Source organism: Brasilonema octagenarum UFV-OR1 (genome assembly GCF_963888615.1).
In the GTDB taxonomy this organism is placed as follows: domain Bacteria; phylum Cyanobacteriota; class Cyanobacteriia; order Cyanobacteriales; family Nostocaceae; genus Brasilonema; species Brasilonema sennae.
Map to the genome: position 1 here is coordinate 1 of NZ_CAWPKW010000161.1, position 57,671 is coordinate 57,671.

Annotated in this window: 38 protein-coding genes and 2 pseudogenes (1 of these 40 running past the window's edge); 21 read left to right on the plus strand and 19 right to left on the minus strand. The window is 42.9% G+C overall.

What is annotated here, in order from left to right:
• Positions 1-301: 301 nt before the first annotated feature.
• The 4 genes from AC5590_RS10885 to AC5590_RS10900 all read right to left on the minus strand — a co-directional run bounded on the left by AC5590_RS10885 (position 302) and on the right by AC5590_RS10900 (position 7,908).
• Entirely contained in the window at positions 302-4,324 is a 4,023-nt protein-coding gene (locus AC5590_RS10885) for a non-ribosomal peptide synthetase (RefSeq protein WP_169263867.1), read from the minus strand.
• Positions 4,325-4,358: 34 nt separating this feature from the next.
• Positions 4,359-5,480 (minus strand): TauD/TfdA family dioxygenase, encoded by a 1,122-nt coding sequence (locus AC5590_RS10890; RefSeq protein ID WP_248277173.1) that lies wholly within the window; start codon positions 5,478-5,480, stop codon positions 4,359-4,361.
• A 109-nt stretch (positions 5,481-5,589) separates the two neighbouring features.
• Positions 5,590-6,561, minus strand: coding sequence for a DMT family transporter (locus AC5590_RS10895; protein WP_169263868.1), 972 nt, complete (start codon positions 6,559-6,561; stop codon positions 5,590-5,592).
• A gap of 306 nt (positions 6,562-6,867) precedes the next feature.
• Positions 6,868-7,908 (minus strand): methyltransferase, encoded by a 1,041-nt coding sequence (locus AC5590_RS10900; protein WP_248277174.1) that lies wholly within the window; start codon positions 7,906-7,908, stop codon positions 6,868-6,870.
• A 112-nt stretch (positions 7,909-8,020) separates the two neighbouring features.
• Here AC5590_RS10900 and AC5590_RS10905 point away from each other — a divergent pair, with 112 nt between their 5' ends.
• Complete coding sequence (locus tag AC5590_RS10905) at positions 8,021-8,182, plus strand: hypothetical protein (RefSeq protein WP_211178328.1); 162 nt, start codon at positions 8,021-8,023, stop codon at positions 8,180-8,182.
• Here the strand turns inward: AC5590_RS10905 and AC5590_RS10910 are convergent.
• The 4 genes and pseudogenes from AC5590_RS10910 to AC5590_RS10925 all read right to left on the minus strand — a co-directional run.
• Positions 8,183-8,242, minus strand: a pseudogene (locus AC5590_RS10910) (hypothetical protein); the annotation flags it as partial.
• Positions 8,243-8,510: 268 nt separating this feature from the next.
• Entirely contained in the window at positions 8,511-9,851 is a 1,341-nt protein-coding gene (locus AC5590_RS10915) for an ATP-grasp domain-containing protein (RefSeq protein WP_169263869.1), read from the minus strand.
• Between the two features lie 435 nt (positions 9,852-10,286).
• Positions 10,287-11,117 carry an O-methyltransferase gene (locus AC5590_RS10920; protein WP_169263870.1) on the minus strand — a complete coding sequence of 277 codons (831 nt, stop codon included), beginning with the start codon at positions 11,115-11,117 and terminating at the stop codon, positions 10,287-10,289.
• Positions 11,117-12,352 carry a sedoheptulose 7-phosphate cyclase gene (locus tag AC5590_RS10925; protein WP_169263871.1) on the minus strand — a complete coding sequence of 412 codons (1,236 nt, stop codon included), beginning with the start codon at positions 12,350-12,352 and terminating at the stop codon, positions 11,117-11,119. Before AC5590_RS10925 ends, AC5590_RS10920 begins: the two co-directional genes overlap by 1 nt.
• An 863-nt stretch (positions 12,353-13,215) precedes the next feature.
• On the opposite strand from AC5590_RS10925, the gene AC5590_RS10930 reads away from it, so the two are divergent.
• The 4 genes from AC5590_RS10930 to AC5590_RS10945 all read left to right on the plus strand — a co-directional run bounded on the left by AC5590_RS10930 (position 13,216) and on the right by AC5590_RS10945 (position 14,727).
• Positions 13,216-13,413 (plus strand): hypothetical protein, encoded by a 198-nt coding sequence (locus tag AC5590_RS10930; RefSeq protein WP_169263872.1) that lies wholly within the window; start codon positions 13,216-13,218, stop codon positions 13,411-13,413.
• Between the two features lie 204 nt (positions 13,414-13,617).
• Positions 13,618-13,941, plus strand: coding sequence for a hypothetical protein (locus AC5590_RS10935; protein ID WP_211178332.1), 324 nt, complete (start codon positions 13,618-13,620; stop codon positions 13,939-13,941).
• Complete coding sequence (locus tag AC5590_RS10940; RefSeq protein ID WP_169263874.1) at positions 13,923-14,291, plus strand: pentapeptide repeat-containing protein; 369 nt, start codon at positions 13,923-13,925, stop codon at positions 14,289-14,291. The genes AC5590_RS10935 and AC5590_RS10940 overlap by 19 nt, the downstream gene beginning before the upstream one ends.
• A gap of 64 nt (positions 14,292-14,355) precedes the next feature.
• Positions 14,356-14,727, plus strand: coding sequence for a hypothetical protein (locus AC5590_RS10945; protein ID WP_169263875.1), 372 nt, complete (start codon positions 14,356-14,358; stop codon positions 14,725-14,727).
• Positions 14,728-14,789: 62 nt separating this feature from the next.
• Here the strand turns inward: AC5590_RS10945 and AC5590_RS10950 are convergent, their stop codons facing one another.
• Positions 14,790-15,584 (minus strand): PhzF family phenazine biosynthesis protein, encoded by a 795-nt coding sequence (locus AC5590_RS10950; protein ID WP_169263876.1) that lies wholly within the window; start codon positions 15,582-15,584, stop codon positions 14,790-14,792.
• A 960-nt stretch (positions 15,585-16,544) separates the two neighbouring features.
• Here AC5590_RS10950 and fghA point away from each other — a divergent pair.
• Positions 16,545-17,390 (plus strand): S-formylglutathione hydrolase, encoded by an 846-nt coding sequence (gene fghA, locus AC5590_RS10955; protein WP_169263877.1) that lies wholly within the window; start codon positions 16,545-16,547, stop codon positions 17,388-17,390.
• Positions 17,391-17,417: 27 nt separating this feature from the next.
• On the opposite strand, the gene AC5590_RS10960 is transcribed toward fghA, so the two are convergent.
• The 4 genes and pseudogenes from AC5590_RS10960 to AC5590_RS10975 all read right to left on the minus strand — a co-directional run bounded on the left by AC5590_RS10960 (position 17,418) and on the right by AC5590_RS10975 (position 33,086).
• Positions 17,418-18,887 (minus strand): multicopper oxidase family protein, encoded by a 1,470-nt coding sequence (locus tag AC5590_RS10960; RefSeq protein WP_246162648.1) that lies wholly within the window; start codon positions 18,885-18,887, stop codon positions 17,418-17,420.
• 78 nt (positions 18,888-18,965) lie between these two features.
• Positions 18,966-22,016: a DUF4347 domain-containing protein gene (locus tag AC5590_RS10965; protein ID WP_169263879.1), complete on the minus strand. Its 3,051-nt coding sequence runs from the start codon at positions 22,014-22,016 to the stop codon at positions 18,966-18,968.
• 217 nt (positions 22,017-22,233) lie between these two features.
• Positions 22,234-32,223, minus strand: a pseudogene (locus tag AC5590_RS10970) (non-ribosomal peptide synthetase).
• A gap of 152 nt (positions 32,224-32,375) precedes the next feature.
• The gene (locus AC5590_RS10975; protein WP_169263880.1) at positions 32,376-33,086 is read right to left on the minus strand and encodes a DUF6875 domain-containing protein; all 711 of its coding nucleotides are present in this window, start codon (positions 33,084-33,086) and stop codon (positions 32,376-32,378) included.
• A gap of 1,744 nt (positions 33,087-34,830) precedes the next feature.
• On the opposite strand from AC5590_RS10975, the gene AC5590_RS10980 reads away from it, so the two are divergent.
• From AC5590_RS10980 to AC5590_RS11015, 8 genes are all read left to right on the plus strand, one after another.
• Positions 34,831-35,115, plus strand: coding sequence for a non-specific DNA-binding protein Hbs (locus AC5590_RS10980; protein WP_048868205.1), 285 nt, complete (start codon positions 34,831-34,833; stop codon positions 35,113-35,115).
• A 26-nt stretch (positions 35,116-35,141) separates the two neighbouring features.
• Positions 35,142-36,206: a threonine-phosphate decarboxylase CobD gene (gene cobD / locus AC5590_RS10985; RefSeq protein ID WP_169263881.1), complete on the plus strand. Its 1,065-nt coding sequence runs from the start codon at positions 35,142-35,144 to the stop codon at positions 36,204-36,206.
• 104 nt (positions 36,207-36,310) lie between these two features.
• Positions 36,311-37,792: an FAD-dependent oxidoreductase gene (locus AC5590_RS10990; RefSeq protein WP_169263882.1), complete on the plus strand. Its 1,482-nt coding sequence runs from the start codon at positions 36,311-36,313 to the stop codon at positions 37,790-37,792.
• A gap of 15 nt (positions 37,793-37,807) precedes the next feature.
• Positions 37,808-38,059: a LysE family translocator gene (locus AC5590_RS10995; RefSeq protein WP_246162646.1), complete on the plus strand. Its 252-nt coding sequence runs from the start codon at positions 37,808-37,810 to the stop codon at positions 38,057-38,059.
• Between the two features lie 390 nt (positions 38,060-38,449).
• The gene (locus AC5590_RS11000; protein WP_169263883.1) at positions 38,450-39,223 is read left to right on the plus strand and encodes a DUF502 domain-containing protein; all 774 of its coding nucleotides are present in this window, start codon (positions 38,450-38,452) and stop codon (positions 39,221-39,223) included.
• 187 nt (positions 39,224-39,410) lie between these two features.
• Positions 39,411-40,061, plus strand: a complete 651-nt coding sequence (gene nusB / locus AC5590_RS11005) for a transcription antitermination factor NusB (RefSeq protein WP_169263884.1) — start codon at positions 39,411-39,413, stop codon at positions 40,059-40,061.
• Between the two features lie 369 nt (positions 40,062-40,430).
• Positions 40,431-42,089 carry a signal recognition particle-docking protein FtsY gene (gene ftsY, locus AC5590_RS11010; RefSeq protein ID WP_169263885.1) on the plus strand — a complete coding sequence of 553 codons (1,659 nt, stop codon included), beginning with the start codon at positions 40,431-40,433 and terminating at the stop codon, positions 42,087-42,089.
• A 792-nt stretch (positions 42,090-42,881) separates the two neighbouring features.
• Complete coding sequence (locus AC5590_RS11015; RefSeq protein WP_169263886.1) at positions 42,882-44,288, plus strand: GAF domain-containing SpoIIE family protein phosphatase; 1,407 nt, start codon at positions 42,882-42,884, stop codon at positions 44,286-44,288.
• Between the two features lie 59 nt (positions 44,289-44,347).
• Here AC5590_RS11015 and AC5590_RS11020 read toward each other — a convergent pair whose 3' ends face one another.
• The 3 genes from AC5590_RS11020 to AC5590_RS11030 all read right to left on the minus strand — a co-directional run bounded on the left by AC5590_RS11020 (position 44,348) and on the right by AC5590_RS11030 (position 46,379).
• A complete protein-coding gene (locus tag AC5590_RS11020) occupies positions 44,348-44,809 on the minus strand; it encodes an NUDIX hydrolase (protein WP_169263887.1) in 462 nt (153 codons plus the stop codon).
• An 8-nt stretch (positions 44,810-44,817) separates the two neighbouring features.
• On the minus strand, positions 44,818-45,270 hold the full coding sequence (locus AC5590_RS11025; protein ID WP_169263888.1) for a DUF3531 family protein: 453 nt from the start codon (positions 45,268-45,270) through the stop codon (positions 44,818-44,820).
• Positions 45,271-45,440: 170 nt separating this feature from the next.
• The gene (locus AC5590_RS11030) at positions 45,441-46,379 is read right to left on the minus strand and encodes a Sll0314/Alr1548 family TPR repeat-containing protein (RefSeq protein ID WP_169263889.1); all 939 of its coding nucleotides are present in this window, start codon (positions 46,377-46,379) and stop codon (positions 45,441-45,443) included.
• A gap of 369 nt (positions 46,380-46,748) precedes the next feature.
• Here AC5590_RS11030 and AC5590_RS11035 point away from each other — a divergent pair, with 369 nt between their 5' ends.
• Complete coding sequence (locus AC5590_RS11035; protein ID WP_169263890.1) at positions 46,749-47,420, plus strand: ABC transporter ATP-binding protein; 672 nt, start codon at positions 46,749-46,751, stop codon at positions 47,418-47,420.
• Positions 47,421-47,485: 65 nt separating this feature from the next.
• Here AC5590_RS11035 and AC5590_RS11040 read toward each other — a convergent pair whose 3' ends face one another.
• Positions 47,486-47,740 (minus strand): hypothetical protein, encoded by a 255-nt coding sequence (locus tag AC5590_RS11040; protein ID WP_169263891.1) that lies wholly within the window; start codon positions 47,738-47,740, stop codon positions 47,486-47,488.
• 213 nt (positions 47,741-47,953) lie between these two features.
• Here AC5590_RS11040 and AC5590_RS11045 point away from each other — a divergent pair, with 213 nt between their 5' ends.
• The 6 genes from AC5590_RS11045 (at position 47,954) to AC5590_RS11070 (ending at position 54,752) form a co-directional block, all read left to right on the plus strand.
• Complete coding sequence (locus tag AC5590_RS11045; RefSeq protein ID WP_169263892.1) at positions 47,954-48,706, plus strand: phycocyanobilin:ferredoxin oxidoreductase; 753 nt, start codon at positions 47,954-47,956, stop codon at positions 48,704-48,706.
• A 5-nt stretch (positions 48,707-48,711) separates the two neighbouring features.
• Positions 48,712-49,485, plus strand: coding sequence for an SDR family oxidoreductase (locus AC5590_RS11050; protein WP_169263893.1), 774 nt, complete (start codon positions 48,712-48,714; stop codon positions 49,483-49,485).
• Positions 49,486-50,193: 708 nt separating this feature from the next.
• Positions 50,194-51,612 (plus strand): HlyD family efflux transporter periplasmic adaptor subunit, encoded by a 1,419-nt coding sequence (locus tag AC5590_RS11055; protein WP_169263894.1) that lies wholly within the window; start codon positions 50,194-50,196, stop codon positions 51,610-51,612.
• Positions 51,613-51,661: 49 nt separating this feature from the next.
• On the plus strand, positions 51,662-52,813 hold the full coding sequence (devC, locus tag AC5590_RS11060) for an ABC transporter permease DevC (protein WP_211178329.1): 1,152 nt from the start codon (positions 51,662-51,664) through the stop codon (positions 52,811-52,813).
• A 50-nt stretch (positions 52,814-52,863) separates the two neighbouring features.
• Positions 52,864-53,571 carry a DevA family ABC transporter ATP-binding protein gene (locus AC5590_RS11065; protein ID WP_169263895.1) on the plus strand — a complete coding sequence of 236 codons (708 nt, stop codon included), beginning with the start codon at positions 52,864-52,866 and terminating at the stop codon, positions 53,569-53,571.
• A gap of 407 nt (positions 53,572-53,978) precedes the next feature.
• Positions 53,979-54,752: an HAD family hydrolase gene (locus AC5590_RS11070; RefSeq protein ID WP_169263896.1), complete on the plus strand. Its 774-nt coding sequence runs from the start codon at positions 53,979-53,981 to the stop codon at positions 54,750-54,752.
• 187 nt (positions 54,753-54,939) lie between these two features.
• Here AC5590_RS11070 and ppsA read toward each other — a convergent pair whose 3' ends face one another.
• Complete coding sequence (gene ppsA / locus AC5590_RS11075) at positions 54,940-57,558, minus strand: phosphoenolpyruvate synthase (RefSeq protein WP_169263897.1); 2,619 nt, start codon at positions 57,556-57,558, stop codon at positions 54,940-54,942.
• Between the two features lie 103 nt (positions 57,559-57,661).
• Positions 57,662-57,671: the end of a dihydrofolate reductase family protein gene (locus tag AC5590_RS11080; RefSeq protein ID WP_169263898.1), read on the minus strand. 563 nt of this gene lie beyond the right edge of the window; the window shows 10 of its 573 coding nt (coding positions 564-573); the start codon falls outside the window, past its right edge; its stop codon occupies positions 57,662-57,664.

Here is a 57,671-nt window from a genome sequence, read left to right on the forward strand (position 1 = left end):
GGGAACAGGGAACAGGGAACAGGGAACAGGGAACAGGGAACAGGGAACAGGGAACACCCGAACGCTTAACATAAACTGTACTGAATTCCGTTCAAAAATCAAATAGGAATTCTATATTTTCTTTTGTAGTGCAAATCGGACAGCCCGCTTCAGTAATAAAGTAGGAAGTAAGATGCTCTCACTACCATCTTTCATAAAGATCAAAGCCTTCAGGAAAGAGTGCAAGGGCGCAGTCCATTCTGGGGACTGAATTCTTAGTTTTTTTGATTGTGCCCAGCCCCAATCAAAAACTACCTTCTGACTAAAATTCTGCCAGAGATGATTTCAAGCGTTCTGCTAAGACTTGTAAATGAGGTTCCAAAATACATGTGTAGTGATTACCAGAAACATCAATGATTTTTATATCTTTTGCATCCATGATAGAGAATAATTCCACCCATACGAGAGTTGGGTCGGAAGCCATGATATGCTTTTCTTTGGCTCTCAAGACAGTGACTTTTCCTGGATATGGCTGTGGCAGATAAGAATAAGTTGCTTTTAGCGTTCCTACTAATACATCAAGAATGCGTCGGTTTTGTTGGCTTTGATTTGATGGCGGTAATATCTTAACTTCTATTGCCTTGTCAAGGATATAGTTGATTTGTTCGTTAATACTCAAGTGCTTAATTTCATCAGGTGTTACCAGATTATCTTGCCCTGCTATTCCGCCAAAATATCTGGAAAGAACACCAACCAAATAGGGGGCGTCAATTTTCTTGTTTTTATCCAAGAGAATTGGAACATAAGAATCAAGTATTACTAAAGAGACTTCCTGTCCCTGTTTGTGTAATTGTTGTGCCATTTCATACGCTACAACTCCCCCAAATGACCAACCACCAATAGAATAAGGACCATTGGGCTGAAACTTCCTAATTGCTTGGATATACAAGCTTGCCATATCCTCGACTCGTGTGAGTGGTTCTTCTTCCCCATGAAACCCTTGCGCTTGCAAGCCATAAAACGGTTGCTCGTCACTGAGAGAATGCGCCAATTTGAAGTAACACATAACATGACCACCTGCAGGATGTACGCAGAAAAAGGCTGGCTTGTTACCTTTTGGCTGGATGGGAACTAGGAGGGAGTTTTCAAAAGTATTGGAACTGGTATCAAGAAGATTTGCAAACTTTTCAATGGTGGGATTGGTGAGGACTGCTGATAAGGGTAATTCCTTACCAAAGTGCTGCCCAATTGAAGCTATTAAGTAGATTGCTGAAAGAGAATTTCCACCGATTTCAAAGAAGTTATCTTTAACACCTATTGGCTGAATGTTTAAAATTTCTGACCAGATTTTTGCCAGTTTCCCTTCGGTATCATTGCGCGGTGCGACAAATTCATTGTGTTGGCTGAAGCTAGAAAGTGTTGGCTTTGGCAAAGCGCGACGGTTGACTTTTCCACTAGGAGTTAAGGGTAATGCTTCTAAGATTACAAAAGCTATTGGCACCATGTAATCTTGTAACTTCTGTTTGAGGAAATCGCGCAGGGTGTCTGGAGTTGGTTCTTCCTGTTTAGTAGTAATATAAGCTACTATTTGTTTTTCTCCTGGTTGATCACTACGGGTAATGACAACTGTTTCTCGCACTTGTGGATGAGCAGATAAAGCGTTTTCTATATCCCCAAGTTCGATCCGAAAACCTCGAATTTTTACTTGATTGTCTATTCGACTAACGTATTCAATATTGCCATCATCCAGGTAACGAGCTAAATCTCCTGTCCTGTAAAAACAGGAACCTTGCGAGAAAGGATTAGCAATAAAGCGTTCAGCAGTGAGTTCAGGACGATTGAAGTAACCGCGTGCAACCCCAGCACCACCTATATACAATTCGCCCAAAACTCCGATGGGAACTGGTTGAAGATGGGAATCCAATATGTAAGTTTGTGTGTTGGCGATCGGACGACCGATGGAGACTAAAGCATGAGATAGTTTCGTAGCTTCTACTTGACAGACAGTTGACCAAATAGTCGTTTCAGTCGGTCCATACAAATTCCATACAGTATCACCTTTTTCTAATAAATGCTTTGCCAAGTCACTAGTTAAGCCTTCGCCACCGCAGAGAATTTTCAATTGAGGAGAACTAGTCCATCCAGCCGCAAGCAACATCCGCCAACTCGCTGGCGTGGCTTGCATAATCGTAGCACCAGAAGTATGAATTAGTTCTGTGAGTCGCCTGCCATCGCTAGCGACTTCTCGACTTGCTAATACCAACTTAGCACCCGTAATTAAAGGCAGATACAGCTCCAGGGCGGCAATATCAAATGATATTGTAGTCACTGCCAAAAGGACATCTGACTCTGCAATTCCAGGTTCATGCTGCATAGATTTTAAGAAATTGACCACAGCACCGTGAGGAATTTCTACTCCCTTAGGCTTACCAGTTGAGCCTGAAGTATAGATAACATAAGCCAGATTTTTAGCAGTTGCACATGGTGTAGGATTATCTTTGCTATGACTCGCAATCTTTTCCTTCTCTGTACGTAAACAGATGACTTTCCTATGTTCATCATCAGCAAATAATTTTTGATTATCAGTCAGCAACACTGGCACCTGAGAATCAGATAAGATTAATTCTAAGCGTTCTTGTGGAAAACCTGGGTCTAAAGGTAAGTAAGCTGCACCAGCTTTCAAGATACCCAAAAGTCCCACCAGCATCTCTAAAGAACGCTCAACGCAGATACCTACTAAAACCTCTGGTTTAACTCCCAGTGTTTGTAAGTAGTGCGCGAGTTGATTTGCTTTTCTGTTGAGTTCACCATAGGTAAGCTGTTCTTCTAGAAAAGAGACTGCAATCGCATCACTATTTCGCTCTACCTGTGCTTCTATTAATTGGTGGAGACATACACTCAAGTCATAATCAGTCCCAGTCGCATTCCACTCAACCAGTATTTTCTGTTGTTCCTTCTGACTCAGCAATGGTAACTGAGCTACTGGCTGTTCTGGATTTGATACAATACTTTCTAATAAATTCTGGAAATGTTCGCTTAGATGAGCGATCGTCGCTTCATCTAACAGATTGCTGTTGTACTTAAAGTAGCCTAAGCTAGATTCCGAAAGCTGAATCACTTCCAAGCTTAAATCAAATTCTACTTTTTGCTGGGGTAGTTCCCAGTATTCTAGTTCTAGATCGCCACAATTTGTCGGCTGTTTCTTAGCTACGCCCTCGAATAACTTTGATATATTTTCTAGAGTTTCTACATTCCGGTAAGTAAATGAAGCTTGACAAATAGGTGAATGACTTGAATTAGACTTTGACTGTAGTTGTCTTACCAATAAAGCAAACGGATAATCTTGATATTCCTTTATTTCTGAAACAGTATGACTGAGTTGATGGAGAAACTTCTTAAATGAAAGACTTTCCCAAATCAAATCCCGTGAAATAACTACGTTAGTAAAGTTGCCAACAACTCTTTCAAATTCTGGTCTATCTTGCTGATTTACTACCAAACCAACAAGAACATCTTTTTCACTTGTATAACGGTAAAGCAGAATTTTAAATGCTGTCAAAAGAAGGTTTTCTTGGCTGACATTTTCATCATTTGCCAGTTTTTTTAGTAATCCAGTTAGTCTGTTGTTTATGACAAAACTATAGAATGCTCCATTGTTATTTTTTAGAGGCTCTTGAGGTAATCTAGTCGGTAACTCTAGTAAAGGTAATTCTCCAGAAAACTGTTTTTCCCAATAATCTTTAAGTCTTTTTCCTTCGGAACTTTCTAGTAGATTAACTTGTTTTTTTACATATTCTTTATAGAAATATTGTGAAGACTCTAAAGTCTTAATATTCTTGTTTGAATCTAAAAAATTATTTTTTGATAAATAGAGTTGCAGAAAATCATCTACCAGTAGTAATAAAGAAGCCCAATCACTTGCCAAACTATGAACGATTAGCAAAAGAATATGCTCCGTAGCAGAACGACTAAACAAGCTTAGCCGAATCATCGGAGCTTTCTCTAAATTAAATGGATGTTTAGCGGACTGTAGTAAAGAGTTAGTTAACTCATGAAAATCCCAACTTGAAGCGTCTATCTCCTCTAAATTAGCTTCAACGTTATCATGTATTTCTTGAAAATTTTTCTTTTCCGACTCATGATAAGTCGTGCGCAAGATATCGTGACGGTCAATTATTGCTTGAAATGTTTTTTTGAGATCAGAAATACTGACAGGTGAATTAATTTTGAAAGCAAAACAAACTTTATCGTTTAGCTCTTCTGGCATGAAATGATGGCTAAACCAAATTTTATGCTGAACTTCCGAAAGAGGAAATGAGGCTTTCATATTCAATGATTGATTCATGGGTAGCTGCAAATCCAACGATTCTTTATTATGTTTATATATTTGAAAAAGTCGTTAATAAAGCTGGTTTCATATCGCGAATGTTGCACATATTCCCAAAAGCAGTCAGTATTTTTCGCTTCAGTTTAGTATTGAGTCTACTATGAGCAACTTGTAGGTTATCGATTACGAGAATATCGCCTTGCTTCCACTGAAATATGACTGCATTTTTCCATTCAGCTTGCCCCAACTCTTTCGCTTCTGCTTCCGTCATATTGGTGCTTTGACCATCTTTGTTCAAAAAATATGCGTTCAAGGTACTGGTTCGTTTTTGGGAACCATCAACAACAGTTGCTGTTGTTGTTGCTCTTTGTTGAATATTTTTGTACAATTTGGCTGGCAGCAAGTTGTAATAGAGCCTTTGTTTAAATGAATACCGTTGCCCAATATTTCGATACCATTCTCTACTAACTAAACAATCAACAATACTAAGGCCAAAGCAGAGTCTACTCGTTCTTGGGTGACTGAATAAGGGAATATAAGAACATTCAAAAGAAATAGAGCCATCCTCTTCCCAGTTAAAATCAAATCCTTGTTCCTGGAGAAGTTTGGTAATCTCCTCTGGCGAGAGATCCTCGAAGACCATTTCTAATAGATGGTTGGGAACATATCGCACAAACTGCTGAGGAAAGTTTCCAATTTTGTGCTGTAAGCTGGGAGATAAGTCATAAAATAGCTTTTCTGTATTGATGATGGGAGTCTCCCCATACAAGTCGGGCTGAACTTGACAAAAGAAAGCAAGTACGCCTGGTCGCACCGGCACCATATTGAGTTCATTGTGAGGAGCTATAATCACATCTGGTGGAGCTTCAGAAGAGGTGAAGACTTTCTCAGTTATTCGTACACGATGAGCGCTGCCAAAATGATAAACTGACTCCAGTTCGATATTCAATAGCTCTAGGGCTTTTTGAAATTGCTCTGCACCCTCAACCTCAAATCCCCGAAACAAAATCGCTCCGTATGTATCTAGTTGTTTATTGAACCACTGCGCACTTTCCTTGAGCAATGCTTTGAGAACTGCAAAGGATTTTTCTTTGACTGGCTCAATAACTAGAGGTAGTTCTTTTTCAGTACTGGCAACAGTTTTCTCATCATCCTGCAAAAACCGTAATCTCATATCTGAAGAAATTGAAATTGGGAGATTATAGATAGTATTCATAGAGTGAAAAAATGATATACTTAACTATCGACCAATAACCTTTCTCTTCCCCCATTCTGCAATCTCTCTACATAGCTGATTCTACCTCTTCTTTGATAGCAAATTCGCTAGATGAAGTTAGATATACCCCTGAAACAATCACAACAAAACTTATCAATGTAGACCAGTTGAGGCCTTCCGAAAAGATAACCCAAGCTTCTAGGGAGCTAAAGACGGGAACAAACAGATCGCATAAGGAGACAAATCCTGAAGATAACTTGTTGAGGCTATAGGCATAAAGTCCCAAGCCTAGTATTTGGCATATGAGGGCTAGCAAAATCGCGTAAAGCCACCCACCCAACGAATAGGGGAAAAGCCTATCTTCAGTGAGTAGAGCGATAGGCAAAAGTAACACCGAGCCGATCGCAGAACACCACGTCATGATTATTGTCGTACTCAATTGACTTCGTAGTTGTTCGACGATGAGTGGATAAAAACCAAGAAACACAGCTGATAGTAATGCCATTAGATCTCCTTGGAGTTTGTCACTCGTCAACGAGATATCATTGTATACTATAATACCAGCACCGACAATAGCTACAAACATACCGATAAGAAATTTACCATCAAAGCGCTTCCCAAAAATCAGCCGTCCTCCTAAGACGGTGAACAGTGGAGCCAAATAGTGCATGAGCGTAGCGTTAGCGACGTTGGTCTGAGTTAGTGACAAAGCCCACAGAGCAAGAGTAGCAAAAATTACAATCCCACCAGCAAGTAAGAGCAAAACTAGCCGGATTGGGTAAAGTTGTAGTTTTTCTGGTTGGCCATTAGATAGTCGCCGCCGCGCGGCTGCGAATCCATTCCACAGCACAAAGGCGACAGTAGAGATCCAAAAGCGATTAAAGATTGTAGCATTTGGACCGAGTTCGCTTTCACTCAAGCGGATCAGAATTGGTGAGAAAGATAAGGCTACTAAGCTGACTACCAATGAAGCAACTGCTGCGGTAGTTGGTGTTGCTAATAACTGTTCGTATGGGAATTTCAGTTTAGCTTTGAGCATCAATATTTTCCAATAACATGACTAGGTGTACTTATCTTTCTGACTACTTTGTTGCCTTCCTTAGTCAACTCAAGTAATACATGTATACTAATTATCCTCACATGTAGCTGTTATGTCAAAAAACTACGTTCACAAAAAATATATAAATATAAATACTTAACTAGGTATAAAGTGATTTGAGAGAATTGTTATCATAAAGCATCGCACAAAATTCAAATCATGCCAGGATATGTCTTGTAGCAAGCCAAAAGACATATCCATAATTTTTGCGGTGGATGTAAAACTTTGTTTGTATTTGCCCGAGGCTCAAGACAGCGTACTAAATTCCATCACCGTCAGGCTAGTTCCCGTGTAAATGACTTTTTCAAGTTGAAAGCCACTTGTTTCAAACAACTCCTTATATTCTTGTTCCGTGCGCCAGTAACCTCCAGGATTTGTCACCATCATCTGAACTGCGGCAAGGGCTGGGATAGTGCCGTCTGGATATTCTACTGGCGCACCACGAGGTGGAACAAGTGTCTGTAGAAGTATAACTTTACCTTCTTTTGGGAGAGCTTTTTTACACCCAGTTAGTACTTTGATTGTGTCTTGCGAACTGAATACGGAAAGAAAATACTTCATCACGATCGCATCTGCACCCTTTGGTATCTCCTCCAAGGCATTACCACCAATGACTTTCACTTGATTTTCGTCGAGTCCCTGCTTTGATAGGTAATCTGGTGCTGTCTCAACCTCATGCGGTAAATCAAACAATATACCTTTACAGCCAAATTTTTTGACAATATAGGCAATCAGTGCGCCTTGATTGCCTCCAACGTCCATAACTGTATCAAATTGACCGAAATCATACACCTCAAACAACGAATCAATTGCTTGATTCGTTAAAAAGCTCATGGCATTATTGAACAGATTTCTGCTATCGGGGTTTTCCGTCATGAAGAATTCGTAGAATTTCTTGCCATGTGCCCTCTCAAAAGCGACTTCCCCTGTTTTCAATGAGTCTCCTAATTCCCTCCAAGCATCCCACATACAGGGTTCTGTAATATGCATCAGGAAATGTCCAACAGAAGGTCCTGCATTTGTAATCAGTAGTTGGGAGAGTTCTGTTGCTGCAAATACACGTCCGGGCTTTTCTACGAACACCCCTAAATGAGCTAAAGCACGGAGAAGAACATAAAGAGTTTCTACTTTCGTAGAGGTTGCTTTTGCTATTGCTTCTACAGTCATTGATTCCGACTGTAAGAGGTTAGGTATACCTAAGTTTGTTGCTATATAAAGGCACTGGCTTTGCCAGTAACCATAGACCATTTGAGCAAGCTTCTTGGATGCTGAAGTAGTTCCTAACAAGTTCTATTTCTCCGTGTAAAATAGTAGACGCCAATTATTTTTTATTTAGTCCAGTCCAAAATTACCAAGCTAAAATTCTCTGACTCACCTGCTTTTATAAACATGTATAAACGTGTTGATTTCTTGGATAACTCCAAACACACTGCAAACTGAAACTAGTTTGTGTGGTACGAGCCGCGCCATGAACCGCAGTAAGATATTACGACTAGATATCATTAACATCCCAGTCGATAACAATGCCAACCCTACAGAAACAAGTACATTTGTCAAGTGACGTATCTTGCCTCTGACTACAATAGTGACAAGTTTTTGATGTATTGCGCTGATCAATTATATGAACAAAGTTTTTTGTTAAAACACGCTTGTATTTAAGTTACCTTCAGAAAAACCTCTAAAGAATATACATACCATAATTAGTGACAAGTGAAACAATCTAAGGCTATTTCATTTTCAGGAGTAGCACTTGATGACCGAATTTCGGATTAGACCGTTTGTAAGGATTCTTCTTAAAGCTCTTAACAGAGAAAAAAACCTCTTAAAATCTCACTTATGGAATCTTGTATAATTAACAGCTGTTACATTAACAACTTTCTTGCCTTAATTCAATCGCCACCTAATTCCACAAGTTTACCAATATTAAAATCAATCTTTGTCCAACCTTTGAGTTGCCGCAGATTTTTGAACAAAAGCAAGGGAATTTGCCAGTGGTGTAGCATCAGAAACGGCAGTGGATCATCCAGTTTGTAAACGGCATCAGTACCTCTTAAAAAATTGCGTATCCAAGTTCGCAATTGGGCAAAGGAACGAATACCAGTCAGTCGCCATAGTTCGTGATATGTCCAGTATGTCGGCTTACTGTTTGGCAGTGGTTGGAGAGGTTGAGTGAAGGGTTCTTCACTCAAATAAGCATCTGCCACTTGTGGGTGGTTGTAAAACATTGTAATTGCCGAATGCGCTCGGGGATTATATTCAATAGCGTAAACTGTCCCGTCTTGAGCTTGGATAAAATCAAAGGAAACTTGTCCAGTAATTCCCAGTTTTCCAACAAAATGCCTTACCCATTCTAGAATTTTCGGGTTTTCTACATTTTCGTAATTGACTTGAAAAGCTGAAGATTCTGCACAGCAGTGCAACCGTAATTCTCCATTTTTGACTGTGCTGTGAGTGCAAAATTCCTTGCCAGGAATAAACTCTTGCATAATCCAGGGTTTTTCTGGACTGATTGGCAAACTCCTGACAAATGCTGCTGTTTCCTCAGGGGTATCGCAAGGTAGCTTAGTTAAATCTAAGCGCCATACTGAGTCGTAAGGAATGCTTTTGAGAATATATTTGCGAGTTTCCCCAGAAAAATCAAAATTCAGAACTTGTTCAGGGTTGGTGATTTTGAAGGACTTGGGAACCGATAAGCCAAACGCTCTTGCTTTTTCACTGAAAGCAAACTTATCATCCTGCATTTGGGTGACATCAGCGTCAAAGTGAAAAACTTCGCAGTAGTGTGAGAGCGCAGGCTTTGCTAAAGACTCATAGTAACTCGCAACTGGACTCGTGACAGGAACATAGACATCAATGTTTTCTTTCTTAACAATGTCTAGTAAAGCTTGGATATAAGCTTCTGGGTCATACTGTGGGATAGGAGTTGTATAAAAGCGAGAAACTGCATCAGAAAACCGATGTCCCGATAACCAGTATTTGTGGGTTTCTATTAAAATAACTCTATGTCCCGCAGCGTGAAAACAACGGGCAAGCTGTAACGCCTTCGTCATTTTGGCACCGCTAATCAAGATATTTTTGCGGTTTGCAGCGACAACTGTCTGAGGACGAACAAGACGCCTTAAGCGATTCCAAAATAGAGATGCCAGAACTATAGCAGCGTTAATGGGCAACACTAAAAAAAGTATTGTCAAGGTCGCAAGGTTCTGGAATAAAGCTTTTACTTGTGCCACAAAAGAACTTGATGATGTTGCTTCTGTATTAGATTATAAGGGAAGAGATCGTGCCTCATAAATCGTGATTTATAATTCATAGTTTCGCAATTGAGAAAAATTGCAAGAGTACAAATTCAACTGTATGAAATTGTCTGCTAAGTAGCCATAACTCTACATTTATAAATCATTCACGCATTCGCGAATATCACAAATATGCCCTACGGGCACGAGGCTGCGCGAACAAAATAATAATATATAAATTTTAAATTTCCTCCTTCACCTATCATGGCTATAAGAGAAGGAGGTAAGAAACCAGAGTCATTGAAGAACTCAGAACTCAGAACTCACTACAGCTAAGAACTAACAAAAAGGGAACAGTATAAGTGCGGTTTTCGTGATTTGCAATTCTGAGTTCTGTGTACACAACAAGAGTGCAGGCTCAATGGATGACAATTACGGTAAGCGTCGAATAATCGTCAAGCCATCTCGCAGTGGCAACAATACCTGTTCCACACGCGAATCGGCGGCGACAACCTGGTTAAACTGAGCAATAGCCTCACCGTTGGGAGTGCGATTTTCTTCTGGAAGATAGACTTGCCCTTGAAGTAGAGTGTTGTCTACACAGATAAACCCTCCAGGAACGAGCAAATCTGTCTCCAACAAGGTTTGGAAGTACTTGACATACTCGCGTTTATCTGCGTCAATAAACACAAAATCAAATGACTGCCCTGCATCTGCCAGTTTCTGCAAAGTTGAGAGTGCTGGACCCACTTCGACGCGAATTTTTCCACCGTGGGGAGACTCCCGGAAAGCAGCTTGCGCGAACTCTGCGGTGTAAGGGTCAACTTCACAAGCGACCAGTTCTCCATCAGACGGTAAAGCTTCTGCGATCGCCAATGCAGAATAGCCAGTGAACATACCAACTTCCAACACTTTCTTAGCTTTGATCATGTGGGTAAACATCTTGAGCGTTTGCCCTTCCACATGTCCAGAAAGCATTTCCTGTTCTAGTTCTCGTACTGTCGCTCCCTCGTGGAACCTTTGATTCCAAGCTTCCTGAGCCGTTTTTTGAGCTAGCGCTGCTAAGGCTGGTGATTCACGGGTGGTACATTCTTCTAAATAGGGATCTAAACCTGCTGCCAAAAGCCATGCTTGATTGAGGTTAGCTTGTAGCTCATCAGCAGACATCTTATCAAGTGTCTGCAAAATGGTTTCTAGCTGCTTAGCTAAAATCCCCAATGGTGTAACAGGTCTAGCGGTTGGCTTTTCGACAACTTGCGACATTAGGCTTCACTCCCAACAAGTTCTGGGTTGTAAGCATCTGGGTAGAGTTCTACGCCATCGCCACCACGAGGGTAGCTTTCGCACAGATGCTTATGCTCTGATAACGCTGCAGCCAGTTCCTCACGAGTTAAATCATTGACAAAGAAGCAATCGCCAATTGGTCTAGGCATAGCGGCTCGTAGCAGACCGCCTCGTGTGCAGGTGATGGATTCGCTTCCACGCCATGCAAGCTCTTCGTCTAAGAGGGGATGATCCAGAGCAAGACCGATACGGCTCATCAGACTGAGAATGCGATCGCGATCTTCTTTGGTAATATAGCCTCGTCGTGCTGCAAGGGTGACAGAAAAAGCCATGTCAATATTGACTGCATGACCGTGGAAAATAGGCACACGAGGTGCAAGTTCTAGAGTCGGACTCCAAGTATGACCAAAAGCAATAACACGGTCTAGGTCTAACTCGTGTAGGTTAGGAACCTCCAACTCGAGCATACTTTTAATAGACTCGTAAGTGACCCGATGCGCCACTTCTTTGATTTCTGGTGTTGCGTTAATGTTGCCAAAGTGTGTGGAAAGCAGTTCTTCCCCATGCTTATCCAACAAATCAAAAACCTCTTTGTTGTTAACCACTGCAATTTTCACAAGTTCTGACATTCCATTGCGGACTTGCGCTGTTGGCAAAGTACCCAAAAACGAGAAATCCAGGAAAACCTTTTGCGAAGCGTGATAAGCACCAAGGCGATTTTTCAGCTTCTTGTGGTTCACTGCTACTTTGATAGCAACACTCGCATCAATCAAACCAATGAGAGTGGTAGGAATGCGAATGTAGTTGCTACTGCGCTGGTAAGCAGAACAGGCAAAACCTGCAACATCTGTAATCAGTCCACCACCAACTACTAACACTGGTTCCTTGCGAACCAGCTTGAATTCGGCCAACGCATCAATGACCTTCTCAAAAGACTCAATAGTCTTGTTTGGCTCAGTAATCGTGATCGGAAAAACCGTCAGGTCAATGTCGTAATATTTGAAATACTGCTCGATTTGACTGCCGCAATGCTTATTAACATTAGCATCTACAACAACCAAGCAGCGTCCAAATTTTTTATAGGTTTCTGCCAGTTGTGGATTTTCGATTGCAAAAACCCCATCAACATAGATGAGGCTGTACTCAATTTTTTCGTAAGCCTCTACATGAAAAGCAGTTTCAGTAGCTTCAAACTTTGCTTGGATGGTACTCATTATTTTTGACCTACAATGTTGACAATATCCCCCAAAAAAAATGGGAGACTATTCGCAAGACAGTATTTACCTCAGTACACCCAAGAACTACACCACTATCCATAAGCAAAGTGCCCAATGGACAAGAAGACTGGAGGCTAAAAAACTAGAAAAAATAAAGAACCCTCCGTCTTAAAAGGTTTTGAGCATACTTTAGTAAGGAACTTTAATTCAATTAGCTCACTTTTCAGCAAAATTGGCTGACATATGTTAGACTTCTACTTTTTGCAGAAAGATCCTAATGTCTCGCAGGGTTGATAGCTATCGAATGATCACCGTATTTTGACCTATATTCTCAAATTATCACATTTTATAAAAAAAACTTAAGTTTTATAATTTTCTTAGATTTTGTTCTTCCTTTGAGAATTTGAGTCTGGAATACCGACAACACATTGGCGAAATCAAATCGAAGTCTTTGATAAAAGAATACAAGCTGTTAGTACTAGCAACTGATTTACGCTTTCAAGTTTGGTAGTTTTTCCTTGCCAGTACAGAGCAATAAGCTCTTCACCGCACGAAGTACAATAACTTTTTATAATGCCTCGGTTTCATAAAGCTTCTATCTAAAGAATGAAATCAAATAGTTCACCTGAGTAAAGCCAGAAAAATAAGTGCTAAAAGAGCTTTTTTTGTACTTGAATTAACAAAATTCGCGTATTATTAACAGTAGACAAACTGTTAATAATATGGCTACATAACTAATCCAACTCTACTGGAAGCTCAACCCCCACTCACGATAGTCGGTTATCCCCCACTCTCTTATCCGTTATCTCGCTTAGGATTTAGCGACAATTTAAATAAGGTCGTTTCTATAAAAGCAAACTATGTTTCCGTTTCCTTTTCCTTTTTGGGACAACAACTGCTACGGTAGCGAACCCGTGTCTCGCAAAACTCGCTTAGAGCGTAAGCTGAAATTCCTCAAAACTATGCGAGATGATCTAGACACTAGACTCGCTGGTCTAAACGCTGCGATCAGTAGTGTCGAGCAGCAATTAAATCAGGAAAATGTCACTCAAGTCTAATAGAGTTGTAGTACTCAAGCTAGATATTGTTGCTCACACATAAGCTACTTGTCTGCTTCCCTAGCTTTGCTAGGGAACATCTACTTAAGAGGGTAGATAGCTACTGTGCTATGTATGAAAATTCTTTCATAAGTCAGAACTTATTTGTAGCCTAGAATTTGTATCCTAGAAATAGAGGCTTGATATTTTCTAGGTAAATGTATGATGACTGCGGTAACATTCAAGCAATTTATAGAAAAAAATCCAAAATGTCTTGAGTCACTGCCAAAAGCGTTGCAGGGCCTTTGGTATGATAAAAAAGGTGAGTGGGATACTGCACACGAAATAGTACAAGAAGACGCTAACGATGATGATAGTGCCTGGGTTCACGCCTACTTGCACCGCAAAGAGGGTGATTTGATCAATGCTCGTTATTGGTATAGACGTAGCGGTCAGTCAGAGTCAAAAGTAGAATTAGACCAGGAATGGGAGCAGATAGCTTCCAGTTTGCTGAGCAAGGTGAACCAAGCATGGATGCAAATGAACTGAAGCAGCGTTATGTAGCAGGAGAGAGAGATTTTCCAGCAGTGAAGCTTGTTAGAGCCAAGTTAATTCAAGCAATGCTCGCTGGAGTCAATTTATTTGCAGCGGATTTAAGCGGAGCAAACCTAGCTAAAGCTAAACTGTGGGGAGCAAACCTTGGGGCTGCTAACTTAGCTGGTGTCAACTTGACACGAGCTAACTTAAGCGGTGCCAACTTGCATGAAGCTAATCTTAGGGGAGCGAAGCTAAACTTTGCTAAGCTCTATGGAGCAAATTTGAGTGGGGCTTGGTACGACGATAGTACGCGTTTTTCTAGAGGTTTTGACCCCGTCAGTAGAAATATGCGAAAACTTTGACCAACATATATTTATTACTCGTAGTTTAAGCATAAATCTTGATTGAAGTTACGAAATACTCCCTATGGCTGATGTAAATGGCACTTGGCTTGGAACTTACTGGCAACAAGGAATTCCTACCCGTTTTGAAGTGACATTGATTCAAAGTGGTAACACATTGACTGGTAGGATTTTGGATGACAGCAATTTGGGAGAAGCCCAGCTTGCCGGTGAGGTAGTTGGGCGTCGTATCAGCTTTATCAAGCGCTACTTCACAACTTCACCTGATCCAATTACCTACGTCGGCACAATCTCAGAAAATGAAGATTATATGCAAGGACAGTGGAGTCTTAAACTTTGGGACTCTGGTCCTTGGGAAGCCCGACGCAGTGGAGAAACACTTTTGGCAGATTTACAAACTCGTATACAAAAAAAGGTTTCCTTAAGCAGTGTATAACCTGACAGGGATTTTCACAGAATCTAAACTAGGTTTGAGACAGGGAGTGACGAATTGCATTTTCAAATTAATTCTCCACGCAGAACGGTAACTGCTTGTCCACTTATATAGACACGAGAACCACCCTCATAACGCACCTTCAAGACACCGCCCCGACTAGACGCTTGATATGCTAAAAACTCATCTTTGCCAAGGCGATCGCGCCAAAACGGAGCCAGACAACAGTGAGCAGCCCCAGTCACTGGGTCTTCATTAATTCCCACTCCCGGAGCAAAAAAGCGAGAGACAAAATCGTATTCTGAGTCTTCGTGTGTTAAACTAGTAACAATAACCTTGGCAAGGGGTAACGCTTTGAGTAGCTGGAAGTTCGGCTGCATTTGTCGCACTAAATCTTCAGACTCGACCTCCACCAGATAACCCAAGGAATTTTTCATCACCGTTCTGATTGGAACACCCAAAGCTTCACCGAGTTCAGGAGGAGCGGCTATTTCTTCTGAATAATTTACAGGAAAATCGAGTTCAATCCAATTTCCATGCTTTTTAGCAATCAGCACTCCGCTCTTGGTGTGGAAACGAGCCACCTCATCTGGCAAAAGATGCCCCTGTGACCAAAGAACATGAGCGCTAGCTAGGGTAGCATGACCACATAATGGCACTTCTGTTGTAGGCGTAAACCAGCGCAGCGCAAAACCATCTTCCTGCCTCACCAAAAACGCAGTCTCAGATAAATTCATCTCTTGCGCCACCTTTTGCATCCAGTCCTCAGACTGGGGAGTAGGTAAAATGCAGACGGCAGCCGGGTTACCTGCAAAAGGTGTGTTGCTAAATGCATCTACTTGAGTAATAGTTTGTCCCATGTCTCGAATTTTTTTTAAATATAGTCTTGAAACTTAAGCCTTGTGGTGATAAATGGTCTAGTTGAGACCACACTCTTAACCAGGAAGTAATTGAGTTTCAACGGTGATAATATTCACTTTAGCTGGATTGACACTCCCCACCGCATGGCGGATGGGGATTCTTGGTTCGTCCAGCAACCGTAAACCTTCGTATCCAAATCATAGTCGCCGACTACTTTCTGGCAGTATCTAAACCAAATACCCGTCGTTGGTGACCAAGTATCGAGTCAGTTTACGAAAGACCTAGAGGGCATCTGTCCCCAAGCTTTCGAGTACTTTGCAGAGAGTGTCTTAGAATTCCGTTCCTCTCCTTTTCCTCGCGTTCCGGCGTGCCCCGCCGTACGCTGTGATTTTAAGTTGTTTTTTCTTCTAGGTTCACGCCAGGTCTGTTAGACAAGGACTGGGTTTTTAAAGTGGACTTTCCCTACCCACTGAGCATTACTACTTTACTAGCCAGTCGCTTGGAGTCACTCCAGAGTTTTCATTGTCGCGTGCTAGCGGTTTTTCAGCCTGTACTATATACTCTAATTATGGAGTATAATTTGGAGTACTTCAAGTGGCTAGACTGAAAAAAATACAATTCAACGTTACCGAGGAAGAGTATGAAATCCTCAAAAACTGTTCCGAAAGAAAAAACTTGTCAATGGCTGAAATCCTTAGAGACCATATCAAAACTCTCCGTGAATCAACACACAGATAGTTCGTTCCTCATGCATCTTGTGCTCTCTTTCCCCTGCGGGTAAATTAAGCACAGATACAATCGTCACTCACCGCCTTACATCCCCACCGCATGGCGGATGGGGTATTACGGCGAACTACGATAATGTTAGAAAATTTACTACAACGTATTGATTGTAACTTACTACATTAGGAACCCTTGGGGTTAGAATTTATCGAGATTTGAACACTAACTAAACACTCATGACTAACCCCAACCTCACCTCAGAATATAAATCCTTCGGTGGTAAACTCGGCTTCTATAGTCATCCCTCCTCTACCTGTAACGGGGAAATGCGCTTTGCTGTCTACCAACCACCGCAAGCCACCCAAAAACCAGTACCAGTTCTTTATTTCCTCTCTGGTTTGGCTTCCACAGAAGAAAACTTTATGATTAAAGCAGGGGCACAGCAATATGCGGCAAAATACGGTATCATGCTGGTTGCACCAGATACTAGTCCCCGCAACACTGGTATTCCTGGTGAGGATGACGACTCGGACTTTGGCACAGGTGCTGGCTTTTATGTGGATGCAACTGTTGAACCTTGGGCGTCTCACTACCGAATGTATAGTTATGTTGTGCAAGAATTGCCTGCTTTGATTGCCGAACATTTTCCTGCACAACCAGACAAACAAGGCATTTTCGGTCATTCAATGGGGGGACATGGTGCGCTTGTTTGCGCTTTGAGAAATCCTCAGCAATACAAATCAGTATCAGCTTTTGCGCCCATCGCCGCACCAATGCGCTGTTCTTGGGGTGAAAAGGCGTTTAGCCGATACCTTGGTGAGGATAAGGAAAGTTGGCGTGCTTACGATGCCAGTGAATTGGTCAGGCAAACAGAATACCACAGTCCCATTCTCATCGATCAAGGTACGGCTGATAAATTTCTTAGTCAGCAGTTGCTACCTGAGGTGTTTGAGCAAGTTTGTGCAGCAGTTAACCAGCCGCTCAACTTGCGTTATCAAGACGGCTATGACCACAGTTATTATTTCATCGCCAGTTTTATTGAGGATCACATCCGCCACCATGCGCTTTCATTAACGGTTTAGACACTCCTGGCTTGAGGAAATATAAATTTAAAGCGGTGGTGCTGGAAGCGGTCTGGCTGGGGCTGACATCGGATTAATCCCACCTTGCCCCACTTGAAACTGACTCATCATGTCGCGGTCTTCATGAACCATGTTGTGGCAATGGTACATAAATTTACCCGCAAAAGGTCTAAACCTCCCAATCACGCGTACTGTCTCGTTTTCACCAACGTAGAAGACATCCTTCAGGCCAACCTCATAAGGAAAAGGCGGTTGACCATTACGGTCAAGTATTCGAGCATCAATGAGGTGGAGGTGCATTGGATGAAACGAGAGATTTGCGGTGTTTCTAAATGTCCATATTTCCACATCTTCTAGTTGAGGATTTGCATCGACTCGATTTCGGTCCCACCCATTACCGTTGATCGCCCAAACTCCATCAGCTCTCTGCTGCACCGTGAAGTCGCGAGTTCGTACAGCTGAGGATTCTGGAATGGATTGAATATTGCGTAGTGTGCTAGGAACAACGCTGTCATCTGTTTCGGATCGCACTACATCAAAGCGCATAATTTTGTCTGTGTTGGCGAAAACAAGGTTATTTGGTAGTGGAAGATTTTGCAGTTCTACCTGAGTCCCCAAAGGATATCTGGAGAAATCGATAATTAAGTCATAGCGTTCTGCCGGAGCAAGACGTATGTTTTGAGTATTCACTGGTGCAGACATTAACCCACCATCAGTACCAATCACAGTCAACGCATCACCTGTACTCAGAGCAAGTCCATAAGAGCGGGAACTTGATGCGTTTAACACCCGGAAACGGTACTTGCGGTTGGCTACCTCCATACGGGGCCAAGGTACGCCGTTGACTACAATTGTGTCACCCATAACACTGGTCTGATTTCGATTATCAAAAATGAGTGAATTATCAGACGCAAATTGCCTATCCTGAATGATCAGAGGAATATCATAATTTCCTTTGGGAAGTGGCAACGCAAGTTCTTGATCATCTTGAACAATATACATTCCAGCTAACCCCATATACACATTTCTGGCAGTCTGAGCAAGCCCGTGGTCGTGGTACCAGAAATTAGCAGCTCGGGAGTTGGGATAAACGTAATCTTTGTAATACCCTGGAGAAATGAAATCCAAAGTGTAGCCATCGTACTGGGGCGAAGATGTCATTCCATGCAGGTGAACGCATGTATTCACATCAAGATTATTGATAAACCGTACAGTTGATACCCGGTTTGCACGCTGTTTTATTATGGGTCCGGGAAATATACCGTTATAACCCCAAACCTCGGTAGTGCGTCCAGGTAAAATGTCTACTTGACCCTTCTGCATCCTAATTTGGTAGTAGTCAGTTGTTGAATCGCTACGTACTGGATTCAACACTGGTGGTGTGCGAAAGGAAAGTGTAAATGGCGCGACTGTTCCACTAACTGTTTGAGTGTATCCTCGATATTGAAGTCCTACAGGAAGTAAAACGGTACCTCCCGCAAGCGCTACGATCTTCATTGCTTCACGTCTGCTGATTCTCTTCATAGTCAAACTTGTTTGCCGTAAAGTATAATTTAATATTTATAATACGTAGAATTATGCCTGACTCAAATTGATTCGGACAGTTACATCGTTGTAATCCTTGTCACCGCCATTAACCAGATCCTCAAAACCAAAAACGTTATCTCCCAACAAAGAAACATGATCCGTTTTGTCAGAATTAGCACCCAAGAATGAAAAATAAACTTGTGGGTCGTTATTGGAATTACTATCTAAGAGTGCATCAGGTTTCCCATTGACGATCATGAACGGGGCATACAGCGAACCACCATTGAAAATTCCAGTGAAATTTGCCGTCGCTTGGTTGTTTACCGTCAAGTCAATGCCAGGAACACGTCCCTTAACAGCAGCTTGTGCATAACCAGCATCTCCCGGACGCAGGTCAACTATACCGTCACCATTCGTATCAATACCACCCTTGTCATCTGCTATTTTGTAGAAACCAATAAAGTCACTAAAAGCAGCTTCTCTGTTGAGAACAAAATCAGCTTTGACTTGAGTGTTAACTTGTCGCAAGTCGATGAGTTGATCTTGCGGTTTTCCTTGCAGACTGCTACCTAAAGAAAATTCTTCATTTGTTGCTTTCACATTGATTCCCAAAGCATTGAAGTCACCATTTTGAGTTAATGGATCTTTCCAACCCAAAGAAAACTCTCCGTTGTTCAAGCTTTCGACTTTGAAATTTGCTGCAGATGGAAACACCACTTTTGTTGAAGAGGTATTATCAAACAATACTGAATCTGTGGTGCTGTCAGGTACTAAATAAAATCTCAAGTTGGCATTTGAGTCGAACGCCAATTTACGTGTCAGGTTAGTATCAAATCCACTTGGGGTATTAGCAAGAGCAGAGAAAATAACCTGAGATCGATTCAAGGCAGCTTCGCTGTAACCAGCGCTACCAGGGAGAATACCGTTGATTCGACCTTGTGCATCGTCAACGGTAAATACTCCTACTTCATTGACAAGTGAAGAACTATGATCTGTGAGCTTAACTGAAAGTTTGGTTTGACTGCTATTACCTTTAATGTTAAAAACATCAGAAGCAATTTGAGTTAACTGAGGAGTCGTTGGCGGCTGAGTAGTTACAGTAGAGTTATTGCCCGGATTAACGCCCGGATTGACGCCCGGATTGACGCCCGGATTAACGCCCGGATTGACGCTCTGATTGACGTTAATAGTGAACTGTTTGTCAAAGTAGAGTCCACCGTTGTCAGTAGTACGGGCGCGGATGTTGTAACTAGATTTGCTTACAAAGTTGGGGGAATTATTAATGAGTAGTTTGTCGCCATTAATAGTAAAGACGGCATTATCAGTATCGCCCGTCCCCGTCACTAAGGTGTAAGTGTGCTGGTCGTTTGTATCTGGATCTATGCTAGTGAAAAGGCCAATTTGTGTTGCCGCAGGCACCTTTTCATCTACGCTAGTAGCACTCAACGCCAAGTTTGTTGGGGCGTTGTTGGTAATAGTGTCGTAGAGGAAGATGTCACGGCTGTTATTAGTGTCTGGTGTTACTAAGTTGCTGGCATATGACTCATACGCGACATAACGTCCTGAACCGGAGATGACGGAGTTATAGGATAAGTCATTTCCTTGATTCTTTTGTGAATCTATAGAAACACGTTTGGTGGTGCGTGTTTGAGTGTCGTAAACAAAAATGTCGGCAGTGTTATTAGTGTCTGGTGCTACTAAGTTGTTGGCATATGAAGCATATGCCACATAACGTCCATCTGCCGAGATGCTGGGCGAGAAGGATTCGTTATTTCCCTGATTGCCCTGTGAATCTACGGAAATGCGGCTGGTGGTGCGTGTTTGGGTGTCATAGAGGAAGATGTCACCAGTGTCGTTAGTGTCTCCTGGCACCAAGTTGTTAGCATATGACTCAAATGCCAGATAACGTCCATCTGCCGAAATGACGGGCGAAAAAGATGCATTATTCCCTTGATTTCCCTGTGAATCTACGGGCACACGGCTAGTAGTGCGTGTTTGAGTGTTATAGAGGAAGACGTCACGAATGTTGTTTGTATCGTCAGGAACTAAGTTGCTAGCAAATGAATCAAACGCCACATAACGTCCATCTGCCGAAATGACAGGAAAGAAAGATGCATTATTTCCTTGATTTCCCTGTGAATCTACGGAAACGCGGCTGGTGATGCGTGTTTGAGTGTCATAGAGGAAGACGTCATTAAAGTCATTCGTGTCATCTGCTACTAGATTGCTGGCATATGACTCAAACGCCACATAACGTCCATCTCCCGAGATCGCAGGACGCCCATTAGCAGCGTTATTTTCTTCAACGCCGCCTGAACCTACAGAAACGCGGTTGGTAATACCTGTCTGAGTATCGTAGACAAAAATATCACTTAAGTTATTCGTGTCATCTGCTACTAAGTTGCTAGCATCAGACCGAAATGCTACATAACGCCCGGAAGTGGAGATGGCTGGGCTGAACGAGTTGTTATTTGTTTGGTTACCGCTTGCACCTACGGAGACGCGGCTAGGGTTTAACACCCCAGTAAATGCGAGTTGAGTTGCAACAGGAAATGCCAACGATATCGTCGTTTTCTGTGTACTTACTTCCAGTTTCCAGTTACCGCCTAAAGCTGGATTCCCTGTGGGGGTAGTGGAAGCAGCTATTTGTGCTCCCGTTTTTTGGCGCAATTTGGATATGAATTCGATGCCGATGTCTGTGGCTGCTATGTTGCAGCCATAGAGCAACAACGAGGGAGTAGAACCCTTTGGAAACCATTCCTCTAAGAGACTGGCGTAGAATTCTAGGGTTTTTAAGTTCAAGCAGCTATTGCCCAGATACAAGCATCCTGGTGAACCGTGTGAGACTATATGGACTGTGGTTACATCGTCTGCTCGCTGAGACAATGCAGCGGTGATTTGCTCGACACCATCCCATTCTGGGTGCAAAAGTATCACCTGTGTGCCTTTCTCCACTCCAAGCACTAGGGTTTGATAATCCGCTACGGCTGTGTCTATGAATACTAAGCTTCTAGAAAGAACACTGCTGGGCTGATTCTGCTGTGTTCCAATACTAAAACGATTATGTTTCTCAAGGATTTGTGTTTGAGTTGACTGCATGAGTTTTTGTTACAAACTATCACACTGTGTTTAAATTGTCACCAGATGTATTAAATTCAAAAGTTGATATAGCGTGCTTGAGTGTATAGTTTGCAGCGGTGGCTGCTGCTGCTCCAACAACTCGGGAACAACGCAAAGCCTCGGCTATACAAGTCAAGCCTGCTCTGGAGGCTTGACTTGTACAGCCCGTACATTGTAATGAATGTACGGGTGACAGCTACTGTTTAACTAAATGTATTGAATTATACGATTTATCCAAGCAATCTTTCAATTTCTCTGCCAGATCCCGTACATGGGGTTCCTCAAGCAGGGTAAGGTGAGATCCGGGAACATGATGGATATCAATTCCTCCAGCAACGATATCACCCCAGCCGAATTCAGGCTCATATTCTACACCTACAGCTTCGTCCCGATTCTTATCTTCAGTCCGCAAGAGGGTCATTCGACCTGGGTAAATTTGGAAGATATATTCGTTCTTAGCCTGCACGTTAGCGTCTATGATGCTTAAGTGCTTGTCAGTTTCTGGTAACTGATGCACTACATTCAAGTGACGCTTGTATCTTGCTTTGAGCTGATACGTACCCCACTCTCTCCAGCCCGCAAGCTTTTGCCAAAGGTAGGTAGGTCCTAGTTGTAAAACATTATTGAGATGCAAGAGAATTCGCTTATGAAATGGCAATCGTTTCTCATAACCCGGACGACAGGTATCCAACATAACTAGAAGATCTATTTTTTCACCTTGAGAGTGAAGTTGCTGAGCCATCTCCAAGACAATTGTACCCCCAAACGAGTAGCCAGCTAGAAAATAAGGACCATTGGGCTGAATGGTCTGGATTTCCTTAATGTAGTGCGCTGCCATATCTTCAACGCGGGTATAGGGAGGAAGTTTTCCATCTAGCCCTTGTGGTTGTAGCCCATAAAATGGTTGATCCGATCCTAGATGCATTGCCAAAGGGCGGTAACACAGAATTTCTCCACCAAGCGGATGAATGCAGAACAAAGGTGGTTTGGAACCCTTCGGTTGAATTTCTACCAGGGATGACCAAGAAGTTTTTGATTTTTCCTGATTACTGGATAGTAACTTAGCAAGAGCTTCCACTGTACCTGAAGTAAAAAGTGTCGCTAGGGGAATGGATGTGCCGCATTTCTTCTCTATTTGAGCGAATAAGCGTACAGCGAGTAAGGAATGCCCCCCCAGATCAAAGAAGTTATCCTTGACGTTAATGGGTTGAATCCCCAAAACTTCTTCCCAAATCTGTGTCAGCTGGCGTTCTATCTCATCGCGGGGAGCAACAAATGTTTCTTCCACCTCTTGCCTAACTTGCTCTGGCATTGGCAAAGCTCGACGATCTACTTTACCGTTAGGAGTCAGGGGTAGAGCGTCTAGGATCACAAAAGCTGAAGGAATCATATATTTGGGCAGCTTCTCCTTCAGAAAGCGCCGCAGTTCATCAGTTGTCTTGACTTGTTCCTGCTGTGGAACAACGTAAGCTACTAAGCGCTGATCACCAGGTTGGTCTTCACGGGCAATAACCACTACTTCCTCTACACTGGGGTGTTCACCTAACAGCGTCTCAATCTCTCTAAGTTCAATGCGTACTCCTCGGATCTTTACTTGACGATCCAAGCGACCAAGAATTTCTAGAGTACCATCTGGACGATAGCGTCCGCGATCGCCAGTGTAGTAAAGCAAATCTTGTTCGTTGTTGCCCAAGGGGTTCTTGACAAACCGAGAACGATTTTCTTCAGAGGCATTGATGTAACCTAAACTACGGAATGGTGTCCGTATAACAATCTGACCTGGTTCACAAATACCACACAGTTGATTATTTTGTGCTAAAACCAGTGCCTGGGTTTCTGGCTGTGGTGAACCAACAGGTTGTACTCCAGGCAGGACATCAGCAGTAACTCGGTAAAAGCACTTTGCCAAAGTTGTTTCTGTCGGTCCATAGAGATTGACAATTTCGCCTCCCTCTGGGAAAGTTTCCCTCCACCGATGTATGAGTGTATCCTTGAGAGGTTCTCCAGCAAAGAAGATACGTTTTAAGGCACGTAGAGAAACTCCCGGCGCTACATTGACTAACCACGATTGGGCAAGCGTTGGAACTGTGTGCAGCAGAGATATCTGCTCGCGTTCCAACCAACGTAGAATTCGCGTCGGTTCTAGTTCATCACCTTCTGCCGGCAGACAAAGAGTTGCTCCACTGGTCAAAGGTAGGAAGACATCTCTAAGGACGACATCAAAGGAAAGCCCTGTTAATTGGGCACTGCGGTCTTGCTGACCAACTGCAAAAGTTTGCCGCTGCCAGTTGAGAAAATGCGCCATCCCTTTGTGACACCCCAACACACCTTTAGGAATACCTGTGGTGCCGGAAGTAAAGAAAATATAAGCTGCATCGTCACCAGACAGTTGAGGTAGGTCAATTGCTCCACTGCTGTCCGTTTCGGAATTTATGGTTTTTCCTGTATCTGGATCTACGCAAATGATAGCTAGAGATTCCCATAACTCCTTGTGTTCTGAGCGCTCGTCACCAATGCACAATAGGTACTTAGCTTTGGTTTCCTCAAGCATGATTTGCTGTCGATGCACAGGAAGCTTCGGATCGATAGTCAGTAACACACCGCCACTCAAGAGTACGCCCATCATACTGGCAATCAGCCCAAAGCTGCGTGAGGCGAACACGGCGACGACCTCACCACGCTTAACCCCATGACTCAGCAGAACCTGTGCTAGGGCATGAGCGCTTGTGGACAATTCGTTGTAGTTCCAGGAGCGATCGCTTTGGCAGACTGCTGAGTGTTCTGGCGCAGAGTTTACCCAAGAGGTAAACATTGTAGTCACCAATTCGTACCGTGGTTCCGGCAAGGCTGCACTCAGTTCTGGAAGCAAAGGTCGAGATTCTGGTGTTACGAGGGAATATAATCCGATTTCGCTATCCGGAGTTGCAACGATCTGCTCAAGCAGATGCTGGAATTGATGCAGAAGGCAAGTCATGCGTGCAGCAGAAAATAAGACCTGCTGATACACCAGTTGCAAATTCAGCTCACCTGAGTGTTCCTCCACATACAAAGTCATGGAGAATTTTGACTCAGATTCGCTCAGTTCTAGCAAACTGAGGGTCAATCCAGGGAGTTCCAAAGCCGTCTGTGGAGTGTTGATGAAGTTGAACATGACATCGAACACTGGGTTTCGGCTCAAGTTACGTTCTGGATGCAGCTCTTCTACGAGCTTCTCGAAGGGTATCTCTTGGTGAGTATAAGCATCCAAAGCCACCTTACGAACTCGACCTAGCAATTCTAAGAAACTCGGGTTCCCCCCAAGGTTGCTACGCAGAGCGAGCGTATTCAGAAAACAGCCAATCAGCCCCTCAGTCTCGGTTTGGTTACGACCAGCGATTGGAGTCCCAACGATTATATCTTCCTGTACTGTATGGCGGTAGAGCAACGTCTTGAACGCCGCTAGTAGAGTCATGAACAAGGTAGTATCTGACCGCTGACTCAGTGCTTTGAGCGCCGAGGTGAGTTTCTTTGATAACACTAAAGATTGGCGTGCCCCTTGGTGGTTCTGGATTGTTGGTCGCGGTTTATCGGTTGGTAATTCTAAAGGTGTAGCACCCGCTAGCTGGTTTTTCCAATAGTTTAGCTGGGTGTCCAGTACTTGACCAGATAGCCATTGCCGTTGCCAAGCAGCAAAGTCAGCATACTGGATGGGCAATTTTGCCAGGGGATTTGGCTTGTCGTTCAAAAAGGCTTCGTAGACAGATGCTAACTGTTGGCACAGGATGCCCATTGACCAGCCATCAGAAGCGATGTGGTGCACAACCAACAAAAGTATATACTCTTGGTGGTCTATCCGTAGCAAGGTGGCTCGCAGCATCAAGTCAGATCTTAAGTCGAATGGGCGTTGCGCCTCATGCTTCAACAAACGCTGCACTTGTTGTTCTTGATTGCTTGCTTGCTCCTGTGTCAAGTCAATTATCTTGAGTTCTACTGACCTCGAAGAACTCATGATCTGCACTGGCTCACCATCCTCTGCGATAAAGTTAGTTCGCAGGACTTCGTGGTGGGCAGCGATCGCATCTAAAGACTGTTGCAATACACCGATATTGAGCTTACCCAGCAAGCGTTGTGCGAGCGGCATTAGATAAGCCGCGCTATTTGGCTCCATCTGGTCCAAAAACCATATTCTCTGCTGAGCAAAGGATAACGGAGCTGAGTGGCGATCTGCTAGTTGGGGAATGGTCTGCTGTTCTAGGACATCTGTACTCTGGTTCTGGGCGTTAGCCAAGCTTAACGAAGTAATGGCACTTGCTAAACCTGCAATAGTTGGTGTTTCAAACAGCAACTGTAATGGAATTTCCACATTCAGGTTTTGGCGTATCCGAGAAATCACTTGTGTTCCGAGTAGCGAATGTCCTCCCAACTCAAAGAAGTTGCTGTGAATGCTAACTTGTTCCAAACCCAGAATTTGCGCCCAAATAACAGCTAAAACTTCTTCAGTAGGAGTACGAGGTGCAACAAAGTTGCTGTTATCGAAATCTGATGTATCTGGTACACGTAAAGCGCGGCGATCTACTTTGCCATTAGGGTTTAATGGTATGACATCCAAAAAGACAAATGCTTTTGGCACCATGTACTCAGGTAGTTTTCCCTGTAAAAAGCCACGCAATTCACTTGAAGTTGGGGCAACTTGTTCTGGGTGTAGCACCACATAAGCCACGAGGCGTTTGTCGCCAGGAATATCCTCTCTTAGGATGACTAAATTCTGTTGTATTGCAGGATGTTCACCTAAGGTAGCTTCAATTTCTCCCAATTCAATGCGGAAGCCACGAATCTTCACTTGGTGGTCAATACGACCAAGGAATTCTATGTTTCCGTCGCTTAAGTAACGCGCTAAATCCCCAGTTTTATAAAGACGTGCACCTGGTGTGCTATTAAAGGGGTTGCGAATAAACTTTTCTGTCGTCAATTCGGGACGGTTGAGATAGCCTCGCGCCAACCCGACACCGCCAATGTGCAACTCACCCGATTGACCAACAGGCACAGGCTGTAAATTTTCATCTAATATATAAACTTGTACATTGGCAGTCGGGCGACCAATTGGAGCAATGGTGTAATTACTCCCACGCTGGCAAGTCCAAGAAGTTACATCGATGCAACCTTCAGTTGGACCATAGCAATTGAGCAAAACATTGTGCAAATTTAAACGCTCAACGAAGCGATCAATGAATTCGACTCCCAAACCTTCACCACCACTAGTGACGTGCCGCAGGCGAGTACAATTTTCAATTCCCTTTTACTCAAATAAAACGCGGATGATAGATGGTACTAACCCAGCGATAGTAATCTGCTGTTCGATAATCACCTTCACCAGGTAGGCAGGGTCTTGATGTCCACCGGGGCGAGCCATAACCAATTGTCCACCAAACGATAACGTCCAGAATATCTGCCAGACTGATGGATCGAAATTCAAAGAAAAGGTCTGTAAGACTTTGTCTTGTTCAGTTAATTGAAACGTTGTTTGCCGCCACCAGAGGTGATTGCAAACTCCACGGTGAGCAAGCATGACACCCTTAGGCTTGCCTGTAGAGCCAGAGGTGTAGATGATGTAAACTAAGTTATCAACTGTCACATCAGACACAGGGTTTTCTTCGCTGTGCTGGGCAATGAGTTCCCACTCAGAATCCAAACAAATGACTTGCGCTTCATGAGTCGGTAAGCTCTTGACCAATTTCTCTTGAGTAAGCAACACTTGTGTCTGAGTGTCCTCCAGCATAAACTCTAAGCGCTCTTGGGGATACTCTGGGTCCAGAGGCACATAAGCACCACCTGCCTTGAGAATTCCCAGTAGTCCTACGACCATTTCTAGGGAACGCTCGATATAAATCCCCACAAGTACATCCGGTCCTACGCCCAGAGTTTGTAGGTAGTGTGCCAATTGATTGGCGCGATTATTCAACTGTTGGTAAGTAAGTTGCTTGTCTTCAAAAACTACTGCCACAGCATCAGGCGTCTTCTCCACCTGCTGCTCAAATAATTTATGAATACACTGCTGTGGATAATCTACCTGAGTATTGTTCCACTCAACAAGTAACTGCTGTCGTTCATTTGGGGTGAGCAGTGGCAATTGGGTAATTTGCTGCTGTGGATCAGTCACAATTGCTTCGAGCAATGTCTGGAAATGCTCGCTCATCCGCACAATTGTGGCAGCATCAAACAAGTCAGTGTTGTATTCCCATAATCCCCGCAGTCCCTGTTCTGTTTCCTCAATTGATAAAGTTATATCAAACTGCGATGCCAAATGATCCACGTCTGTGGAAGTGATGCTCAGTCCTGGCAACTCCAATGTTTGTGTAGGAACATTCTGCAGAACAAACATCACTTGGAACAGAGGGTGATAACTTAGTGATCTCTCTGGTTGTAGTTGTTCTACGAGCTTTTCAAACGGCAAGTCTTGGTGAGCATAAGCGGACATCGCCATTGAACGTACCCTTTGCAACAGTTCCCGAAAATTGGGGTTGCCAGACATATCGGTGCGTAGAACCAGGGTATTGACAAAAAATCCAATTAACCCTTCTATTTCCTCGCGATTTCGCCCCGCAATCGGAGACCCGACTAAAATATCTTCTTGTCTGCTATAGCGGTACAGCAAGGTCTGGAACGCCGCCAACAATGTCATGAACAACGTCACACCTTCTTGCCGTGACAGTCCATGCAGTGCTTGCGATAAACTCTGGGGTATTAGAAAAAATTGCCTGGCACCTCGGTAAGACTGAACTGGTGGTCGTGGTCTATCTGTGGGTAGTTCCAGTACTGGGGTTGCACCCGCTAACTGCTGTTTCCAATAGTTGAGTTGCTTTTGCAGCACGTCACCAGAGAGCCACTCGCGTTGCCAAACTGCAAAGTCGGCATACTGAATGGGTAATTCTGGCAATGGATTAGACAAGCCGTCCTTGAACGCTTGGTAAAGCGTTGTCAACTCGTCATATAAAATGCTCATCGACCAACCATCGGTGGCAATGTGGTGCAAAAGCAACAGCAAGATATTCTCTTGTGGCGATCGCTGTATCAAGCACGCACGCACCATCAAGTCTGATGTTAAATTGAAGGGGCGCAGCGCTTCATTTTGTAGCAGTTGTTGTACAACACTGGTGTCTTCAGTCAGCGACTCATCGATCAGGTTGATCACCTTCAGTTCCACTGCCCGAGGAGCGCCGATAACCTGCACAGGATTGCCATCTTGGGCGATAAAGTTGGTTCGGAGGATTTCGTGGTGAGCAACAATTGCATCTAATGACTGTTGCAAGACATCCACGTTCAAGTCGCCTTGCAACTGCATTGCCTCAACAATGTTATATGCTGCACTGTCTGGTTCTAACTGTGCCAAAAACCACAGTTGTTGCTGCACATAGGATAAGGGGGCTGACTGTCGATTGGCAACTCGGGTAATAGTCTGGTGTTCCTCTGTACCCTGGTTTTGACTTTGGGTAATGGCAGTTGCTAAGTCGGCGATCGTTGGTGTTTCAAACAGCAACTGTATGGGCATTTCTACACCTAACGCTTGGCGTACCCGAGAAATGACTTGTGTCGCCAGCAGAGAATGTCCGCCCAATTCAAAGAAGTTGTCATGGATGCCTACGCGCTCCAGACCCAATACTTGCGCCCAAATAGCGGCTAAAATCTCTTCCGTAGAATTACGAGGTGCAACAAAGTTGTTGTCACTAATGAAATGGGATGTATCTGGTGCAGGTAAAGCGCGGCGGTCTATCTTACCATTAGGTGTTAATGGCAGTGTATCCAAGAACACAAATGCTGTGGGCACCATGTAATCGAGTAGCTGCTCCTTCAAAAAGCGGCGCAGTTCACTCGGACTAGCAGGAATATGCTCCTGTTTCACCACCACATATGCCACGAGCCGCTTGTCTCCAGGAACGTCTTCACGGGCAATGACGACAGCTTGCAGAACAGATGGGTGTTGTCGCAGTACAACCTCTATCTCTCCCAATTCAATCCTAAATCCACGTATTTTTACCTGATGATCGATACGTCCTACGTACTCAACATTACCATCATGTAAAAACCGAGCTAAGTCTCCTGTCTTGTACAGTCGTGATCCTTGTTCCTGACTAAAGGGGTTGCGGATAAATTTTTCCTGTGTCAACTCTGGGCGGTTGAGATAACCTCGCGCTAGCCCATCACCGCCGATGTGCAGTTCCCCAGGCACGCCAATGGGCACTGGTTGCAGATGAGAGTCGAGCAGATAAATTTGCGTGTTGGCGATCGGGCGTCCAATGGGGATTGAGGTTTGAGATAATTGTGTTGCTCCTACTTCAAAGACGGTTGACCAAATCGTCGTCTCCGTAGGACCGTACATATTCCAAATCGCAGCCCCTGTTGCTAATAATTGCTGCGCCAAATCACTAGGTAAGGCTTCACCGCCGCAGAGAATTTTCAAACCAGGAACACCACCCCATCCAGCAGCCAGCAACATCCGCCAAGTGGCTGGGGTAGCTTGCATCACTGTCGCACCACCCGCAGCGATTTGCTTGCTCAGCAATCTGCCATCGCTTGCTACTTCCCGCGTCACCAAATGAACACGCGCACCTGTTATTAAAGGCAAATAAAGTTCCAAGGCGGCAATGTCAAATGATATTGTTGTGACTGCTATGACGATATCCGCTGGTGTTAATCCAGGTTGGCGCTGCATGGATGTTAAGAAATTGACCACAGCACCGTGCGGAATTTGCACTCCTTTGGGCTTGCCAGTCGAGCCGGATGTATAAATAACGTACGCTAGATGCTCGACGGTAGAATACGGTGCAGGATTTTGTGTACTAGCAGTCACAATGCTTTCCCAGTCTGTGTCTATACAAACGACTTGAAACTTATGGGATATCGCATCTTCCTTAACTTTTTTGTTAGAGGAGAGTTCGGGAGAACTCATTTTTTGTGAAGAATCAGTTAGCAGCACTGATACCTGAGCATCCGACAAAATGTAATCTAGGCGCTCTTGAGGATATGCCGGATCTAGAGGTACGTATGCTCCACCAGCTTTGAGAATCGCGAGTAGTCCTACCACCATGAAAAGCGATCGCTCTACACAAATTCCCACAAGGGCATCTGGTTTGACTCCTAGCTGCCTGAGATAATGCGCTAGTTGATTTGCCTGTTGGTTGAGCTGCTTGTAGGTTAGTTGTTCGTTACCAAAGACAACTGCGACTGCATCTGGTGTCTGTTCTACCTGAGCCTCAAACAATTGATGGATGCAAAGTTGTTCTGGGTAATTTGCCTGAGTATTATTCCACGCCAGCAATAACTGCTGTTCTTGAACAGTTAGCAATGGTAATTCTGCAATCGAGCGATTAGGATCAGCAACAATTCCCTCTAGCAATCTGTGGAAATGCCCATTCAGCCGAGTTATCGTGGCATCATCAAATAACTGGGCGTTGTATTCCCACTCTCCTTGGAATCCTTGTTCTGTCTCCTCCATTAACAAGGTCAAATCTAACTTGGATGTAACCTTATCTAATTCAGAGGGTGTGATGGTCAATCCGGATAAATCCAATGTTTGTTTGGGTGTATTCTCCAAAACAAACATCACCTGGAACAGAGGGTGATAGGAAAGCGATGCTGCAAACCGCGACGCAGGCGAACGCTCTGCTTGCAGTTGTTCTACTAGCTCTTCAAACGGCAAGTCTTGGTTAGCGTAGGCGGACGTTGCCATCGCTCGCACCCTTTGCAACAGTTCCTGAAAACTCGGGTTGCCAGACACATCTGTGCGTATAACCAAGGTATTGACAAAAGATCCAATTAGCCCTTCTATCTCAGCAGAATTTCGCCCTGAAATCGGAGAACCAATCAAAATGTCTTCCTGTCCACTGTAGCGGTACAGTAGAGTCCCAAATGCCGCCAGCAATGTCATGAACAGTGTCACATCTTCTTGTTGTGACAGTGTCTGTAATGCTTTTGATAAACTCTTGGGTAGTAAAAAAGATTGTTTTGCACTTCGGTAACTTTGTACGGGTAGTCGCGCTCTATCCGTGGGCAATTCCAGTACTGGAGGAGCACCTGCTAGCTGCTGCTTCCAATAGTTAAGTTGCTCTTTTTCAAGGTCATTTGTTTGAGTACCATGGCAGTCCTCAACATCGGTTAAGCTAGCTGCCTGAATATTTGACTGAAGGTATAAATTTTTGTTTGTTAACTGCATAAACACCTTGTAAAGAAAATTACTCTATTAATTTCTCGGCTTGGTTACCAACTTTCATCACTAAAAACGAGTGATGCAAATTTACGACAGACAATATTGATCTTATTGATTAAGTTGGTGAATTAATCATTTCTGTAGAGGAACAACTTAGCTTATGAATGAGCAATTTCTAAATTCATAAACTTTTCTTCTTGCAGTTGCTCTTGTGCTAACTCCAATAGTTGACGAGCAGTCTTTAACTTGTTTTCATCTTTGATTTTCTGGTTAAACTGCTGTGAATAACCCGATTCAATATTTTGTAAATAAGCTTGGAGATATTTAATACGCAAGCGCGGATCTTCATCTTGAAGAAACAGAATATCCGATTCAACCATATAGCGAATAACAAACATGGGAACGGAGCTTTGAAATGGGCGGAAGTTTGGGTTGTGTGCACCAGGCACTTGGTTGAGCTTATGAAATTCCCCTATCATCAGTCCTGACTCAACAAAAAAACGCTTAAGTTTTTTGTGATTCTCGTCAATTATTTTAGGAGCTTCTTCTATATCGATATCAGGCACAATGATTAACAGTGTTTTCCTTAAAGCAGCTACCCCCTGTCGTGGTTCTTGCTCAAGGAAGATATCTCGACAGCGTAGAACATTCTCAAAAAATTGCTCAGGAGCCACATTTTTAGCACGTATAACTGTCAGGGACATAACGTTTGCTCTAATTGAGTGAGGCACAAAAGGGCAAACAGGACCGAGTCTACCTAAATCAGGGTGAGCTTTTCCAACAAAATTTTCAACCCACTGCATGCTTTTAATTAAGTAGGGAAGGTCTTGTTGAAGCTGATTAATATCAGTAGGTGTGTAGAGTTGCATTTTTACTACTTTAGAAAAACTTACTTATGAATAAAGGAACACAATTTAACCTATACAAAATGAAGCTAGTTATAGCTAATGACGCAAAAGCTATACTTATTTTTGATAGGAGATTTATCCCTTAGCTAGCACTCAGCTAAAAGATGGATAATTCTGACTGCAAAAAGATGCTTGGTTTAGGGGTTCTCAAGTAAGCTCACAAACTGAATTTACTTGTATGTAGTAGATGCCTTTGTCTTGACTGTGGAAGTTTAGAAAGTTTCTTAAGGTGGATGCAGTATTATTGTTTTGAGAGCAGGATAGGTGTTCTTTACTGAACTACCTATTGATTATTAAAACTCCACATACTAGAAAAGCATATCAAATCAACTGTAAAGTTTATGTTTTAATAGCAATCACAATTATGATATTTCAGTGTAGGGTAATTCTGCTTAGGAATGATATTGGGGACGTATAATCTTCACAAGTTACAGTTTCAGAATTATTACAATGCATCACCACCCAGTGTAGGATTGGAACTGAGACTACTTTTGCCTATCAAACCGCAAAACTCTTATTCACAGAGATTTTCCTCATTTATAGGCATACTCTAATTCCCAAGTGTAAGATACTTGCTACACAAAGGCTGTAACCTGAAAAATAGAATTTTTTCTAAACTTCGGTGTGGGATCAAACAACTTTCTGTGGACAAAAAGGTTTTCGTATAGTCTATTGATAAATCAATAATAAAATCCTATTCTTACGCTACCTTTTGGGAGAGAAATTTAATTCATCCCGTAACCATAGAAACTATCGCTCTTGCTGTGTTTTATGGTTGAGGTAAATCGAAGTCCTTAGTCAGATCTCAAACATGGCAATCTAGAACACCGATTCACTAATCCCAAAAACCCGGTTTCTGTTACTGGGAAGACCGAAGTTTCGTTAACTCAACAAGAAAAAACCGGGTTTTTTAGTCACAATTATGAATACTGAATCGGTGTTCTAGCGTGACTAATAACTAAGACCCTCTGCACATAAGTGAAGGGTTATTCATGAGAACAGCACTATCGAAGAGGACACTTGGTGACTATCTGTCCCTGTTGCAGAAGGAACCGGGCTTTCTCACCGGGAAATATAATAAAAAATACATTGTGTAAATTAGTTAAAAAATCAGTCAGTCTCAACTGTAGCAAAAAGTACTGTAAATTTGCAGTCGTAAAATGTATAAATAAAAACATTTTGTTTATCTTCATTTTGTATCTTGAAGCTTTTTTGCAATAAATAATACATTATACGGCAGTTAAGACAACATTATACGGCAGTTAAGACAATACTGGTAGTAAAAATTTTTATTATGCTGAATTAACTAGCCAACATTGAACTATTCGCCAAGCACAACGTATTTTATTAAACCAGCTTGATAGAGTTTTTTCTTTGTTTGTATGAAACGGTCCTGCCTGTTTCTCTGACAATAGGCGATTTCACTAAGTATTTTTTCCTAAAAAAAGAGGGGTTTTAGTAAAACAATTGCCCTTTTTTCAAAAAAAATCCTGAAATCTATATAAATTAATGGTTTCATCTATCCACTTCTGGCTATGACACTTTAGAATGATTCATTGAAAAGTCGAATCTACAGCGATTACAGCCTTTGTGAGCATAAATACTCAAAAATCCGACTTTTGTAAATCTCTGAACAGAGATTTAAGTAACGATGCATCAAAAATGCATCTGTACACAATCTCAAGTAAACCTCAAGGAGTTTGACATGAATAAAGGTGAATTGGTTGATGCCGTAGCTGAAAAGGCAAGTGTTACCAAAAAGCAAGTTGATGCCGTTTTAACTGCAGCTTTGGAAACGATTATCGAAGCTGTTTCCTCTGGCGATAAAGTTACGTTGGTAGGATTCGGCTCATTTGAATCACGGGAACGTAAAGCCCGTGAAGGTCGTAACCCCAAAACCAATGAAAAGATGGAAATTCCAGCGACAAAGGTTCCTGCCTTCTCTGCTGGAAAACTCTTTAGAGAAAAGGTTGCACCCCCAAAATCTTAGATTCTCATCTAGGTCACCCTTTTTCTATGCGGCAACCAGCACACGGGGGAAATCTAGCCTGGGCAGCAGCACTAGCTGGCTGTCCCCCAAGTGCTATTCTGGATTTTTCTGCAAGCATTAGCCCTTTGGGACCACCAAAAAGCGCAATAGCGGCAATTGAGTCCCAATTGGATCATCTCAGGCATTATCCAGACCCGGATTATGGTGAACTCAGACTTGCTCTGAGTCACTTTCATCAACTACCCCCTGAATGGATTTTGCCGGGGAACGGCTCGGCAGAATTACTTTCTCTGGCAGGTCGGGATTTAGCACAGTTAGCTGCAACAGCTTTGATAACTCCAGCCTTTGGCGATTATTACAGGGCGCTGGCTGCATACCACGCTAAGGTATTGGAGTTTTCTTTGTTAGTTTTTCGGACTTTGTCATTAATTTTTGACAAAGTTGAAAACACAAAGGATAAGGGACTATTGCTGAATAACCCCCATAACCCAACGGGGGTGTTATTTTCACGAGAAGCCATTTTGCCGTACCTAGAGAAATTCGCTTTGGTGGTAGTAGATGAAGCCTTTATGGATTTTCTGCCCCCAGGACAGGAACAAAGTTTGATAGAAGTTGTGCAGGAATATCCAAACTTAGTGATTTTGCGATCGCTGACCAAGTTCTACAGTTTGCCTGGTTTGCGACTAGGATATGCGATCGCCCATCCTGAGCGTTTGCGGCGCTGGCAGTCCTGGCGCGACCCCTGGCCCGTAAATACCCTAGCAGCAGCGGCAGCAGTCGCTGTGGTCCAGGATAAGGAGTTTCAGGAGCAGACTTGGGCATGGCTGCCACCAGCACGAAACCAACTCTTCGCTGGTTTAGCTTCAATGCCCGGATTACAACCTCTAGAAAGTGCTGCTAATTTTTTACTCGTTGAATCACAGCAATCGAGTTCGCAATTGCAGCAAAATTTACTACAGCATCACCAAATTTTCATTCGTGATTGTCTGAGTTTTCCTGAACTTGGCGACAGATATTTCCGGGTAGCTGTACGCTCTTGGTCAGATAACCAGCGCTTACTAGAAGCACTGTCATTAGTCATTAATCATTAGTCATCAAAGACGAAGCACAATTAAAAAGAAAGCCAAACCCGTGCCGCAGGCATAAAGCTTCGGATAAAGGTAGGACAATTGACAAAGGACTAGGGACAAATCACGTGACTATTGACTACGATGTAGTGATTATTGGCGGCAGTTTAGCGGGACGCTACGCTGCCCTTACTGCTTCTCAACTAAGAGCCAAGGTTGCCTTGGTAGAACCAATAACAAACGGTGCATTTACCAAAGTTAACGCACCATTAGAGTTTATTTATCACCATGCTCTAAACCACACCAGTAACCTTAGCAAGCAAATAGGTGACGCAGCACTATTTGGGTTTCATACCTCGTGTGCTAATACTCTAGAAAAATGCCAAATTTCTGTAGATACGCCTCAGACAATGCTGTATGCTCATAGCATTGTTTCCAATCTCCAAGAGCAGAATTCACTTGCCGTTCTGGCTGCCCAAGGCGTGGATGTTATCGTAGGTAATGGTCAATTTCAATCGTCGCCCCATCTTTCATTTGCCGTTGATACTCGCTTACTACACGCACGCACTTATTTACTTGCAACGGGTTCAAGCCCAGCAATTCCAGAAATTGAAGGATTGCAAAAAACTGGTTTTCTGACAATACCTCAAGTTTGGCAATCTCTGAGCAGTTCTACATCGCCTAAACAGTGGGTCATTCTTGGTGGTGTTCCCCAAAGCATCGAACTCGCTCAAACTTTGGCGCGATTTGGTTACGATGTGACGCTGATTATCGAACATCCCAATCTTGTTCCTAATATTGACTCAGAAATGGCTCAATTGCTTTGTAGTTTGTTAGAAGCAGAAGGTGTACGCGTCTTTATTAAAACGTCAATCACTCACGTGAGAAGAATTGAGGATAAAAAATGGCTTCAAGTGGGAGATAAGGCAATTGAAACTGATGAAATCGTAGTAGCAACTGCACAACAGCCAAATATACAATCCTTAAATTTAGCTGCGGTAGATGTGAAATGGAATCAGCGTCGTTTACTGGTGAATGAAAAACTACAAACGACAAATCCGCGTATCTGGGCTTGTGGTGATGTTATTGGTGGCTTTGAACTCGCCAATATAGCTAATTACGAAGCAAGAATAGCTCTGCAAAATGCGCTCTTTTTCCCGAGGTTGAAAGTTAATTATCGGCATATTCCTTGGGCAGTCTTTACTAACCCGATGTTTGCACAAGTCGGTTTAACAGAGGCGCAAGCTAAACACCAATACAGTCCTGATGAAGTTATGGTTTTACAACAGTTTTTTAAAACACTCTTTGCTGCCCAAATCCAAGACGAAACCACGGGTCTCTGTAAACTCATTGTCTTACGTAATGGTGAAATTTTAGGAGCTTCGATTTTAGGTGCACAAGCAACAGAGTTAATTAATGTTATTGCAATGGCGATCGCCCAAACAAGAAAAGTCAATAGTCTAGCTGATTTAGCTCCTCTGTGTCCCAGTTTCTCAGAGATTTTTGAGCAAATTATACAGACGTGGAAACAGCAAAAATTAAATGGCAACATTGCTTGGCAAGACTGTCTGGAAAGCTTTTTTCAATTCCGACGGAATTGGAATTTCTAAACTTTAATAGAGCTAATGAACTATATGCAAATCAATATGATGCAATTTTTAGGCGATTGGTTGACTATCTTTACAGCTGGGTGTTTAGTGATTATGAGTCCTAGACCAAACTTTGTCTTAACACTCCGCAATAGCCTAGCTCATTCCAGACAAGCCGGAATCTACACAGCGTTGGGAGTAACTGCTGGCGACCTCATTCATGTCATCTGCTGGTTAATCGGTAGCGGCAATCAAACGTCGATTTTTGTCAATTTCAGATTGGTTTGAGCGAATTATGGGCGCAGTTCTCATTTTCTTCGCTCTGCGTCTGGCACTTGCTAAAGACACGATTAATTGGTTTAGCAGCGTTTTATCCACCACAGTAGTATTAATAATACGTTAAAATAGCTGCAACAATCGTTTACAACTCTTAAAAAGAAAGTAATAAGTTTTAGAGTAGCCAACCGCTACGCTGGTTTATATACTTCTATCTGCATTAAGTAGAAAAATGGCTGGATTTGGCGTAAAAAACCAATATTTTGGTGACATAAGTTTACCTAAGCACCCTCATGGACAGTAATTAATGGGATTTTGCCCATTAAGCAAAAAGTAGAAGCGGTTAAAACCACCACTCTAAACAGCAAAAAACTGTCCTCCCCATTTGACTAATCTACTGGAATGAGTACCAATAAAAGAAGTTCCACTTGCCTAAAAAAGGAGAATAGGGGCTTGGCAATCAATCGCTGGAAACAGGATCTCAAAAATGACCTCATTGCTGGGTTGTTGGTTGTGATTCCCCTGGCAACTACCATTTGGCTTACAATAACTGTTGCAACTTGGGTCGTCAACTTTCTCACCCAGATTCCCAAACAACTGAATCCGTTTGGTGGAATGCATCCCATTTTGGTCAATCTACTGAATCTCTTGGTGGGACTGATGGTGCCACTGCTGAGTATACTGCTGATTGGCTTGATGGCTCGGAATATTGCGGGGCAGTGGTTGCTAAATGTGGGTGAGCGGCTATTACAGGCAATTCCCTTTGCAGGACAGGTTTACAAAGCTCTCAAGCAACTTTTAGAAACACTCTTAAAAGACAGCAATGGCAAATTTCGCCGTGTTGTTTTAGTAGAATACCCTCGACGGGGAATGTGGGCGATCGCCTTCGTAACAGGTATGATCAGCAGCGAAATCCAAACTCAGATGTCTTGCCCAGTATTGAGCGTTTTCATCCCAACAACTCCCAATCCCGCCACTGGATGGTATGCAGTTGTTCCAGAAGAGGAAGTCGTCAACCTGTCATTATCAATTGAAGATGCATTTAAAATCATAGTCTCCGGTGGCATTGTTGCTCCCAATACCTCCCCGACGACCTTGGCTATCCCCAAAGAACGCAAACTAGAAATGCCACCCAAAGAAGCAAAGCGGCAGATTCTTCCTCTCGAAGAAACTTAAAATCAGTAGTCATTAGTCACTAGTTATTAGTCATTAGACCTCTCCAAAAATGGCTATGAAACCAATACCCCGCGCTTGCACTAAAAATCATTTTTGGAGAGTTCTATTAGTTAAAAATTATTCTCCCTCACTCCCTCACTCCCTCACTCCCCGACTCCCTTTATCCCCTTCTCCCTAACTCACTTTTATGCAAGAGCGTAAACCTCGTCAAATTTCTCGTGAATTGGCTCTTTTAAGCCTCAGCCAACTGCCAATCAACCCAAAGAAATTAGACAAGATACCACCAGAACAACTGGTATCAAAGTTAGTCCTAGCAGCAGTACGTACGCTGCGATCCGAAGTCCAAGATACTCTAGACAATGCTGCAGGCGAACTGCAACGCAGTAATGATCGGCTTCTGAGTAGCCAAACACGCGCCAGTGACCTAAATACTGCTAGAACAATGCTCAAAGAAGCTGTTGTATACACGCAAACAGCCATCAACAAGTTAGCTGCGACTATCGAATTTCCTGAACTCATTCAACTGGCTAATCAAGATAAAGAAGTCCGCGAGTACGCTAAAGAGATTATCATTGCTGTCAGTGAAAACCGAAACACCATAGACGAGGAAATTTCCACTGCTTTAGTAGATTGGCAAGTAACTCGCCTTGCCCACATTGACCGAGATATACTCCGAATCGCTGTAGCAGAAATGAAGTATCTTCAAGTTCCCGACAGTATCGCAATTAACGAAGCTGTAGAGCTTACTAAACGATACAGTGAAGAAGAGAGCCATCGATTTATTAATGGTGTTCTGCGCCGAGTAACTGAGCAAAAAAAGGTACCAACGAGTCCGTAGCCAAAAGCTTTATCGTTAAGAAGAACACAGAACACAGAACACAGAATATACGCATAAATAAAAAGCGTAGCGTTGCAACCTGCGCATGCCAGGGATTTAACAAGGAACAAATTTTGTTCTCCATGAAGAATACATTTGGCTGATCGCATTGGATCAAAAAATTAGTGAGCCTTATAAAATCCTCGTTACACCGACCAACCCATGAAAGTTTAATATTGCTGAGTTCTGATAACTGTGTTCTGAGTTCTTTTTTGGTAATGTAGTCATGTCGAACATGATTACATCCTTCCTAAAGAATCCTGTTGTTATGAGAAGCGGAAGTGTCAAAATTTAGATAAAAGCTTATAGTTTCATAACACGTTATCTGCAATGGTCTTCAATTGGTTCCGCCGTCAACATAACGAGCCTTCTGCTACTCCCTCGCAACAGAAACAGGAACAAACCCCTGCTGCAAAACAACCTGAACCCCAAAGCGCCGAAACGTCAACAGCAGAAACTGCACCCGAAGTAGCCACGGATCTGCTGGCTTACGCCAAAGCAGCATACAAGAATATTCAGCAAAGGCAACAAACCGAACCAGCAGAAACTCCTGTAACTGAGGTCACAGCCGACGTAGTACCACCAGCACAAACAGAAACGGCACGACCACAACCAGTAGAAGAAATACAGTCCTCAGAAGAAGCTGATGTGACTGCGACTGAAACCACGCCAGAAGAACCAGAAGGTACAGAGGAACTCAGCACAGCGCCAGCGGTAGCAGAAATTGCCGAAGAACCAGATGCTGAAAGTGTGACAACAGAAAGTGTCGCTTTACCAGAAGCCACCGAACCACCGACAAGACAAGAAGTCACTCAGCCAACAGCACCCACAACTTTATCATTTTTAGAAAGGGCAGCGGCAGAACGACAAGCAAAGCAGGAAAGATTGATAGCCACCGCCATTGAAGTGACAAAACCAGAGGTGGTACAGCCAAGTGCCCAAACAACTACTGCACAAGGTACAGAAGAAATCACTGGATTTGATTTTGATGAAGGGTTCTTGTGGTCAACAGAAGTTCTTGCTGCACAAGGTAGACGTCCTGAAGATATTTCTTTTGAAGAAATCAGTTGGTTGAAAAAGCTGCGCCAAGGCTTAGACAAAACTCGTCGTAACATCGTTAATCAACTCAAGTCAATTGTTGGGCAGGGACCACTCAACCAAGCAGCAGTGACGGAGATTGAGGCATTGCTTTTGCAAGCTGATGTTGGTGTCGAAGCAACAGATTACATCATCACTACTTTACAGAACAAGCTTCGTCAAGAAGTTCTGCCAGCAGAGGAGGCGATCGCCTACCTCAAAAAAATCTTGCGAGATATGCTGGATGCACCAGTGAAAAAATCTCACAAGCCAATCTTTGTCCCAGAAAAAGAAACTCTCAATGTTTGGTTAATCACTGGGGTTAATGGCGCTGGTAAAACGACCACCATCGGTAAAATTGCCCACCTTGCCCAGAAATCCGGCTATAAATGCTTGATTGGTGCAGCAGATACCTTCCGGGCCGCAGCCGTAGAACAGGTCAAGATTTGGGGACAAAGAAGTGGTGTGCAAGTCATTTTCAATCCTGCTAAAAATGCAGATCCCGCAGCAGTTGTGTTTGACGCCATCTCTGCTGCTACAGCACGAGAAACAGAATTACTTTTGGTGGATACCGCAGGACGACTACAAAATAAGAAAAATTTGATGGACGAACTCAGTAAAATCCGCCGCATCATTGATAAAAAAGCCCCCAATGCTAAAATAGAGTCCCTTTTGGTTTTAGATGCAACTCTAGGTCAAAATGGATTACGCCAAGCTGAAATCTTTTCTCAAGCGGCACAACTGAGTGGTGTTGTTTTGACTAAGCTTGATAGCACTGCCAAAGGAGGGGTTGCTCTTGCCGTTGTGCAGCAGTTAGGCTTACCTATTCGCTTTATCGGTGCTGGAGAAGGAATTGAAGACTTGCGTCCTTTTTCTAGCTACGAGTTTGTGGAAGCACTTTTGAATGGTTAGCCTCAATGGTTTTAGACCACTCCTGTCACGATCCAAAGATTATCTATTGACAACGCCAAGGGCAAAGGGTGTCTACAGGACATAGTCGCCAAGAACATCAAGGAAAAGATAGGTAATTTTGTACCTGGAAGGGGTAGTTAACAAAGTCGGCGTAAGTACCCCTCAGACTGCGGAGTTTACGGACACACACATCAAGCCTGCCTCCGCAGGCTTTGTTCGTATCGCCACACGATGCGTGCCTGTAAGCTTGTCCGAACCATATTATTTTTGAGATCTTTTTTTGTCAAAGTTTCCTGACTTAGAGTTTTTAAATATTCTCTAGTGGTAAATTAAAGATTTGAAGAGCAATAGTTAAACAACGGTTCTCCGACTTGAGGAAACTGCCCGTGTCTACGGATAGGAGCCTCTAGGCTTTCGGTTTCAATGTTTATCAGCTAATAGATGCCTTAGACAGTGAAACACAAGTAGATTTTTTGAAACGTAATGGTTAACTTTTCTCAATAAAATGTTTATGTCTAAAGAGGTATGACCAAATGAATAAAAATTGATAAAATTAAACCCCTATTACACATATGCTACAGAAAACTGTTTTGGCGAATCGTTTTTTGCGAAAAAGACTTAACTCTAAATTGAAATATTAAGTTAAAGAAGCACATGAAATATGAAAGACTTTTAAAATTTCCACTCTACGTTTTTCTACTCTTGCTAAACCGATAATCTTGTCACAAGATGGTTTAGCTCTTAAAACAAGAAAGTATTAAAGGAATCTAATCCTTGCTGATGTAAATCACAATGGTAACTGTGCCTCAACCACCGTCTCAACCTACTGATAGTAACAGTCGTACCCCGATAACGGAGGTCACACCAGTTGTGGCACTCAAAGAACTCGTGGCACGGTTACACCGAGAACAAAAAAAAATTCAAGATTTACTCAGTTCTTTGGGATTTGCTCTACGAAGCTTCAATAATTTGAATCAGTTCTTGGAACTGATTCCGTTGATGGCAACAAGAGTCACTGATGCAGATGGTAGCGCCTTATTTGTATACAAACCGAATGGTCAAGTCAGATTAGAGCAGTTACATTGGCAAGATAGTCACCAGCGTAAGAATATCCGCAAGGCACTAGAAACAGCAACCAGTCAAATCCTATGTATACCCAACAATACCCAGCCTTTAGCAATAATGTCGGGTATTTTGGATGATTATATGCACCGTAGCTTAGGACCAGGTATACAAGTTTTTGGTACAGCTATTCTGGTTAAGCATACAGAACGGGGATGGCTCTATGTCTTAAGCCGCGATCCAGAATATACTTGGACAGAAACCAGACAAAAGTTAGTTCGCCTAGTGGCAGATCAAACCGCAGTCGCAATAGAAAATGATGAACTTGCTGTGGAACTCAGGAAAAAAGAACGCCTAGATCAAGAACTAGAAATTGGTGCAGAAATTCAAAGGCGGCTTCTGCCACGTCAGTGCCCTACAATTCCAGGTGTTGCTATTGCCGCACGGTGTAAACCTGCTAATCGTGTTGGCGGAGACTATTACGACTTTATCCCCACAAAACACAACCAAATTCAACTAAATAACAAAGAGAGTTTAGATGCAGATGGTCGTTGGGGTTTGGTGATTGGTGATGTGATGGGCAAAGGAGTTCCAGCCGGACTGATTATGACCATGATGCGGGGAATGCTGCGGGGAGAAGTGCTACACGGTCATTCTCCTCAACGAATTCTGCAAAACTTGAATCAAGTCATGTACGCGGATTTGGAAAATTCTCACCGATTTATCACTCTATTTTACTCAGAATATAACCCTCAAAGCCGGATTTTGTCCTACAGCAATGCAGCGCACAATCCTCCTCTATGGTGGCATGCAACAACCAGAACAATCACGCGTCTAGATACTTTTGGAATGCTGATTGGTTTAGATGCCAATAGCCAGTACGAAGATGCCCAAGTAGAATTAGAGTTTGGAGATATCATTCTTTACTACACAGATGGCTTGACTGATGCAGCAGCAGCAAGTGGCGATCGCTATGATGAAGAAAACCTGATTACGATATTTAACTACGCTTGTAGAATTTGTAATGGACCCCAGGAAATACTAGATTACCTGTTTGACCAAGTGCAACAATTCATCGGTGCCGATAAGCAAAACACCGATGATATGACATTAGTTGTGCTGCAAATTAATAGTTAGTCGTTAGTTGTTAGCAAGCTGGCGCTTAACAACCGTGGGCTAAAAGCCAAATCTCGTATCTAACTACTTGACAAATAATCTAAAAACTGCTCAGGCACTAACCTCAACTCTTTTGACTGGAAACGGTTTATATCTACCCACAAAGCAGTTTTTTGTCGCTCACCTTCAGAAAAAACTAACTTTTCAGTTTCATAAAATTTGGCATCAACAAAGTCGCTTTCAAAAAGTTGAATAATTTCGTGACCTGGTTGACCATTGAAAGTGAAGATGTTTTCCAAACAACCCAAGTAACGAATATTTGTTAATTCTGCTTGGATCTCTTCTTGGAATTCTCGTTTGAGAGCATCTTTACTTGTTTCACCAAACTCAACTCCACCACCCATTGCGCGGTAAAAAGTTTGTTGCTTGACTGGATCGTAGCCAACAGATACGAAGATACGTATGCCTTTGCCCAGCTTGGCATACTGAGCATCGCGAATCAGTCCCAAAGCGATGATACGAATTTCCCCTGGCTTATGCATTTTCGTTGCTAGTTATCGTAAATAAATGAAGGACGGCTTTCGCTCTCTTCAATGGGCCAATCTTCATTTTCGCCGCCGATGTACAATTGCTCAATGGTGACATATTCCTCACTGAGCTGCTTAAGGGCGTTAATGATAAGATCGAGAGCGATCGCATCAGAAGTTCCCAAGTCAAACCAGCAACGCGCCCATGTCCCCTCATACTCAAACTCACCCATATTGTGCATCAGCGCCAGCAAACTTTTATCATATCCTTGTGAGTCGTAATTCATGTAGCTCAGTTCTAGTCCAGTTTCCTGTACCTGGAGATTTTCGGCATTAAATGCACCCAATTTACCCAAATAAAACCAGGAATTGAAAACCTCTTCTACATATTGTTTTTCTTGTTGAGAAGGAATCGTGCTGAACTCCAACCAAATCCATAAATCAAAAGGGTTAATTTCGCGAAATAGTACCTGCATTTTGTTGAAAGACTAAATTTAGATCACTTTTTTCAAATCTAATTGTAAAAGAGTAGAAGGTACAAAAAGTGTGCTTTCCTAATCGAGAAGTGGGAAAGCAAGAAAAGTGCTTCGGTTACAGGCCCAGAAATAACTCCCTTCCTCCCTTCCTCTTCTTGTCACCTCATCTCCTACTTACCAAAAGTACTCAGATTTTCCGCAGCCTTACGTCGTTCACGTTCAATTTGTCGTGTCACATCATCTGGGAGTTGAGACTTCTTAGTTAAGGCTGTATCAAAATTCTTAATCGCCTCCTGCATAAGTTGCGAGTTTTTGTCTTTATTCGCTTTTTCCCTAAGAATTTGAGCCTTAAGATAATACAACTCTGGGTTATCTGTTGTCACCTTTAAAGCACGATTAGCATAGTCTAGTGCCTGAGAGTACTGTTTTAAATCCCGATAAGCAAGAGCGATACCCCGATCTACCAAATACTGGGGGGCTGCATTTTTTTCTAGCTTTTGAACTGCTTGTTCTGGGTTAGCAAAGGGCAAATTGACAGCTAGCAGTAAATCCATGTACCCTTTGATCAAATTGAGTTCTGGATCGTTAGGAGAAACTGCTTCAGCTTTGTCCAAATATTGATAGACTTGCTGTAGTCTAGTCAGGGCTTGTGGTGCACCCTTGACTGTTCCCTCACGTTGTATAATCGCAGATCCCTCTAAAAATAAACCAACAGCAGCATACAAATTTCCGCGCAAGGGATCACTAGAAATTAAATTTTGTGCTGTTTCTGATGTTTTTTTGCTGTAAGTGTCTAGTGCCGCCAAATCCTTATTCGTATATGCTAAAGATGCTTTCATAGCATAGGCTAAAGGTTCCTTTGGCTCTGTAGATAATGCTTCTTGTAAGTAACGATCTCCTGCTTGATAGTTTCCCTGTTGGAAAATGGCTTTGAATGCTGCTTCTGTTTTGTTGCCAATGTTACGAGGCTCTTTCATCCGAAAGGGATCTGCAGCCCAAGAAGGATTTGCCCAGATGTTCAGTGCAATGGTAGCTGAAAAAGCCACTATAATAGAGCGATAAAATTTGGCGGGTACAACTTTTTGCAAACCTGGAAACCGTGCATTCATTTTCTTTGTCAGTATATTTACAACTTTAATTTGTTTTTTAGATGACTTTTCACTCTCTGAACGTGGATCTGTTTGAGCCAGAATTTTGTATACTGTTTGACTTCGGTAATTTTTCTAAGTTCCCAAGCGTGTGTATTGGCTATTTTTCAAGAGTGATTTTGCGACAATGAACGGAAGTAGGGGTGACGGTTTTCGCCGTTTGCGTGGCTCTATTCTAACGAGTGACACGTAACTTTGGCTCAAAAGCATGTTTCTTGCTGCAAGATTGACGTTGCCAGCGTCTTGAATCCTTGTAAATTTTTCGGAATTCTACAGTAGCTGGCAGTGTAGTTAATAGGTATGTTGCTGACTTTTTGGTAAACTTAACAAATGCTCTATCTGAGAAACCTCATTTATCATCCCACGGCTTGCCCAACAGCTATTCTCAAATCAATCAACTTGGAATTACCATCCCAACAACTGGGTTTAATTATTGGACCGAGTGGTTCAGGTAAAAGTACATTACTCGAAATTTTGTCTGGACTTGCCGAACCAACATCAGGTTCACTCTTTTGGCGCGAACAAGAACTGACCGCTGAGCAGATGCGACAATTGGCTGGCTTGGTGTTTCAGTTTCCTGAGAGGCATTTTTGCGGCGGTACTATTTTAGAAGAATTGCGCTTGGGACATCCAGAGTTAGGTAAAGAGCGAGTTACGCAAGCACTTGAAGAAGTAGGTTTAGAGCATTTATCACTTAGCACATCACCTCATGCTTTGAGTGGAGGTCAGCAGCGGCGTTTAGCTTTGGCGGTGCAGTTGATTCGCCAGCCACATCTATTATTATTAGACGAACCCACAGCGGGCTTGGATTGGTCAATGCGTCGGCAACTGGTAAATTTATTAGCGAAACTGAAAAAAAATTGGACACTGCTGGTTGTGACACACGACGCAGGGGATTTGTTGCCAATAGCAGACCGTTGTTGGACTCTCAATCACGGTGAACTCAAATCAGTTGATCCTCTCACATTGGGTGCAGCGAAAGAAGCTCAACCAGCAGTGTAATATACCAGTGGGGATGAGGAACAAAGCGAGCAGAGGATCTTGTGCAGGAGGAGAATAATTCTTGACTAATGACTGAATTGACTGATGTGCAATTGTGCTTCCCCATGATCTGGAATCCAGGCTAACCACTCTTGACTTGAAACGTGGCACAGTAGCAGTGCTTCGTCAAAACTGTAGGGGTTGGGAAGTTCCAACAGCTTTACCCAACTATAAGCCTGGAAATCCTCTGGAGATTCTGTGGAGAAGCACTTGTTTAACCAATTTAGATTGTGCCAGGAGCTTTCTATGGCATGATCTGATTTACTTGAATCTAATTTCATGGCTCTGCTTAGCCTTCGCTAATGGACTAAGACAAAATTATTTCTGTAACTAAGAATACAAAATAACTCCTATTTTTGAAAAGCGAGTGTTTTATAACTTTACATTTGTCAGTTGCAAGTGTTTGGTTGTGTTGCGAGCTACTTCGGGTGAGACTTTGTGAACGGTAGACTAATAACTGAATCACATTACCCGGTTAGAAATCCCATAAGATTATGACAACAACTCCTTTACCATCACTGCGCGAGCAACAACATCCGCTGATTCGTAAACTAGCAGATTGTATAGAAGCAGTGTGGCATAAGCACTTGGACTTATCGCCTTATCATTTGCCTAATGAATTTGGGTATGTGGAAGGTCGGCTAGAAGGTGAGAAGCTGACGATTGAAAACCAGTGCTACCAAACACCCCAGTTCCGGAAAATGCACCTGGAACTGGCAAAGGTAGGAAATATGCTGGATATATTGCATTGCGTTATGTTTCCCCGTCCAGAGTATGAACTGCCAATGTTTGGTTGTGATTTAGTTGGGGCTAGGGGTCAAATAAGTGCGGCGATCGCAGACCTTTCTCCAGTCAACTCCCAGTACACTCTCCCAAAATCATATACTTCTGCACTGGCTGCACTCCCTCAATTGAACTTTTCCCACCCGCGAGAATTACCTGAGTGGGGAGATATTTTTTCAGACTTTTGCGTCTTCGTTCGTCTGAGTTCTCCCGAAGAAGAAAATCTATTTCTCTCTCGCACTCGGGAATTTTTAGAAATACATTGCATGCAAGCCAGGGCATCCCAACCCCTTCCATCAGAACAGGCGATCCTAAGTCTGGCTGGACAACGTAACTACTGCACAAAACAGCAGCAAAACGATAAAACCCGTCGCGTACTGGAAAAAGCTTTTGGTTCAGATTGGGCAGAACAATATATGACGACAGTTCTATTTGATATACCAAGTGAATCATCTGTGGTTTAGTAGAAATGATAGATTATGGCTTGTCGGGTAAGGTTGCTTTAGTTACTGGGGTCAGCCGACACATGGGAATTGGTGCAGCGATCGCCCGTTCACTTGCTGCATCTGGTGCTAATGTTTTCATAACTTACTATCGACCATACGACAAGCTGATGCCTTGGGGTAGTAAACTCACTGAGGCGGAAGAAATCGTTGAATCACTGAAATTGCACCTGGTAAAAGCTGCGGGGCTTGAGGCTAACCTAGCTGAGCCTTTGGTACCCAAAAACCTGTTTGATTTTGTTGAGGAAACTCTTGGGCATGTGGATATTCTGGTTAATAATGCTGTCCATGATCAACAAGCAGATATCCACTCTTTGACAGCTGAATTGCTAGATGTTCATTACGCTGTCAACGTGCGCGGTACTACACTATTGTGCGCCGAGTTTGCCAAACGCCATGATGGAAGACCAGGAGGACGAATTATCAATCTAACTTCTGGTCAAAGTCTAGCACCAATGCCTGAAAACCTACCATATGCCATTACCAAAGGAGCAGTAGAGGCACTGACTTTGAGTTTAAGTGCTAGCTTGGCAAGCAAAGGCATTACTGTCAATGCTGTAGACCCAGGACCAACAGATACGGGCTGGATGAGCAACGAAATCCGTTCCATGCTTGAGAGCAAGGCACCTTTTGGTCGCGTTAGTACACCAGAAGACGCCGCACGTATCGTGTTATTTCTCGCCTCGTCGCAAGGACAATGGATAACAGGGCAGATTATTCGTTCTAGAGGCGGACAGTAAAATCATAAATGTATAGATAGTCCAGTCAGAGAAAAAAACTTTCAGAATTTCAAACCATAGCCCACAAAGTTTAGTCTTAAAGGTTCAACTGTAGGTTCTGCTACGTTTTCCAGCAATTTACAAATGTAGAATTCATTTAACTTAAGCAAAATCGAGTCAAAAAATCGTTCAATGTAACCTTCATTTTCAAACAGCTTGTCTATGATGTTCTGAGTTAAGTTGAAATGAGCTGCCGTTAACTCAAGCCAATCAACTTACCTTGTTAATCATACTTTTTTTCTCAAATACAATGCAGTTGTTACCCAGTTTTGTTTGCTATCTATTCAGATAGACAAACCAAACTGTTGTAACTGTGTTAGGACTTACGCAAGAATTAGTCGTGAAATTCTTATTCCTATCCTAAGGAAAACCCTATGCCTGCGGCACGGGTGGGGCTAATACGGGTATGTCTATGGCGCTTCGCCACGGCTATCGCAGCGTCTCCGTAGTACGACACGGCTTCGCTGTGCTTTGTGGTATGCCCTAAGGGTTACGCTGCGCGATACGCGTAGCGTCAAGCCTCCGGCTTATCGCGCAGGGTGTCCAAAAAGGACATAGATCTTAGCGTCTGTGCAGAAGATAGGTTTTTTCATTATTTGACTGAATTCAATTGCGCCTAACTCGCTTTTTTAGTTTGTATATGCAACATTCCAACTAATGGGCAATATCATGTCAAGGGTGAGTGATAACTCAAGCGTAAGGGAGCAGTTTTTTGAGAATGATAAACCACAGATTTGGTGGTTAATTGCTGTAACCTTGCCAGTCATAGTTGCTACTGGAGTCCTAAGCATAGCCAAAATGGAGCAAGTGAAAAAGTTCAATCCGCCCGTATCCAGTGCGCCAATCACAAGTGTAAATGCTTTAGGACGTTTGGAACCTCAAGGGGAAGTTTTTAAACTGTCTGCACCAGTGGGAGTCCAAGGAACGTCGCGAGTAGAACAAGTTTTTGTCAAAGAAGGAGAGCAAGTTAAAAAAAATCAAATCATTGCTATTTTGGATAACTTTTCCAGTAGCCAAGCCGCAATGGAAGAAGCTAAGGCAAAAGTCCAAGAAGCCCGTGCCAATTTAGCAAATGTCAAAGCAGGTTCACCAAGAGAGATTGAGGCTCAAAGAGCTGTTATTGCTCGCTTGGAAGCACAATTACGTGGGGAACTAGATGCTCAACAAGCAGCAATTAATCGCCTGCAAGCAGAGTTAGGCGGGGAAAAAACAGTCTTACAAGCAACAATTAATCGTATCCAAGCTCAAGTCCAAGGGCAAAGGGATGCTTTCCAAGCTACGGTTTCGCGTATACGAGCTGAACAACGTAATGCCGAAGTCGATGCTCAACGCTATCAGATGTTATACAAAGAAGGTGCAATTTCTCAGCAGGAACGTGATAGAAGGCAATTAGGTGCAGAAACTTCGACTCAGCAACTTGTAGAAGCCCAGGCAAACCAAAGGCAAACAGTTGCAACTTTGCGACAACAACTTGCTGAAGCTAGAGCCAATCAAGTAAAAACCATAGCAACTTTGCAACAGCAACTGGTTGAAGCTAGAGTCAACCGGAACAAAATTCTCGCAACTTTGCAAAAACAAATTGATGAGGAAAGAGCCAAATTTAACAGACTCAAAGATATTCGTCCCATTGATTTGCTAGTTGCACAAGCACAAGTTAGTAATGCGATCGCTGCACTAAAAAAAGCACAAGCTCAATTGAATTTAAGCTATATCAAAGCACCAATTTCTGGCGAAATTATTAAACTTCATACGAAAGCTGGAGAGAGCATCAATACAAATGGTATTGCTGAGATTGGACGGACTGATCAGATGGTAGTCATAGCTGAAGTTCCCGAAGACAGTATTAGTAAGGTGCGCCTTGGTCAACGAGCTGTAATAACCAGTGATAATGGTGCTTTTGGCGGAGGATTACAAGGAACTGTTGCTGAAATTGGTAGGCAAATTGGCAAAAAAGATGTGTTAAATACAGATCCAGCCGCAGATGTTGATGCCAGAGTAGTAGAAGTTAAAATTGTCCTGACTCCACAAGATAGTAAAAAAGTGACAGGCTTAACTTACGCCAAGGTGGTTGTTGAAATTAATCTTTGACAACTCAACTCTTCATGCGCTAATAACTAACAACCGAGGACAAAAGATAATGACAAAGATTCCTCTAGCTTGGTTACAACTGAAGCGAGAAAAAACTCGTTTAGCTGTAGCTCTGGCTGGAATTGCCTTTGCTGATATTTTAATGTTTATGCAGCTTGGTTTCCGGGATTCTCTATATTTTAGTAACGTTCGTTTTCATACGAGTTTACAAGCTGACATTGTTCTGATCAATAATCAATCTAATGCTTTGCTTTCCATGAAGACTTTTTCTCAGAGGCGTTTATACAAAGCATTAGATTTACAGGCAGTGCAAAGTGTGCATCCAATTTATCTAGATTATACTGCCTGGAAAAATCCTTTCACGGGTCGTTCTCGTAATCTCCTAGTTATTGGAGTAAATCCAGCCGTCAATGTTTTAGATTTACCTGGTGTTAATGAAAATTTAGATAAACTGAAACTGCCTGATGTTGTTTTATATGACCGTTCTTCTAGACAGGAATATGGACCGATCGCTAGTGAGTTTGATCAAGGAAAAACTGTAGCAGCAGAAGTCAATAATCGAAGAATGAAAGTAGGGGGATTATTTACTTTAGGTGCTTCTTTCGGAGCAGATGGTAATTTAATTACTAGTGATTTAAATTTTTTGCGAATGTTCCCCCTTCATAAGCAAGGATTAATTGATATCGGTCTGATTAGATTAAAACCAGGAGCAGATGCAACCACTGTTACTCAAAATTTGAAAAATTATTTACCTAGAGATATCAAAGTTTTAACTAAGCAAGAGTTTATTAATTATGAGAGATATTACTGGGAAAGTAGTACAGCAATAGGTTTTATTTTTACTTTAGGTACTATTATGGGTTTCATAGTAGGAACTGTCATTGTCTATCAAATACTTTATACCGAGGTAGCGGATCATTTAGCAGAATATGCAACCCTAAAAGCAATAGGGTATACACAAAATTATTTGTTAATTGTTATCCTACAAGAAGCTTTGATTTTAGCAATTTTAGGATATATTCCAGGATTTGCTATAACTATGTTTTTGTATGACCGGGCGAGAGATGCCACACTCTTACCTGTTTTGATGAGCGTTGGACGAGCCATAATGGTACTCATTTTGACTTTTATTATGTGCTTTATATCTGGCACTATTGCTATGCGGAAGCTACGTTCTGCTGACCCTGCTGATATTTTCTAAAAATATCTAAAAATTAACTAAGTAAACTAAGAATATTTCCAGATATATTTATGTTCGATAAAGAACCAGTAATTTCCATAAAACATATTAATCATTATTACGGCAAAGGCATATTAAAAAGACAAATTCTCTATGATATTAATCTGGACATTTATCCAGGAGAAATTGTTATTATGACTGGGCCATCTGGTTCAGGTAAGACAACATTACTGAGCTTGATTGGCGGTTTGCGGTCTGTGCAAGAAGGAAGTTTACAATTTTTAGGTATAGAACTGTATAAGGCTAGCCAGAAAAAACTGGTTAATATTCGACGAAAGATTGGTTACATTTTTCAGGCTCATAATTTGTTGGAGTTTTTAACTGCTAGGCAAAATGTGCAGATGGCGGTAGAGTTGAATAAATTTGTCTCTCACCAACAAGCCATTGCTAAATCAGAGACCATACTAAAAGCAGTGGGTTTAGGAGAACGGATTGATTACTATCCAGAAAATCTTTCTGGAGGACAAAAACAAAGGGTTGCGATCGCCCGTGCTTTGGTGAATAATCCCCCATTAGTATTAGCAGATGAACCTACAGCTGCTTTAGACAAGCAATCAGGACGCGATGTTGTGCAATTGATGCAGCACCTTGCGAAAGAGCAAGGAACATCTATATTGTTAGTCACCCACGACAACCGCATTTTAGATATAGCTGATCGGATTGTGGAAATGGAAGATGGTCTTTTAGCCCGTGATTCACAAGGCAAAGTCAATAATTAGGGGTGTAAGGGTGTAAGGGTGTAAGGGTGTAAGGGGAGCCAGTGCGTTGGGCGGGTTTCCCGACTTGTTCGCCTTTGGCGTCTCCCCTTGGGAGATAGCACCTGGCGTTGTAGGGAGAGTAATTGGTGGGGGGTTGGATCCACCACCATCTTATTGACCACTAAATCAAAGATTTAGTGGGGGCTTGTACCCGTTTGTTTCGGGGTAGCGGTGTACCACGCTGGAAAATTCTCTGTTTTCCCCTACACCCTTACACCCCTTCACCCCTACACCCCTTTCTTAGTCAACCCCCTTCCGGGGAATTGACGCATTATAAATTAAAAAAATTTTGAATGCCTGAATGTTTGGGGACGCCCGTGTGCCATCTTGCTGTAAATTAGTGTTTGACAGCTTTTTGCTAAACTTTTATGCACAGACTCCTGCCCTTGTCTGAGGTTTCATCGACTCAATGCTTTAGCAATGTTCGTCTGGTCGCTACGGATATGGATGGTACCCTGACCAGGAAAGGAAAATTTACCAGCGAACTATTACAAAGTTTGCAGGATTTAGCAACTGCTGGTATCAAGGTGGTGATTATTACCGGACGGAGTGCTGGTTGGGTAAGTGGTTTAGCGTATTATCTGCCCATTGTTGGTGCTGTCGCTGAAAACGGTGGTTTGTTTTTCTTGGGTGGAAGTGACAAACCAGTTACTTTAACACCCATTCCTGACTTAATAGCACATCGTCAAAATTTGGCATCGGCTTTTCAACAATTACAAACTCAATGTCCCCAGATCCAAGAATCTGCTGATAATCGATTTCGCGTGACTGATTGGACATTTGATGTGCAATCTTTAAGCATAGATGAACTCAAAACCCTGAGTCATCTATGTCAGGAAATGGGTTGGGGTTTTACCTACAGTAACGTACAGTGTCACATCAAACCTCTGGGACAAGACAAGGCAAATGGGTTATTACAGGTGTTGCAAGAATACTTTCCTGAGTACAATACTCCAGAACAAGTTGTGACAGTTGGCGATAGTCCTAACGATGAAAGTTTATTTGATCACCGTTATTTTCCACTGTCTGTAGGTGTGGCAAATGTGCTGGAGTATGCAAATCAACTTCAGCATCACCCTGTATACATGACTTCGGCTGCTGAAGGAGAGGGTTTTTGTGAATTGGCGCAAATGATTTTATAGTAGTTATCGTTTGGATGCAGTATCCAAACGATAACTACTATATATAGCGCTTTTCATTGAGCGTGAGGTACACGGCAAAAAGCAACCAGGAAATGCTCCCCAATTTGATTTGCGTACTCACTTGTACCGTATTAGTGGTGTGGATTTTACGCAAGTTGATGGCTTTGGTACTTTGACCGTACTCATATTAATATAGGATTTCTACATAGCCTTCCGTTCCATTAACCCGAATTCTCTGTCCGTCATTGATCAGTTTGGTAGCACTTTCTACTCCGACAACTGCTGGTAAGCCATATTCACGTGCGATAACTGCTCCATGGGTCATCAGTCCACCAACTTCGGTGACTAGGCCTTTTATGGATACAAACAATGGTGTCCAGCTAGGGTCAGTAAAGGAGGTGACTAATATATCTCCATCTTCTAGATCAGCATTTTCCATGTTTAAGATGACACGTGCTCGTCCCTCTATAACTCCGGAGGAAACAGGTAGACCTATAATAGCTTCGGCAGGGAGATTTTCTCGTTTGTACCGACCTGCAATGATTTCACCATCAGACGTGATAACACGTGGGGGAGTTAGTTTTTCATATAATTTGTACTCGTCTTTTGGTTTGCTGATAATCTGGTAATCAAGTTTATTTGTGCGTACGACTTCGCGAAGTTCTTCAAACGTGAGATAGTATATATCTTCTTTTTCATGAATAACGTCGGCTTGTACGAGTCGTTCGGCTTCTTTCAGAAGAGCCTGCTTATAAATGAAGTAGCGATTGACCATGCCGTACTTTGGATACTCGCGATAGCCGATGAAGTTTCGGAGCAGGCTGATCTGTTGTTTTGTTTCTTCGGCCTTTTGTTCACCATCCGGCAATTGCTTCAATCGTTCCAACAGCTCTCGTTCTTTTTTCAGAGCTTCCTGGTGCCCTTGCTCAAATTTCCGATTGCTTGCACCGGGCTCGAAGTTTTTGATGTTACTGAGAATGATGGGGACAAGTGTCGTTGGTTTTTCGCTCCAACGGGTTTTCGTGATATCGATTTCTCCGACACAGCGCATTCCGTATTTGTCAAGATAAGCACGGATAGCGTCTCGGGCTTCTTGTCCACCATCAAACTTAGCCAGCTCGTCCAGAAAGCTGTCATCTTTTACGTGGTGCAAATACTCAATGATTTCCGGATACGGACGAATCGCATCTGCGACATCCAACAGCGCCAGCCCCATTTCCGACGTAATATTGTTTGGCGCAGACTGAGAAAGCGTGTCCGCTACATTTTTCTCACCCAACCACTCCATCATTTTTTCATTGATCCATGATGCAGCATTCATGCCAGTCATAATCGCACCAAAACTTTTCGGATAAGATAAACTCTGCCTTAGCTTCAGTCTGTCTTCCAGGATAAAGTCTATCAGATCCACGCCTGACTTCGCCTGGATGTCATGCTTTAACGTTTCAATCAATGCTTGGCTGTCCTTAATCAAATCAGAAACGATCGTCGGATCGTTTTCGAGCTGCACTTGAAAGGCCGCAGGCGACATACCTTTATTACTACTACCGGGACTCGGTTCTGTCTCATCGTCTGGCGACGACGTTATAAAATCTCCTCGCTCTAAGATGGTCGTCAGTGCGTCTCTTACGAGCGGATCGGATTTTCCCAGAACATTTACTAGAACCTCTCTTCCGGCAGGAGAAGCCAGATCCTGGCTGACATCAACAAACAACCTTCCACCAGCTTTATACATGGGTCGGGCAGCTGTTAACTGGAATAAAGACAATCCCAATGGCTTCATGGGGTCGGTCATCATTTGTTGATGACCAACAGATACATAAACGTGATTTTCCTGATCATTTGCTTCAGGGATCGGGTATAAAGTAGTGATTGGCCGACTCTGGACAATATAAAATGTATCATCAACCAAACACCATTCGATGTCCTGGGGGCGGCCGAAATGTTCTTCGATCTTTCTGCCTATGCGCTCAAGCTGTACAATCTGCTCATCCGTCAGCGCTTGGCTATTCTGCTGCTCAAGCTCAATCTCCTGTTCTTTCGTACCGCCATCTTTTAAGGCATAAATAGCCAGCTTCTTGGTGGATATCTTCTTATCGATAACCTTGCCGTTACACACTTTATAGATATCAGCATTCACCAGGCCGGAGACCATGGCCTCACCAAGTCCGAAGCTGGCATCAATGGATAACACCTTCCTATTAGAAGTGACGGGATCGGCAGTAAACAAAATTCCTGCCACCTGCGGAAAGACCATCTTCTGAACAACCACAGACAGGTGGACTTTACGGTGGTCGAAGCCGTTTTGAAGGCGGTAAATTACTGCCCTCTCGGTAAATAGCGATGCCCAGCACTTGCTGATATGCTTTAGGATTGCCTCCTTTGCGATAATATTCAAATACGTATCCTGCTGGCCTGCAAAAGAGGCCGTCGGTAAATCCTCTGCAGTTGCGCTGGATCGTACTGCATAGGCGTTTTTTTCATCAAGCCTGGAGAGGAGGCGGGTGATCTCTTCATTAATGTCTTGAGGAATGGCTATCCCTTCAATGACCCTGCGAATCTCACCGCTAAGTTCACCGATTTTATGCCGGTCTTCCACCTTTAGAAGCGATAACTGATCAAGTAATTCGTTAATCGACGACGTTTCCCCAATGATTCTTTTAAAAGCTTCAGTAGAAATACAGAAGCCATCCGGTACGCGGATTCCTTCAATCTTGGAAAGCTCCCCCAGGTTTGCGCCTTTACCCCCAACAACCGTGAGTTTTGTTTTATCAACATCTTGAAGACAAAGCACAAATGAACTCATCAGTTTCCCTCCTTTAGCAATTCATACTACGGTTGCAATCAGCGGCGGCAAACAGCCTCTGCATCACAACCAGGATCTTCAACAGTCCGCTGCATTGCAATTGTTAGGCGGCT

Bases quoted from the DNA above. Each gene is read 5' to 3' on its own strand.
- AC5590_RS10935 (WP_211178332.1), top strand. From the start codon at position 13,618: ATGACTGCGGTAACATTCAAGCAATTTATAGAAAAAAATCCAAAATGT.
- AC5590_RS10960 (WP_246162648.1), bottom strand. From the start codon at position 18,887: ATGAAGATCGTAGCGCTTGCGGGAGGTACCGTTTTACTTCCTGTAGGA.
- AC5590_RS10930 (WP_169263872.1), top strand. From the start codon at position 13,216: ATGTTTCCGTTTCCTTTTCCTTTTTGGGACAACAACTGCTACGGTAGC.
- AC5590_RS10890 (WP_248277173.1), bottom strand. From the start codon at position 5,480: ATGAGATTACGGTTTTTGCAGGATGATGAGAAAACTGTTGCCAGTACT.
- AC5590_RS11050 (WP_169263893.1), top strand. From the start codon at position 48,712: ATGATAGATTATGGCTTGTCGGGTAAGGTTGCTTTAGTTACTGGGGTC.
- AC5590_RS10945 (WP_169263875.1), top strand. From the start codon at position 14,356: ATGGCTGATGTAAATGGCACTTGGCTTGGAACTTACTGGCAACAAGGA.
- AC5590_RS10925 (WP_169263871.1), bottom strand. From the start codon at position 12,352: ATGAGTACCATCCAAGCAAAGTTTGAAGCTACTGAAACTGCTTTTCAT.
- AC5590_RS11070 (WP_169263896.1), top strand. From the start codon at position 53,979: ATGCACAGACTCCTGCCCTTGTCTGAGGTTTCATCGACTCAATGCTTT.
- AC5590_RS10895 (WP_169263868.1), bottom strand. From the start codon at position 6,561: ATGCTCAAAGCTAAACTGAAATTCCCATACGAACAGTTATTAGCAACA.
- nusB (WP_169263884.1), top strand. From the start codon at position 39,411: ATGCAAGAGCGTAAACCTCGTCAAATTTCTCGTGAATTGGCTCTTTTA.
- AC5590_RS10975 (WP_169263880.1), bottom strand. From the start codon at position 33,086: ATGCAACTCTACACACCTACTGATATTAATCAGCTTCAACAAGACCTT.
- AC5590_RS11025 (WP_169263888.1), bottom strand. From the start codon at position 45,270: ATGCAGGTACTATTTCGCGAAATTAACCCTTTTGATTTATGGATTTGG.
- AC5590_RS11055 (WP_169263894.1), top strand. From the start codon at position 50,194: ATGTCAAGGGTGAGTGATAACTCAAGCGTAAGGGAGCAGTTTTTTGAG.
- AC5590_RS11020 (WP_169263887.1), bottom strand. From the start codon at position 44,809: ATGCATAAGCCAGGGGAAATTCGTATCATCGCTTTGGGACTGATTCGC.
- AC5590_RS10965 (WP_169263879.1), bottom strand. From the start codon at position 22,016: ATGCAGTCAACTCAAACACAAATCCTTGAGAAACATAATCGTTTTAGT.
- AC5590_RS10950 (WP_169263876.1), bottom strand. From the start codon at position 15,584: ATGGGACAAACTATTACTCAAGTAGATGCATTTAGCAACACACCTTTT.
- AC5590_RS11045 (WP_169263892.1), top strand. From the start codon at position 47,954: ATGACAACAACTCCTTTACCATCACTGCGCGAGCAACAACATCCGCTG.
- AC5590_RS10885 (WP_169263867.1), bottom strand. From the start codon at position 4,324: ATGAATCAATCATTGAATATGAAAGCCTCATTTCCTCTTTCGGAAGTT.
- AC5590_RS10940 (WP_169263874.1), top strand. From the start codon at position 13,923: ATGGATGCAAATGAACTGAAGCAGCGTTATGTAGCAGGAGAGAGAGAT.
- ftsY (WP_169263885.1), top strand. From the start codon at position 40,431: ATGGTCTTCAATTGGTTCCGCCGTCAACATAACGAGCCTTCTGCTACT.
- fghA (WP_169263877.1), top strand. From the start codon at position 16,545: ATGACTAACCCCAACCTCACCTCAGAATATAAATCCTTCGGTGGTAAA.
- AC5590_RS10920 (WP_169263870.1), bottom strand. From the start codon at position 11,117: ATGTCGCAAGTTGTCGAAAAGCCAACCGCTAGACCTGTTACACCATTG.
- AC5590_RS10980 (WP_048868205.1), top strand. From the start codon at position 34,831: ATGAATAAAGGTGAATTGGTTGATGCCGTAGCTGAAAAGGCAAGTGTT.
- AC5590_RS11030 (WP_169263889.1), bottom strand. From the start codon at position 46,379: ATGAATGCACGGTTTCCAGGTTTGCAAAAAGTTGTACCCGCCAAATTT.
- devC (WP_211178329.1), top strand. From the start codon at position 51,662: ATGACAAAGATTCCTCTAGCTTGGTTACAACTGAAGCGAGAAAAAACT.
- cobD (WP_169263881.1), top strand. From the start codon at position 35,142: ATGCGGCAACCAGCACACGGGGGAAATCTAGCCTGGGCAGCAGCACTA.
- AC5590_RS10995 (WP_246162646.1), top strand. From the start codon at position 37,808: ATGAACTATATGCAAATCAATATGATGCAATTTTTAGGCGATTGGTTG.
- ppsA (WP_169263897.1), bottom strand. From the start codon at position 57,558: ATGAGTTCATTTGTGCTTTGTCTTCAAGATGTTGATAAAACAAAACTC.
- AC5590_RS11035 (WP_169263890.1), top strand. From the start codon at position 46,749: ATGCTCTATCTGAGAAACCTCATTTATCATCCCACGGCTTGCCCAACA.
- AC5590_RS11065 (WP_169263895.1), top strand. From the start codon at position 52,864: ATGTTCGATAAAGAACCAGTAATTTCCATAAAACATATTAATCATTAT.
- AC5590_RS11015 (WP_169263886.1), top strand. From the start codon at position 42,882: ATGGTAACTGTGCCTCAACCACCGTCTCAACCTACTGATAGTAACAGT.
- AC5590_RS11000 (WP_169263883.1), top strand. From the start codon at position 38,450: ATGAGTACCAATAAAAGAAGTTCCACTTGCCTAAAAAAGGAGAATAGG.
- AC5590_RS11040 (WP_169263891.1), bottom strand. From the start codon at position 47,740: ATGAAATTAGATTCAAGTAAATCAGATCATGCCATAGAAAGCTCCTGG.